Genomic DNA, 56,767 nt, shown 5'->3' on the forward strand with positions numbered 1-56,767 from the left:
GACCGGGATGAAGCCCATCTTCGGAAGCACCCGCTCCTGGAAGTCCGGACTGAGGATGTATTCGATGAAGGCCTTGGTGGCCCCGGCAGGCTCGCCTCGGGTGAACATGTGCTCGTACGCGAAGATCGGGTACTTCCCGCGGATCACCGCGTCGACCGAGTACTCCACGCCCTCGAAGGCCACCCCTTTCACGCTCTGGTCGAGGTAGGCCGCGTCGATGTACCCGATGCTGCCCGGCGTGCTCGCCACCGTGGCCCGCACCTTGCCGTTCGAGTCCTGGACCACGGCCCGGTCGGTCACCTCCGCCCCGTCCAGCACGATCCGCTGGATCGTGGCCCGGGAGCCGGACGAGCGGGGACGGTCGACCACGGTGATGGCCTGATCCGGCCCGCCCACCTCGCGCCAGTTCGTGATCTTGCCCGTGAAGATCCCCTTAGCCTGTTCCTTCGTCAGGTTCGTGACCCCCACGCCGGGGTGGGTGACGAGAACGAAGGGCGCGACGGCGACGCGGTGGTCGACGAGGTTCTTGCCCTGCAGTTCCGGCGGCAGGTCCACGTCGGAGTTGCCGATGTCCACCGACCCGGCGGCGACCTGGGTGAGGCCGGTGAACGAGCCGCCGCCGCTCACGTTCACGGTGACGCCCGGGTTCTTCTGCATGAACTCTTCCGCGGCTTGCTGCACCAGGGGGAGGAGGGCCGTGGAGCCGGCGGCGGTGACCTTCCCGCTCACGGCCCCCCCGCCGCCTTCCCCGCCCGGAGCGGGCGGCGTCTGGGCCCCCCGTCGCGCGCAGGCGGTGACGGTGAAGACCAGGAGGGCTGCCACGACGACCCCGACGTGTCGACGACCGTGCACGCGCATCCGGATTGCCTCCCTGCGCCATGGGTGATCCTGTTGCCGCATCCAGCATGTCACCCGCGCATGAAGGTGATCTTGCTCCCGGATTAAGATTCGATTAAGACGCCTGCGCCCTGCCCGGTGCCTGCCGCCGGCAAGACGAAGTGGATGGCGGTGCCCTCCCCCGGCCGGCTCTCCGCCCACACCCGCCCCCCATGGCCTTCGACGATGTGCTTGACGATCGCCAGCCCCAGCCCGGTCCCGCCGGTGGTGCGCTCCCGCCCGCGCTCGACCCGGTAGAACCGCTCGAAGATGCGGGGGAGGGCCTCGGGTGGGATGCCCGTGCCCGTGTCGATCACGGCGATGTGCACCCCCTCCGGGATCGCCTGGGCCCGGATGGTGATCCGCCCGCCCCGGGGGGTGTGCTGGACGCTGTTCTCCACGAGGTTGGTCAGGGCCTGATCGATCCGGCGCGGGTCGGCGGGGGCGGGTAGCGTGGCGGGCGCCTCCACGGCCAGCTCGAGGCCCGCCTCCTCCGCGCGGGGCCGGAGGCGCGCGGCCGCCTCGCGGACGAGCCGCGCCAGGTCGGTGGGCACCGGCCGGATCGCCTGGGGATCCGACTCGAGCCGGGCCAGGTCGAGGAGTTCCTGCACCAGGTCGCTGAGGCGCCGGGCCTCGGCATCGATGATCTGGACGAAGCGCCGCGCGTCCCCGGGCTCCTCCAGGGCTCCCTGCAGGAGCGTCTCGGCGAAGCCGCGGATGGCCGTGACGGGCGTCTTCAGCTCGTGGGACACGTTGGCGATGAGGTCGCGGCGGACGGCCTCGACCCGCCGGGCCTCCGTGATGTCGTGCAGCACCAGGATGGCCCCGCCGCCGGGCCCGTGCCCCGGGGTGGCGCTGGCCTCGAGCCAGCGCGCCGGGGGGCCCTCGCGGCGGATGGTCACCCGGGCGGGGCGCCCGCCCAGGGCGGCGTCGACCGCGCCGGAAAGCGCCGTCTGCCGGAGCGCCTCGACGTGATGGCGGCCCCGGTCGGCAGGGGAGAGGCCCAGGAAGCGGTCGGCGGCCGGGTTGGAGCGGGCCACGGCGCCGGTCCGGTCGACGTACACCACGCCCACGGGCATCTGGTCCAGCACGGTGTCGAGGAGGTCCCGCTCCGCCTGGGCGGCCTCCAGGTGCTCCTCCATGCGCCGCGCGGCGTGGTTGAGGGCCCGGGCGAGGCTCCTCACCTCGGCGTCCGGCAGGTCGGCGTAGACCCGCCGCCCGGGCTCGCCCCGGGCGAGCGCGTCCACGGCGCGCGCCATCTCCGCCAGCACCCCCTGGAGCCGGCGCGCGACCCGCGCGCCCAGGGCCGCGGCCCCGGCGGTTGCCACCAGGGCGGACGCGCCTGCCGCCGCGGCGAGGCGGCGCCCCGCCGGGTCCCCCCGGGGGACGTCCGCCAGGACGAGGGTCGAGCCGGCGACGACGGCCGCGGCACCCAGGCCCGCCAGGGCGTGGGTCAGGAGAAGGCGCGACCCGAGGGAGCGGCTCACCCTCACCCCTCCCGGAGCTTGTAGCCGGCGCCGCGCACGGTGACGATCCAGCGGGGGTCGGCCGGGTCGTCCTCGATCTTCTCGCGCAGGTGGCGGATGTGCACGTCGACCAGCCGGGGGTCGCCGAAGTAGTCCACTCCCCACACCCGGTCGAGGAGCTGCTCCCGGCTGAGCACGATGCCCGGGTGGGTCATGAAGCACTCGAGGAGGGAGAACTCGGTCGGGGTGAGGTGGAGGGGCCGGTCCCCCCGGCGTGCCTCGTGGCGGGCCCGATCGAGGTAGAGCTCGCCGACTCGCAGGGCCTCCGGTTCGCCTGCGGTCAGACCGCCGGCGGGCGCGGCGGCGGCCCCCGCGCCGGCGGGGTTCCCCTGCGCCGGGCGCCCCGCCCGGCGGAGGACGGCGCGCACCCGCGCCACCAGCTCGCCGGGGCTGAAGGGCTTGGTGACGTAGTCGTCGGCCCCCAGCTCCAGGCCGACGATGCGGTCGACCTCCGCGTCGCGCGCGGTGAGGAAGATGACCGGGACGTCCCCCCGACGGCGCAGTTCCCGGCACACGTCCCGGCCATCGGCGTCCGGCAGCATGATGTCCAACAGCACCAGGTCCGGCGGGTCGGCCACGGCCGCGGCCAGCGCCTCCTTGCCGCCGCCGGCGACCCGGGTCTGGAAGCCGGCGCGCCGCAGGTTGTACTCGATCAGCGTGGCGATGGCGGGCTCGTCCTCCACGATGAGCACCTTCTGCGCCAGCAGGCATCCCCCCAGGAGGAAAGCGGCCTTCCGGGCGCCAACTCCATCGAGGTGGAACGCGCCGGCCCCGGCCCCGCCCCGGCGCGGGGCCGGGGCCTGTAGTGCCGCCCTGGCTACAGCCGGGGCCGAGACCGGACGGGGGAGGTCATCACACAGGATGGGAAAGCGGCGTCTCCAGTCCCGCGATCTGCTCGAGTTCCGGCTCGCGGGGGACGTTCAGATCGATCCGTCGGGCTCCTGGGTCTACTATACCCTCAACACGATCAACAAGGAAACCAACGACTACAACACCTCGATCTACCGGGCGGCGCCCGGGGGCGAGCCGGTCCGCTTCACGGGGGGCGAGACGGATCAGAGCCCGCGCCTGAGCCCCGACGGGCGGCTGCTCGCCTTCGTCTCGAAGCGAAGCGGCCAGCCGCAGATCTGGATCCTGCCCACGACGGGCGGGGAGGCGTGGCAGCTGACCCGGGTCCAGGGCGGGGTGCGGGAGATGGCGTGGTCGCCGGACGGGCGGCACCTGGCCTTCACCGCCATGCTGGACGACCGGGGCATCGAGCCGGAGAGGAAGGAGGACAAGGAAGAAGACCTCTACCGGAAGTTCACGAAGGGCGTCAAGGTGATCGAGGAGCTTTACCACAAGCTGGACGGCGAGGGGTTCGTCCACGAGCGCCGCCCCCAGGTGTGCGTGGTGGAGGTCCGCCCCGGCGCCGAGCCCCGGCAGCTCACCCGGCCGCCCTACCGGCACCAGGACCTGGCGTGGTCCCCGGACGGCCGGTTCCTCCTTTTCAGCAGCCGGCGCGGCCCCGATTACGACCGGGAGCCCTGGGAGACCCAGGTCTGGCGGATCCCGGCCGGCGGCGGCGAGCCCGAGCCGCTCACGCCGAAGGAGCTCGCCGCGGGTGCCCCGGCCTGGTCTCCGGACGGCCGGTGGATCGCCTTCGTGGCCGAGCGAGTGGACGAGCTCGGGTACGACAACCCCACCGTGTACGTCGTCCCCGCGGAGGGCGGGCAGCCCCGGGCGCTGGGCGCGGCGTTCGACCGGCCGGTGGGGAACCAGGCCATTACCGATCTGCCGGCTCCGGGCGGGATGAAGCTGACCTGGAGCCCCGACAGCCGGGCCGTCTTCGCCCTCTACTCGGACCACGGGCGGGTGCACCTCGCCCGGGTGGCGCTGGAGACGGGCGAGGTGACCCTGCTCACGCGCGGCGAGCGGATGGTGTACTCCGCCGCGCTGGACGCCGCCTGCCGCCGCGCCGCGCTCGGCGTGGCCGAACCCCTCGACCCGTCCCGGATCGTTCTGGCCGACCTGGAGTCGGGGCGCGAGGACGTGCTGGCTGCCCCGAACCGGGACCTCCTGGCCGCGCTCGATCTCACCCAGCCGCGCCGGTTCACCTTCCGGGCGCCGGGCGGCCCGGAGGTCGACGGCTGGATCCTCGAACCGGCCGGCCGGGAGGAAGGGAAGCGCTACCCGGCCGTGCTGGAGATCCACGGCGGCCCCATGGCGATGTACGGGGTGGGCTTCTTCTTCGAGTTCCACCTGCTGGCCGCACACGGTTACGGGGTGATCTTCACCAACCCGCGCGGCTCGCTGGGCTACGGCCACGACTTCTGCGCCGCCATCCGGGACCGCTGGGGGGACAAGGACTACGCCGACGTCATGGCCGGTCTGGAGGAGGCGCTCCGGCTCAGCCCGTGGATCGACCCCGACCGCCTCGGGGTGGCGGGAGGCTCGTACGGCGGCTACATGACCAACTGGATCGTCGGCCACACGGACCGCTTCAAGGCCGCGGTCACCATGCGGTCGGTCGTCGACTGGTCGTCCATGATCGGGGCCGGCGACGTGAACTGGGACGTGGTCAAGCGGGCCGGCGGCCGGTGGCCGTGGCAGGACCCCGAGTGGTACCGGCAGCAGTCCCCCATCACCTACGTCGACCGCATCACGACCCCGCTTCTCATCGAGCACCAGGAGGGTGACCTGCGCTGCCCGATCGACCAGGGCGAGACGCTGTTCACTGCCGTGAAGGCCCTGGGGAAGGCCCCCGTCCGCTTCGTCCGCTACCCGAACGAGTTCCACGGCATGAGCCGCAGCGGCAAGCCGTGGCACCGGGTGCACCGGCTCGACCAGATCCTGGACTGGTTCGGCCGCTACCTCCGTCCCGGCGCGCCGGCGGCCTGAGGGCGATCCTCACGCCACGGCCTCGTCCGCCAGGGCGAGGCGGACGCCGTATCCGGCGTACTTGGGGACGTTGAGGGCGCCGGTGGAGAGCACGAGGTACTTCGCCTTCATGCCCAGCAGCACGCCGGCGGCGGGGCCCCGGTCCAGGTCGATGCTGGTCAGGGGGTCCGGAACCCCGGTCATCGGGTAGGCGATCCGGGTCGGCTCCGCGTCGGGGAGGAGGAACGGGCGGTACTCGTCCGGGACGAGAGCCAGAACCTGCTCCCGCACCTCCGCCAGGGGGGTCGGGCTCACCTCCCCCCGGAGCATCCGGCGCCAGTTGGTCTTGTCCGGAATGTGACGGGAGAGGAGGAGCTCCAGCTCGCCCGCCGCCTTGCGGCTCGGCAACCGGGCCAGGACCACCGCCTCCACGGCGCCTTGCTCGAGCCAGCGGCCGGGGATGTTCCGGCTGATGCCCACCTTGATCTCGCTCGAGCGGGCGATGTAGAGGTACGTTGGGACCATGCAGTGGGCGTCGCCCCACGACGAGTCCCGGCAGGTGTCGTAGTGGCACAGATGGGGTTTCACGATGCAGAGGTCGTTTTGAGGTAAATCTTTGAAGCAGGGATAGCAGGAGCCATTGGGGAAAAGCTTCTTCACCGGCCTTCCGCACCACACGCAGGCCTTCTCCCCGGTCGGCTCGATCCGGATCGGCTTGCCGATGTAGCGGTTCAGGTGGACGGTCTCGGAACCGAGGGTCAGGTGGTACTGGACGACCTCGCCCGGCTGGGGCGTCAGGTCCTGGATGTGTCCTGTCAGCAACGACTCGGCCCCCTCCCACCTCGGTACCCCCATGGTACTACGTTTCGCCGGCGCGGCAAACCGCCGCCGGGGCGGAGAAGGGGATGGTTGCCCTGTTGCCGTGGCTTGTCCTTGCGCTCGGAACGATCGTCACGCTGGGCGCGTACTTCCGCGCCCAGTCCGTGCCGGCCCGCCGGCGCTCGCGCCGCGCCCGGGACGTGGAAGCGCAGGTCGCGGCCGGGCTCGACCCCGCCGCGGGGGACCCGTCGGACCCCCACGCGGTGGCCTGGGCCGTGCTGCGGGAGCCCATCGGGGTCGAGCGATGGCTGGACCGGCAGGCGGCGGCGCGCCACTTCCGCCTGGGGACCCTCTTCGGGATCGGCTGGTCCCTCCTGGCCCTGGGCATGTACCTCGCCGTCTTCGCCACGCCGGCGGCGCCCCCGGACCTCAGGGACTCGGGGGACGGGGCGCCGGCGCCGGTGGACGCCGGTCCCGACCGCACCGCGCCGGCGGCCCAGCCGGGGGGCGCCGGGGCGGTCACCCCCGGGACGGGAGGCACGGGCACAACTACCCGGGAACCCGCAGGCGGGTCGGGCGCCCAGCCGCAGCCCGGCCCCGGCCAGGGCGCGTCCGGTCAGCCGGGCTCCGGGCCGGCCACGCCCCCCCAGCCCGCACCGGTGACCGTGACCATCGCCGAGGGCGACACCGCCCCCCGCGTGGCCGCCAAGCTGGCCGGTGCCGGGGTGATCCGCGACCGGGAGGAGTTCCTGCGCCGCCTGGTCGAGCGAAAGAAGGATACCCTGCTGCGACCCGGAACCTTCCGGATCCTGCCCGGCCAGAGCGTCGACGCCGTGATCGACATCCTGACCCGGTCGTGATGGGCGACCGGGTCTCCTGTTTTGCCCCGGACCGTGTTATTATGGTCACAAAGTCGCAGGAGGGGGAACCACCGCCATGCTCAGCCAGCGTGCCAGGGAACTGGCGCCGTCGCCCACCATGGCCATCGACGCCCGCGCCAAGCAGCTCCTCGCCGAGGGGGCGGACGTGGTCAACTTCAGCGTGGGCGAGCCGGACTTCGACACGCCGGACACCGCCAAGGAGGGCGGGATCGCCGCGATCCGGCAGGGGTTCACCAAGTACACGCCGGCGGCCGGCACGCTCGAGCTGCGCAGGGCCATCGCCGAGAAGCTGCGCCGGGAGAACGGGCTGGAGTACGCGCCGGAGCAGATCGTCGTGTCCAACGGCGGCAAGCAGTCGCTGTACAACGCCTTCATGGTCCTCCTCGATCCCGGCGACGAGGTGATCATCCAGGCGCCTTACTGGGTAAGCTATCCGGAGATGGTGAAGCTCGCCGGCGGCGTGCCCGTGGTGGTGGAAACGGATGCCCGGACGGGGTTCAAGATGACGCCCGACATGATCCGGGAGAAGCTCACGCCGCGCACGAAGGTCATCAACCTGAACAGCCCGTCCAACCCCACCGGCGTGGTCTACACCCCGGCCGAGCTGCGGGCGATCGCCGAGCTTGCGGTGGAGAAGAACCTCATCATCATCAGCGACGAGATCTACGAGAAGCTCCTCTACGACGGCGCCGAGTTCGTGAGCATCGCCTCCTTCGGCCCCGACGTGAAGCGCCTGACGGTCACCGTGAACGGCTTCTCCAAGGCCTACGCCATGACCGGCTGGCGGATGGGGTACGCGGCGGCCGAAAAGCCCATCGCCAAGGCGATGGCGGACCTGCAGAGCCAGACCACCTCCGGCCCGTCCTCGATCACCCAGAAGGCCGCCCTGGCGGCCCTCCAGGGCGATCAGGGTCCGGTGGAGGCCATGCGGCAGGAGTTCGACCGGCGCCGCCGGTACGTGGTCGAGCGGCTCCGGTCGATCCCGGGGTTCGATCTCGAGGTGGTGCCCCAGGGCGCGTTCTACGTGTTCCCCAACGTCTCGGCCCTGTTCGGGCGCACCATCGCCGGGCAGCGGGTCGAGAACGCCGACGACCTCGGGATGCTGCTCCTCGAGAAGGCGAAGGTGGCCCTCGTGCCCGGCAGCGGGTTCGGCTCGCCCAACCACGTGCGCATCTCCTACGCCACCTCCATGGAGCGCCTCAAGGAGGGGCTCGACCGCATCGAGCGCCTTCTGCGGGAGTCGCTCTGAACCGGTCCGGGCCGGCAGGAACGGCGCCACCGGCGGCGAACATACGGCGGCACGCAGGAGTCGCAGAAAGGGGGAGGGCTGGGCGCCCTCCCCGTGGCCTCTTCCGGGACGGGATGGACCATGAACTTCGCGGGTCAAAAGGTCGCGGTGGTGGGGCTCGGCCGGAGCAACCTGGCCCTGATCCGCTGGCTCCGGGAACGGGGGGCGCGGGTGACGGCGCTCGACCGGGCGCGGCCCGAGGAACTGGGCGACCGCTACCGGGAGCTCCTGGCCCTCGGCGTCGAGGACCTGGTGCTGGGGCCGTCCTACCTGGACAGGCTCGCGGAGTTCCCCGTGGTCTTCCTCACCCCGGGGATGCCCAAGCATCTCCCCCCGATCGCGGCCGCCCGGGCTGCCGGGGCCTGGGTGACCGGTGAGATCCCGCTGGTGCTGCGACTGGCCAGGGCGCCGGTGGTCGGGATCACCGGCAGCGCGGGCAAGACCACCACCACCACGCTGGTGGGCGAGATCCTGAAGGCCAGCGGGCGGGAGGTGTACGTGGGGGGAAACATCGGCCGGCCGCTCATCGAGGTGGTGGAGACGATCCCGCCCACGGCGGTGATCGTCCTCGAGCTGTCGAGCTTCCAGCTGGAGCTGGCGGACAGGAGCCCACCGGTGGCGGTCATCACCAACGTGACGCCGAACCACCTGGACGTCCACCCGTCGATGGAGGCCTACGTGGACGCCAAGCGGAACATCTACCGCTTCCAGGGGCCGGAGGGGCGGGTGGTCCTGAGCGCCGACAACCCGGTGACGGCCGCCCTTGCGGCCGAGGTGGGCGAGCGGGCCATCCTGTTCAGCCGCCGAGGGGACCCCGGCGGCCGCGCCGCCGCCTACGTCGACGGCGACCAGGTGCTGTGGCGCCTCGGGGGCGACCGGATCGGGGTGGTGCGGCTCGACGAGCTGCGCATCCCCGGCGCCCACAACGTGGAGAACGTCCTCGCGGCCGTGGCGGCGGCCTTCCTGGCCGGGGGCACCTGGCACGGGATGCGGCAGGTGCTGCCGCACTTTGCGGGGGTCGAGCACCGGCTCGAGCCGGTGCGGGAAGTGGACGGCGTCCGCTACGTGAACGACTCCAAGGCCACCGCCCCGGCGGAGACCATGGCCGCCCTGGCCGCGCTGCCCGGGCCCATCGTCCTCATCGCCGGCGGTTACGACAAGCGGATCGCCTTCGACGACCTGGCCCGGGCGATCGTGGAGGGTCCCGTGCACACGCTCGTCCTCATGGGCGCCACCGCCGGCGCCATCGAGGCCGCGGTCGAAGCCGAGCGGGGCGGGCGGGCGACGCCCCGGGTGCTGCGGGCGAAGGACATGGAGGAGGCGGTCCGGCTCGCCCGGCAGGCGGCACGGCCGGGGGACACCGTGCTCCTCTCCCCCGCGTGCGCCTCCTACGACCTGTACGCCAACTTCGAGGAGCGGGGAAGGCACTTCAAGGCGCTCGTCCACCAGCTCGCGTGAAGGCGCTGTCCTCCGGCACTGAGCCGGCCCCCTGCGGGTGGGGCCGGCTGCTTTGCTTCACGGCGCCGAGCGCCCCGGTGGATGCCGCCGGATCAGTCGACGTCGAGGACGTCCCAGTCGAGGTCCGGGTCCGGGTCGGCCCCGATGAGCATCTGCGTCGCCCCGGTGATCGCCCGCGCCGCTGGCTGCATCTGGGCGTACACCTGACGCAGCGCCCGCACCTCGGGCATCCGCGCCGCGGCCGGCCGGGCGGCGAGCTCCCGCAGGGCGGCGCCGGCCCGGGCGTGGGCGGCCGTGTGGCTCCGGACGGTCTCCGCCAGGAGGCGCACCGTCTCCGGGCGCGTGTCGCCCATCAGGATCCGCCGGGCGAGGCCCGCCGCCGCCACCTTGTCGTGCAGCGCCCGCACCGATTCGGCCGTGAAGCGCTCCATCGCCGGGTCACGGGCGATCTCGGCGTGCCGAAGGGCTTCGACGTGCCAGGCGTGCAGGAGTTCCTCGGCGGGATACGTGGATTCGATCATCCGCAGGAGCGTGTGGGCCTGGTGGTATGCCGGCATCACCATGAGTCGCGGTATGTCCGCGGCCCACATCGGCGCGCCCATCCATGTCCCCATCATGGCCATTCCGGGGATGGCCATGGCCATCTCTTCCAAGCGCAGCCCCTCCTTCGTTGCTCGCCCCGTTGTGTAGCCAGGATATGCGTGGCGCCGGGGGACCGTCCCGGGTCACGCCCTCCGCCAGGCGCGTCGCAAGCACGGCTCAGGGCGCTCCCAGCGCGCAGTCGGCCCGCACCAGCCCCGCGCCCTGCTCCTCCCGGCCCAGCCCCGGCAGCCTTTCCGCCGTCTCCTGGAGCCGGCGGCGCACCTCGCCGGGGCGGAGGCCGGGTTCGGCGGACAGGAGGAGGGCCACGACCCCCGTGACGTGGGGGGCGGCCGTTGACGTGCCGCTGAGGACCCGCAGCCGGCCGCCGGGGCCGAGGGACGGGATGTCACGACCCGGCGCGGCGAGGTCGATCTCCGGGCCCCGGCTCGAGGTCCGCAGGAGCCGGTCCCACCGCGTCACGGCGGAGACGGCGAGCACGGTGGGAAGGCGGGCCGGGTAGTCGACGGAGTCCGGGCGCCCGTCGTTCCCCGCCGCCGCGACGAGCACGACGCCGGCCGTCTCCAGCGCCGCCACGGCCCGGGCGAGCGACGGCGACGGGTCGTCCTGGCCGAAGCTCATGTTCACCACGTGCATGTCGTACTGGAGGCACCACTGCAGGGCGAGGAGGACGTCGCTGGTGGCGCCGTAGCCGTTCTTGTCGAACGCCTTGAGCGCATAAAGATCGCAGCGCGGTGCGACCCCCACCACGCCCCCGTCGCCGTCCCGGGCGCCGATGATGCCGGCGACGTGGGTGCCGTGCCCGTTGTCGTCGTCCGGCGGGAGCGAGGGGTCCAGGAAGTTCCACCCACCGCGGATGTTGGGGGCCAGGTCGGGGTGCTGCCAGTCCACACCGGTGTCGATGACCGCCACCCGCACCCCCTCCCCGCGGGTCCGGGCCCAGGCGCGGGGCGCGCCGACCCGCGCGACCCCCCAGGGCACCATCTCCTCCCAGGCGAGGTGCAGGCCCCTCCCGGCGGGCTGAACGAGGGATCGGGGCAGCGGGACGCGGTTGTCGGGCTCGACGAGCTCGACGTCGGGGTGTCCGGCGATCGCCGCGAGGGACGCCGGCCCGGGGCAGGAGCAGATGAGGCCGTGGATGAGGGGGACCTGCCAGAGGACCCGGCCGCCGGCCTGCTCCACGGCGTCACAGCACGACTCCACCGAAGCGCCGGGCCGGGTCAGGACGATGTGCCGCCTTGCGAGCGGCCGCCTTGGCTTTCGCACGCGCCTGCGCCCTCCTCCGTACTATGGGGTGCAGTCTGCGGTCCGGAAGGGAGTGAAGTCGCGCATGACGGATTCCTTGAACCCGAGTCCGCTGAGCCGCCTGGCCCGCCTGGCGGACCGTCAGGAGCGGCTGGCCGTGCGTATCGGGGCCCTGGCCGGGGCACCGCCGGTGAGCGCCGGGCTGGCGATCCGGAGTGCGCCGGCCCTCGTCAGCGTGTCGGACGGCAGCGTGGTCCGGGTGGCCCGGGCAGCCGGCAGTCGCCGCCCGGGGGCCGCGGCCGGCGACAGGGGTGACGAGACGGTCTCCGGCGCAGAACATATCTTCCCGGCGCGGCAGGCGGAGCCAGAGGCCGGGACGGATGCGTCCGCCGCCGGCGATCCGGGGGACGGCGCAGCGAGGGTGGAGGCACAGCCCGGCCGTCCGGCGCCGGTGGCGGGGGCGCAGGTGCCAGCCCTGGGCATGTGGCGGCCGGCACGGGGCGAGACGATCCGCCGGGACCGGCGGATCCAGGTGACCGAGCGCGTCGAGACGCTTCGCCACCACGTACGGGTGCTGAGCCAGACCGCGCAGCGGCTCGAGTCGATCTGCCACCTGCTCGGCGAGTGCGTCCTCCTCGCCTGCGACCCGCAGGCGGCCGGGCGGGGCATTGCCAGCACCTCCACGGGGGAGACCGGGGCGCATGGTGACGGTGAGGCAGGCAAGGACTCCGGCGGCGGCAACGCCGGGCTCGGCGCGCTCCTCAGCCTGCTCCCGGGGCTCCTGCGTTCCGGCGGGGAGACCGGGGGCTCGCCGGAAGCGGGGGGCGGCCAGGGGGCCGGCGCTCCCGGCGGCGACGGCGCGCCGGCCGCTGGCGACGGGGCATCCGGTGAGGGCCAGATGGCGGCCCTCATCCAGCTCCTCCAGTACCTGGCGGCCCGCTCCTCGCGGACGGGGGAGGATCTCGTCTCCCGGCTGGCCGGCATCCTGGGTTCTCCGGCGATTCGGGGGCTTCTGGGGCAGCAGGCGGAGGCGCCGGGGCCGAACTGATCGGTCCCGAGTTTTCGGCAGAGGCAGGGGCGGGTGCCCCTGCCTCTTCGCCGTGTGTAAGTTCCCGGCCTCCGCTCGCCGGGTGTCCCGGCACCTCACAGGTCGCCCATGAGCAGGACGAGCAGGAGCACCAGGACAATGAGTAGGGTCGGGCTGATCTGCTGCTTGGTGTCCACCACGGTACACCCTCCTCCTGTCACCGGGCGTCCCGCGGTCACGGGGCTGCGGTGCTGCCGGGACCGCTTCGCGCGGGGGGCAGGCGCAGGCCGGCCTGCTCGAGGGCTGCCCGGAGCGCGTCGGCATCCGGCCCCGCCCGGTCCAGGAGGGGGGAGAGCAGCTGCGTCAGTTCCTGAGGACGGCTGAGGAGCGCCTCGAGGCGCGCCACCGGGATTCCCAGCGCCGCGGCTGCCCGGACCTTCAGCTCCTCGAGGCTGGCGGCGCCCACCTGCTCGAGCACCGCCCGCAGGAGCTGCTCGTCTTCCGCCGTCCGGGGACCCTGGACGCGTTCAGCCAGGCGCCGGAGGCCCGGGGGCACGTCCGACGGGTTTCCCACTGCGAACACCTCCGGCCGGGGAGGGCTTCGCGCCTTCGCTGGTATCCATGCTATTCCCCGGCCGGGGAAGCGTGACAGAATGCGGCCTCCGGGTTCCGGGCCGGGGTCACCCGGCGGGGTGGCGCGCACTGCGCTCGCGCCGCCACCAGAGCGCCCCGAGGGCGGTCCCGGCCGCCCCGAGGAGCCCCGCGGCGTAGAGCCGGCGGCGGTCCAGCGGTCGTGGCAGCGGACGGGCGGCCTCCAGTCGGACGACGGTACGGCCTTCGACGTCCGTCTCGCCGCCCTGTCGCGGGTCGGCCCGCCGGAAGGTGCCCGTCACCTCGACGACGTCGCCCCGAAGGCCGTAACGTCCCCCCTGCAGGCCTCGCACCTCGCTTGCCGGGACCCACACGCCGATGACCCCGGTTCCGTCGGAGACGTTGATCCAGCCGTGATCGCCGCGGAGCATCACGTCCCCGACCACCTCGCCGGCGATGCGCACCTCTGCGCCGTCGAAGCGCTCGGCGCCGGCCAGCAAGTCGGCGATCGACACCCGCGCCGCCGCAGCGGCCGGTTCCCCGATCGCCAGGAAGACCAGCGCCCCCGCCGCGAGCAGCAGGCGCCACGGGAACTCCCCTGCCCTCACCGCCGACTCACCGCCTTCACCGCGAAGGCCACGAGGACGAACACGGAGAGGAACTCGAGGCGCCCCAGCCACATGCCGGCGATGTAGGCCACCTTCATCAAGGCGGGCATGGCCGGGGACGTCACGCCGGCGGTCAGGCCCACGTTGCCCGTCACCGAGGCGGCCTCGAACATCACGTCCGTGAACGCCCAGCCGTACGAGGGCGCGTAGTACGCGCCGATCAGCACCAGCACGAACCAGAGCATGACGTAGAGGACGATGACGGAGAGGGCGGTCCGCACCAGCCGGTCTTCCAGCACGGCGCTGCGGAACATGTGGAACTTCTCCACCACCACGGCCGACTCGGGCGCGACGAGACGCCGCACGTCGTGAGCGATCGCCTTGGCCGCCAGCCCGATGCGGACGGCCTTGAACCCGCCGGCGGTGGAGCTCGCGCTGCCGCCGAAGAGCATCGCCAGCGTGATCGCCGCCAGCGCCAGCGGGCCCCACTCCCGTGCGAACTGCTGGGCGTAGACGGTCATGAACCCGGTGGTGGTGTGCGCCGAGATGAGGCTGTACCAGCCGCGCCGGAAGAGGCCCACGGCGCCGGGGTAGGTCCCGGACACGGCCAAATCCCACACCGTGAGGGCGCCCAGGACCGTGGTGGTGACCAGGAAGGTGACGGTCTCGAGGTTCCGGACGAGTTCCCGCCGGTCTCCCTGCCATACGGCCCAGTGCAGGTTGAAGTTGAAGGAGCCGATGATGAAGAAGACGACCGTGACGACTTCATAGAGGAGGCTGTGGTAATAGACGATGTTCTGGGACATGGGGGCGAACCCGCCCGTGCTCCACCCGGCCATGAACACCCAGAGCCCGTGGAGGAGCGCCCGCCCCGGCGGGAGGCCGATCGCCAGGCCCGCTGCCCACTGGAGCGCGGTACCGACCGCCAGGTAGACGACACTGATGTACCAGATGGCCCGGGCCGTGTGGATCACGTTGGGCAGGAGGCGCTCGTCCTTCGCCTCGCCCACGTAGAGCTTGAACGCGCCGGGTAGCCCCCGCACGAAGAACATGAGGGCCAGGACGACCATGCCCTGCCCTCCGACCCAGGTGAGAAGGTGGCGCCACATGTTCACCCCGTCGGCGATGTGGTCCAGGTCCTGGACCAGCACGAGGCCCGTGGTGGTGAACCCGCTCATGACATCGAAGGCGGCGTCGAGGTACGAGCCCCAGTGCCCGCTCAGGTAGTAGGGGACGGCGGCCACGAGCATGCCGATCAGCCAGGCAAAGGCCGCGGCCGCCATGCCTTGCGACCAGGTGAGGTCGCCTCCCCCCGGCGGACCCAGGAGCAGCATGCCGAACCCGACGACGGCTGCGACGGCCGCGCTGAGGGCGAAGTCGACTGCCACGGGCCACTCGCGCTGGATGAGGGCCGTTGCCAGGGGGATGAGCATCAACCCCCCCAGGCTGAGGACCACGAGGCCGGCGTAATAGGCGACCGCCTGCCACTGCCGGAGCCGCATCCGCCCGGCCATCACCACCGCCCCCCGGCCGCGAGGAGGGACAGCACGAGCCCGACGATGGCGATCGCCAGGGCGAATCCTACCTCGGCGAGTACCCCGGCCGCATGCCGCGGCGCCGGCGGCTCGCCCGCACCGCTTCCATTCCGCACGGTACGATCCCTCCCATCGGCAGAGCGCCGACAGCGACAGCATAACCTCGGATTCCTCTCCCGTAAAGAAGCCCCCGTGGGGCGCGCCCACCGGGTGCTTGCGAGCGAGGAGACGCTGGAGTAGAGTGTTGCCAGCGGAGCCGGGCCGGGTGGAGGCGACCGCTCCATGTTCCGAAGCCTGCGCCAGAAGATCCTGGCCGGCAACCTGGTCCTGATCGCGATCTTCGCCGGGGTCGGCGCCTGGTCCGTCTACAATTTCTTCCGCCTGGCGGGGACCGTCGTGGCCCTCACCCGGGAGAACTACCGGTCCGTGGTGGCGGCCCAGCGGATGGTGGCGGCGCTCGAGCGCCAGGACAGCGGCCAGCTCCTCCTGCTCCTGGGCGAAGCGGACTTCGGCCGGGCCGAGTTCGCCTCGGGTCAGACGGAGTTCCTGGCATGGCTCGGGCGGGCCGAGGACAACGTCACCCTGCCGGAGGAGCCGGCGCTCCTGCGGGAGATCCGCAGTCGCTACAGCGCGTACCAGCAGCTCCACGGCCGGTTCGCCGCTGCCCTCGCCCGGGGCGAGACCGCCGGGGCCCGATACCTGTACGAGCGGGAGATCGTGCCGGCCTTCCGGGAGCTGCGGGATGCCCTGGGGCGGCTCGCAGCCGCCAACGACGGCGCCATCGTCCGTCGCAACGAGGAGGCGCGGGTGGCCGCCCGGCGGGCGGCGTGGAGCACCCTCGCAGCTGGCGGGGCGGCCGTCCTGCTCGCGCTGTGGGCCGGATGGGGCCTCAGCGAGGCCATCGTCCGGCCGACCGCCAACCTGGCCCGTGCGGTTCGCCGGGTGGCGGCCGGGAACCTGGCGGAGGAGATCGAGGTGACCTCGGCCGACGAGATCGGCGAGGTCGCCGCCGAGTTCCGCCGCCTGGTCGAGCGGCTGCGCGCTTACCAGGAGAGCACGCTGGGGCGCATCCTGGCCGAGCGGCAGCGGTCGGACGCCATCGTGGGGGTGATCGGGGACCCCGTGGTCGTCCTCGACGGAGATCTGCGGGTGACGCTCATGAACCCGGCGGCCGAGCGGCTTTTCGGCGTCCGGGAGCGGGAGGCCGCCGGGCAGCCGCTGGCCCGGGTCAGCGGGCGGCCGGACGTGGTGGCCCGCCTCCGGGAGTCCCTGGAAGGGGGAGCCGGGGGTACCGGGCCCCTGGAACCGCTCCAGCTGGGCCCCAAGGGGCAGGAGCGGTACTACGACATCGAGGCCGTCCGCGTGACGGGGCCGGAAGGACCCCCGCAGGGGCTGGTCGCCCTCTTCAAGGACGTCACCCGGTTCAAGGAGCTGGGCGACATCAAGTCGGAGTTCGTCGCCACGGTCTCCCACGAGTTCCGTACCCCGCTCACCACCCTGACCATGGGGGTGAACCTGCTGCGAAAGAGCCCCCTGGCCGAGCCCGGCAGCCGCACCGCCGAGCTTCTCGACGCGATGGCGGAGGAGACGGACCGGCTCACGCGCCTGGTGAACGACCTCCTCGACCTGTCCCGGCTGGAGGCCGGCCGCATCGAGATGGAGTTCCATCCGGTACCGGTGAACGACCTCCTGGCGCACGCGGCGGGGGCGCTGCGGGCCCACGCGGAGGAGAAGGGCCTGGTGCTGCAGGTCGACCCGGACCCGGAGGAGTCCGTCGTGCGGGCGGACCCGGACCGGATCCTGCTCGTGCTGACGAACCTCCTCACGAACGCCGTCCGGTACACCCCCCGGGGCGGACGGGTGACGGTCCGGGCGGAGCGGCAGGGCCGGCGGGTCGTGATTGCGGTGGCGGACAGCGGCCCGGGCATCCCGCGGGAGCTCCAGTCCCGGATCTTCGAGAAGTTCTACCAGGTCCCCGGACGTCCCCGCGGCGGCGCCGGGCTGGGGCTTGCGATCTGCAAGGAGGTCGTTCAGGCACACGGCGGCCGGATCTGGGTCGAGAGCGAGGAGGGCCGGGGCGCCACGTTCCGCTTCACTCTGCCGCTTGCCCGCACGCCGCCCGCAGAGGCCGCCTCCCCGCCCGGAGGCGCGCCGGCACCGGGCGGGCCCGGCACCCCGTCCGAAACGATCCGACAGGAGGAGATCCCCGGTGGCGGGCGAGCACATCCTGGTGGTTGACGACGAGAAGAACATCCGCCTCATGATGCAGGAGTGCCTCGAGCAGGCGGGCTACCAGGTCGACTCGGCGGTCGACGGCGAGCACGCGCTGGAGAAGATCGCTGCAAGGGGCTACGACCTGGTCCTCCTGGACCTGCGCCTGCCCGGCATGAGCGGCATGGAGGTCCTGCGCCAGGCCCGCGGCCGGCGCCCCGATCAGCCCGTGGTGATGATCACCGCCCACGGGACCATCGAGACGGCGGTGGAGGCCATGAAGCTCGGCGCGGTGGACTACCTCCAGAAGCCCTTCACCCCGGACGAGATCCAGGCGATCGTCGCGCGGGTGCTGTCCCGGCGCCGGCTGCCGGTCGACGAGCCGGCGGCATCCTTCGCCACGTGCGTCGAGCAGGCGAAGCTCCTCATCCAGCGCGGCCAGCCGCGCGAGGCCCTGCCGTTCCTGCACCGGGCGGTGTCGCTGGAACCGGAGCACCCGGAGCCGTACAACCTCATGGGGGCCATCCACGAACTGCTCGGCGAGCCAGACCACGCACGGAAGATGTACCGGGCGGCCCTAGCCATCGACCCGAGCTACCGCCCGGCTCTCACCAACCTGCACCGGATCACCCAGTGGGACTACCATCCGGAGACGCCCGAACTGGGCGAGGCGGGCGCCCCGCCGCCGGCCACGGACGGCGAGGGTACCGGCGAAGGGCCCGGTGGGGCGGAGTAGGGGGCGCCGCCAGTGCATGTGGTCATCGTGGGCTGCGGGCGGGTCGGGTCCCGCCTGGCCACCAGCCTGGCCGTGTACGGGCACGACGTGGTGGTGGTCGACCGGCGGCCCGACGCCTTCGCCAACCTGGGCGCCGCCTTCAACGGCAGCACGGTGGTGGGGGTCGGGATCGACGAGGACGTCCTGCGCCGCGCCGGCACCGAGCATGCCGACGCCTTCGCGGCGGTCACCAGCGAGGACGCCGTGAACGTGGTGGCGGCGCAGGTCGCCCGGGAGGTCTTCGGCGTGCCCCGGGTGGTGGCCCGGGTCAACGACCCGGCCAACGAGGAGAACTTCCGCGAGTTCGGCATCGCCACGTTCTCCCCCACCGACCTCGGCGCCGCCGCCGTCATCAGCATGCTCACCCTGGGGCACGTGCAGGTCCGGCAGGCGATGGGCGCCGGCGAGGTCCTCCTCGTGGAGTTCCCCGTCTCCGCTCGGCGGGCGGGGGTGGCCGCCGCCGCCCTGGAGATCCCCGGCAAGCTCCGGGTCGCCGCCGTCCTCCGCGGCGGGATCGCGCACGTTCCGGGAGGCGACTTCCGCCTCGAGGCGGGCGACACGGTGGTGGCGGCGGTACGGCGAGACCTGGCGGACAGCCTGCCGGCCCTCCTCGGGGAGGGGGAGACGGGATGAACGTGGTGGTCGTCGGGGCCGGGAAGGTGGGCTACTACCTCACCAAGACCCTGCTCGAGCACGGGCACCGGGTCTCCGTCGTGGAGAAGAACCCGGCGCGGTGTGCGCGCGTGGCGGAGGAGTTCGAGGTCCTCACCATCTGCGGCGATGCCACGGTGGTGGCCAACCTGGCGGACGCCGGCGCCGACCGGGCAGACGTCCTGGTCGCCACCACGGGGCTCGACGAGGTGAACCTGGTGACCTGCCAGCTGGCCCAGCGGCGGCTCGGCGTGCGGCGGACCGTCGCCCGGGTGAACAACCCGAAGAACCGGAGCCTCTTCCGGCGGCTCGGGGTTGATCTCACCGTGAGCAGCACCGGCCTCATCGTCGACCTCATCGAGCGGGAGATCGCCAGCGAGCACGTGCGGACACTCCTCACGTTCCACTACGGGGAGCTCACCCTGGTCGAGGTGACGCTGCCCGCCGGCGCGCCGGGCGCCCACCGCTCCGTGGCCCAGCTGGCGCCGCACCTGCCGGAGGGCTGCGTGCTCGTCTCCGTCATCCGGGGCGACCAGGTGCTGATCCCCCGCGGCGACACCGTCCTCCGGCCGGGAGACAGCGTGATGGCCCTGGCCCACACGGGGGCGGAGGAGTCCCTGCGCCGCGCCCTGGTGGGCCGGGCGTGAGACGGGCGAGGAGAGAAGAGGAGTCAGCGAGGAGTTCATGAAGCGGAGCGACCTGCGCAACGTGGCGATCATCGCCCACGTGGACCACGGCAAGACCACGCTGGTGGACGGCCTGCTGCGGCAGAGCGGAGTCTTCCGCCCGGGCGAGCCGGTCCAGGAGCGCGTGCTGGACACGAACGAGCTGGAGCGGGAGCGGGGGATCACGATCCTCGCCAAGAACACGGCCGTGCAGTACCGGGGGGTGAAGATCAACATCGTCGACACCCCGGGGCACGCCGACTTCTCCGGGGAGGTGGAGCGGATCCTGTCGATGGTGGACGGGGCGCTCCTGGTGGTGGACGCGTTCGAGGGTCCCATGGCCCAGACCAAGTACGTGCTGCGCAAGGCCCTGGAGGCCCGCCTCGTCCCCATCGTGGTCCTGAACAAGATGGACCGGCCGGATGCCCGCCCCCGCGAGGTGCTGGACGCCGTCCTGGAGCTCTTCATCGAGCTGGGGGCGGATGACCAGCAGATCGACTTTCCCGTGGTGTACGCCTCGGCCCGCCGGGGCACGGCGAGCCTGAGCCCCGACGACCCCGGCCGGGACCTGGAGCCCCTCTTCCGGACCATCATCGACCACGTGCCGGCGCCGGAGGGCGACCCGGACGGCCCTCTGCAGCTCCTGGTGACGACGCTGGACTACGACGAGTACGTGGGGCGGGTGGCGATCGGCCGCATCGCCCGGGGGCGGATCGGTCCCGGTCAGGCGGTGAGCATCTGCCGGCGCGACGGCCGCACGGACCGCGGGCGGACCCTCCAGGTCTTCACCTTCGCGGGGTTGCGGCGGGTGGCGGTGGAGAGCGCCACGGTCGGGGACATCGTGGCGGTGACCGGGCTCGAGTCGGTCCAGATCGGCGAGACGATCTCGGACCCGGAGAACCCGCAGCCCCTGCCGGTCGTGCACGTCGACGAGCCCACCCTCACGATGACCTTCCGCACCTCGGACTCGCCCTTCGCCGGCCGCGACGGCCAGTACGTCACCTCCCGGCACCTGCGGGAGCGCCTGTTCCGGGAACTGGAGCGGAACGTGGCCCTGCGGGTGGAGGAGACGGACGACCCCGACGTCTTCCAGGTGAGCGGCCGGGGCGAGCTGCACCTCGCCATCCTCATCGAGACGATGCGCCGGGAGGGGTACGAGCTCGCCGTCTCCCGGCCGGAGGTCATCACCCGCCGCGGCCCGGACGGCCAGCTGCTGGAACCGATCGAGACGCTCATCGTGGACATCCCCGAAGCATACCTCGGGGTCGTCATGGAGAAGGTGGGGGCCCGCCGGGGCGAGCTCGTCCACATGACCGCCTCCGGCGAGGGCCAGCTGCGGCTCGAGTTCACCGTCCCCGCCCGCGGCCTCATCGGCTACCGCGCCGAGTTCCTCACGGACACCCGCGGCTACGGCGTCATGCACCACCTGTTCCACGGGTACGGCCCCTACCGGGGAGATATCCCCGGCCGGTCGCGGGGCTCCGCGGTCGCCTCGGAGACCGGCACCGCCACCACGTACGCCCTTTACAACCTTCAGGAGCGGGTGACGTTCTTCATCACGCCCGGGACCGAGGTGTACCAGGGGATGGTCGTCGGGGAGCACGCCCGGGAGAACGACATCGACGTGAACGTCTGCAAGACGAAGCACCTCACCAACATCCGCTCGTCCACGCAGGAGCAGACCTTGCGGCTCGAGCCTCCGCGCCTCCTCACCCTCGAGCAGGCGCTGGAGTGGATCAAGGCCGACGAGCTCGTCGAGGTGACCCCGAAGGCGATCCGGGTGCGCAAGCGCTACCTGGACCCGATCGTGCGCGAGAAGCTCGCCCGCGGCAAGGAGCCCCGGGTGTTCGGCCCGGTGGGCCGGCCGGGACGGTAGGGGCTACGCGTATGGTCGACGTGCGGGCGCTCGCCCTGGACCTCCTCGCCCGCCGGCGGGTACTGATCCTCAGCACCGCCGACCGGGAGGGGCCGTGGGCGGCGCCCGTGTTCTTCGCCGCCGACGGCTTCCGGCTGTACTTCGTGTCCGACCCGGCGACGCGCCACGGCCGTGCCATCGGCGGGGGCGCGACGGTGGCCGGCGCGGTCACGGCGGACTTCGAGCGCTGGCAGGACATCGAGGGCCTGCAGCTCGAGGGCTTCGCGGCGCCCGTCGGCAGCGCGGAGCACGAGGCGCGGGCCCGCGCCGTCTACCTGGCCCGCTTCCCCTTCGCCGCCGAATTCCTCAGTCCGGGCGGGCCCCTCTACGAGCGCGCGGGGCGCAAGGTCGCCTGGTACGCCCTTGACGTGCGGCGGCTCTGGCTCACGGACAACCGCCTCGGCTTCGGCACCCGCCTCTGCCTGGAGGTGGGGCCGGCTACCGGACCAGCCGGCGGCGCATGAGGAGGACCGGAACCGGCAGCAGGACGAGCGCGGCAACCAGGAGCCACAGGGCGTCGCCGGTGAGGTGACCGGTGCGCCCCATCACGAGCCCCCGGATGAGCCGCACCGCGTGCATGAGCGGCGTGAGGCCCGCGACGCGCTGCGCCCAGCCGGGCAGGTCGTCCAGCGGGAAGAAGATGCCGGAGAACATGAACGTCGGCGTGATGAACAGGGTGAAGTAGTAGTCGAGCATCTCGATCTGGGGCACCGCGGCGGCCACGGCCATGGCGAGCGAGGCGAAGACGAGCCCGGTCAGGAAGGCGGCCGGGGGCACGAGGAGCAGCCGGGGGCCGGGCGCGGGCACGAGGCCCGCCCCGGTGATCACGAGGAGGATCACGCTGCCGTACATGGCGGACTTCGTGGCGCCGGTGAGGAGCTCGCCGGCGATCACCTCGTCCAGGCTGACCGGGGTGGCGATGATGGCGTCGAAGGTCTTCTGGTACACCATCCGGACGTAGGTGCCGAAGGTGCACTCGAAGGTGGCCGCGAACATCGCCGACGACGCGACGAGGCCGGGCGCGATGAAGTTCTGGTACGGCACGCCCTCGATCCCGCTCACGTGGCGACCCAGCCCGAAGCCCATGCCGATCAGGTAGAGCATTGGCTCCAGGAAGCTGGAGAGCAGGTTCGAGAACCAGTAGCGGCGCCAGACGCGCAGGTTGCGGAGCCACACGTAGGCGAAGCGCCAGGACAGCTGGAGCGGCTCGGCCAGCCAGGCCGGCCGCTCCGCCCGTCCGGCGGGGGCGTCGGGTGCCCCGGGCAGCATCCGGCTCGGGTCTTCCATCGCCTCGTTCAGCCCTCCCGCAGCGATCGGCCGGTGAGGCGGAGAAACACGTCCTCGAGGTTCGCGGCCCCGGGGTGGGCCGCCACCAGGTCCTCCGGCCGGCCCTCGGCGAGGATGCGGCCGTGGTCGATGATCGCCACCCGGTCACAGAGCTGCGTCGCTTCCTCCATGTAGTGGGTGGTCAGGAGGAGGGTCACCCCCTGCGCCCGCAGTTCCCGCAGCTTGTCCCACAGGAGGTGGCGGGCCTGGGGGTCGAGCCCCGTGGTGGGCTCGTCGAGGATGACCAGCTCGGGCCGGGCGATGAGCGCCCGGGCGATGACGAGCCGGCGCTTCATCCCGCCGGAGAGCTGGTCGACCCGCTGGTTCGCCCGCCCCGCCAGGGCGACGAACTCCAGGAGCTCGAGAGCCCGGTTCCGGGCCACTGCGGCGGAGAGGCCGAAGTAGCGGCCGTAGATGACCAGGTTCTCGAGCACCGTGAAGTCCGGGTCAAGGTTATCCTCCTGCGGCACGACCCCGATGCGGGCCTTGATCCGCCGCATCTGCGAGCGCGCGTCGAGCCCCAGCACGGTGAGCTCGCCCGCCGTGATCGGGGTGCGGCCGTAGATCATCCTCATGGTCGTCGACTTCCCGGCCCCGTTGGGGCCGAGGAAGCCGTAACACTCGCCCGTCCGGATGGCCAGGTCGATCCCCGCCACCGCCAGGGTCGCACCGTACCGCTTGACGAGGCCGCGGGCCCGGACGGCGTGACTGCCGAGCATGCGGAGGCATCCCTCCCCGGCTTCATTCCATAAGGCGCGGTCTATCCCTGCCAAGGACGATCGGGAGAGAAGCCTGCCCCTCCCTCCCGCTACACTGGGGGCAAGACCGGAGGGAGGGGGATGGCAAGGTGAGCACGTTTCAGGCGGGGGTTCGGCCCTACGCCGAGGGGTACCTCGATCTCGACTACCGGCCGAGGGACACGGACCTTCTCTGCGCGTTCCGCATCACTCCGGCGGCCGGGGTCTCCATGGAGGAGGCCGCGGCGGCGGTGGCGGCCGAGTCGTCCACGGGCACGTGGACCGAGGTCTGGTCGAACGAGCTGACCGATCTCGAGCGCTACAAGGCGCGGGTCTACCACGTCGAGGGCGACGTCGCGTTGATCGCTTACCCCCTTGACCTCTTCGAAGAGGGCAGCATCGCCAACATCCTGTCGAGCATCGTCGGAAACGTGTTCGGGTTCAAGGCGGTGGCGGCTCTGCGGCTCGAAGACATGCGCATCCCCGTGGCCCTGGTCAAGACGTTCCCCGGTCCGGTCACGGGCATCCGGAACGAGCGCGACCGGCTGAAGAAGCACGGCCGTCCCCTCCTGGGCGGCACCGTGAAGCCCAAGCTGGGACTGAGCCCGCAGGCGTACGCCACCATCGTCTACGAGAGCCTCGTGGGCGGACTGGATACCACCAAGGACGACGAGAACATGAACTCCCAGCCCTTCAGCCGCTGGCGCGACCGCTTCCTCTTCGTCATGGAGGCGGTGCACAAGGCCGAGGCCGAGACCGGCGAGGCGAAGGGCCACTGGCTGAACGTCACCGCCCCGAGCACGGAGGAGATGCTGCGGCGGACGGAGTTCGCCAGGGAGCAGGGCAGCCGCTACATCATGGTCGACTTCCTGACCGTAGGCTTCTCTGCCTTCGCCGACGTGCGCAGGCGTGCCGAGGAGCTCGGCCTCATGATCCACTGCCACCGGGCGATGCACGCCGTGTTCACCCGGCAGAAGAACCACGGGATCAACTTTCACGTGGTGGCCAAATGGCTGCGCCTCGCCGGCGGCGACCACCTCCACGTGGGTACGGTGCTGGGGAAGCTCGAGGGCAGCCTGCAGCACGTCCGGGAGACGGTGGACATCCTGCGGGAACCTTACGTGAAGGCGGGCGGGTCACTGTGGTTCGACCAGGACTTCGCCGGCCACAAGTCCGTGTTCCCGGTCGCCTCCGGCGGTATCCACGTCCACCACATCCCCGAACTCTACCGCATCTTCGGCAACGACGCCTTCTGGCTCTTCGGCGGCGGCACCCACGGCCACCCGCGGGGCAGCCGGGCGGGCGCATACGCCAACCGGGTCGCCACGGAGGCGATCGTGGCCGGCAAGACGCTCGAGGAGGCAGCCCGGGGCTGCAGGGAGCTGCAGGAGGCCCTCGACCTCTGGCGGGACGTCCGCTTCGCGATGGCGCAGGCGGACTAGCCGCGGCCCCGGCTCCCACCGGCCTCGAGCAGGAGGGCGCGGAAGGCGGCCGCAGCGGGTGAGAGTGGCCCGCGAGGGTACGCCACGTACCAGTGGCGCTCCAGCGGTAACCCCGCCACGGCCAGCACCGACAGGCGGCCCGCCGCCACTTCGTGGCGGGCTGCGTACCAGGACAGCACAGCCACACCCAGCCCCGCGGCCACGGCCTCCTTGAGGGCGGCGTTGCTGCCCAGTTCCAGCAGTGGGTGGACCCGGCTCCCGGCTTCCCGGGCGGCGCGCTCCAGCGCCGCCCGGGTGCCGGAGCCGGGTTCTCGCACCAGCAGCGGCGCCTCCAGGAGGGCCGGTAGGGTCGCACCGGGAAGGGCGGTGGCGGGGTCCGGCGGTTGGGGCAACTCCCCCCCGATCGCCCAGCGAGGCCCCCGCGGGTCAGCCCAGGGGTGGTGCGGCGGCCCGACCGCCACCAGGGGGTTCGCCAGGAAGGGGTCCTGCACGAGCCCGGTGCCGTCCGGCACGTGGCCCAGGACCCCGAGGTCGGCCTGCATGTCCCTCAGTGCAGCCTCGACCGCCGCCCGGTTGGCGACCTGCAGGGTCACCTCCACGCCGGGGTGGAGGCGGTGGAACCGGCTCAGGTAGTGTGGGACGATGTAGGCGCCGGCCGTGGTGTCGGCCGCCACGCGCAGGCTCCCCGCGGCGAGCGTGCGCAGCGCCCGCATCCCGGCCTCGACCGCCGCCAGCAGGCGGAACAGTTCATCCGCGTATGCCAGGAGGCGCTCGCCCGCCTCCGTCAGGACCAGGCGCCGGCCCGCCTGGCGGAAGAGCCGCAGGCCGAAGCGCCGCTCCAGCTGGCGGATGTGGGCGGAGACGGCGGGCTGGGTCATGAAGAGAGCCTCCGCCGCGCGAGAGAACGAGCCCAGCCGCGCGGCGGTCTGGAACACCCGCAGCGGGTACGGGTTCAGGTCGTCCACCGTCTCCCCCCTTTCCGGCCTTGCCGTGAATCATGGGGTGGCTTCGACCGCCGCGTCAACGGTCCGGCGGCGGATTGCGGGCCACCGCCCCCGTCGGGTGGAGGCGCAGCCTTGCGCCGGCCGCTCCGCCGTTCGGCGACGGTAGTGGTCGTTCACCCCCCGCTTGTGGCCATCCGGCGATGCGAAATTGCTCACAAGCCAGGCGATGCGTACCGTAGTCTCAAAGCACGGGCGAGGAGTGAGAGCATGGCGCGGACCTCCGTGATCCTGGTGGGGATCGCCGGCGACAGCGGCGCCGGGAAGTCGACCTTTGCCGAGGCCCTGCGCCAGCGCCTGGGCCGTGCGCGGACGACGGTGGTTGGCCTCGACGACTACCACCTGCTCGACCGCGAGGAGCGCAAGCGCCTCGGCGTGACGGCCCTGCACCCGAAGGCCAACAACTTCGGCCTGCTCGTCGACCACGTCTGGCAGTTGCGGCAGGGCCGGTCCGTCCTGAAGCCGGTGTACGACCATCAGACGGGGACGTTCGGACGGCCGGAGCGGGTCGTGCCCCGGGACGTGGTCCTCCTCGAAGGCCTGCACCCGTTCCTGATGGTGTTGCTGAGGGAGCTCCTCGACTTCAAGATCTACTACGACACCCACCGCGACCTGCGGGTCCGGTGGAAGGTCCAGCGGGACGCAGCCGAGCGGGGCTACACGGAGGAAGAAGTGCGGCGAGAGATCGAGAGGCGCCGCCCCGACGTCGAGCGTTACGTGGAGCCGCAGCGGCGCCACGCCGACCTCCTGATCCGGCTCCTGCCCGGCGGCCGTGGCGATGACGGCGTCCGGGTCTGTCTCCTGGAGCCGGCCCGCGCGCCGAGCCGGGTGGTGCGCTGGGTCGCGCTCGCTGCCCGGTTCGGCCTGCTGGGGGCGGCCCCCGTATACGACCGCCTCCACGGTCGGGCGTTTCACGGGGTCGACCTGGCCGACCCGGTCCCCGCCGCGGCCGCCGCGGCCGTCCTCGAGATGGCGGACGTGCCGACCGGCGCCGGGGACGCGCTGAACGGCGGAGACCTGACCCCCGTCGAGTTCACCCAGACGCTCGTGGCCGGCGTGGTCCGGACCCTCGCCGACGGAGCCGAGATCCCCCGGACCTCGGAGCCCCATCTCACCGTTCAGGTGTCCTGAGGCGCGGCGAACGGCGGCGGCCCGGCGGCGAATGGCTGCCGGGCGGCCTTTCTCTCGCGCCGGTCCGATTGTATTATCCGCAGAAACATGCAGCGGGTTCGGGTGTGGCGCGGCTGGCCCACCGGAGACCGACGCGAACGGGAGGTGACGGCGGTGAGCGAGCGGGCTGCAGCCGGCTGGCCCCTGGCCTGGACCCTGGACGAACTTTCGGCCCGCCGGATCGCCGAGATCCTCCACGACATCACCGGCTCCCGCGGCGTGGTCGTGACCGACGGGCGGACCCTCCTGGGGAGCGCCGGCGAGATCTGCACCCGGCACGAGCCTTGCCTGGGGCTCCGGGACCCGGCGGTGCGGGGGGCCCTACGGGCCCGGCGCCCCTGCCAGGCGCCGATCGGAACGGGGGAGCTGTGCGAGGACCGGGGGTGCCGGTGCGACCCCGGTACGGTGGCGCTCATCCCCTTGCTCCTGCACGGGGAAGTGGCCGGGGTGGTGAAGCTCTACACCCCGGCCACGTGTCCGTCGGGCCGGGACCTGGCCCGGCTCATGGCGGGCATCTCCAAGCTCATCGAGCTCCAACGGGCCGTGGCCGAGGCCGCGGTCCACAAGGAGCTGGTGGCCAAGGCCCGCCTCGAGGCGCTGCAGGCGCAGATCCGCCCTCACTTCCTCTTCAACACCCTCAATACCATCCTCCTGTACAGCTACACGGACATGCGCCGGGCCCGGGAGCTGCTGGTCAGGCTGGGAGACTTCTTCCGCCGCTCCCTCGGATCTCGCGGCAACTTCATCCCCCTGGTCGACGAGATCGAGTACCTGAACACGTACCTCTACTTCGAAAAGGCCCGCTTCGGCGAGCGCCTCCGGCTGTCGATCCGGGTCGACCCCGCCGCCCTGTGGGTGGAGATCCCGGTGCTCACGCTGCAGCCCCTGGTGGAGAACGCGATCGTGCACGGGCTGGCGCCCCGGGAGGAAGGGGGCATGCTCCACATTCGCGTTCGGCGGCGGGGCCGCGAGGTCCACGCGGTAGTGGCCGACAGCGGCGTCGGCATGGGGCCGGAGGAGCGCCGGCGCGTGCTGGAGGCGGACTTCGGTACCGGTTCGGGCATCGGGCTGAACAACGTGAACGACCGGCTCCGGGCGGTGTACGGTCCGGCGTACGGCCTCCGCATTCGCAGCCGCCGGGGGCGCGGAACGATCGTGCGGGTCCGGTTCCCGGTGCCCGACCCGGGCGGGAGAGGAGGTGCACGAGGTGGCGCTCCGGGCGCTGATCGTCGATGACGAGGCACCGGCCCGGCTCCAGCTCCGGCTTCGGCTGGAGCGGTTCCCGGAGGTCGAGGTGGTGGGGGAGGCGCAGAGCGGCCGGGAGGCGCTCGAACTCCTGCGGGCGCTCGACTACGACGTCGTGTTCATCGACATCCGCATGCCCGGGCTTTCGGGCCTCGAGGTCGCCGAGGCGCTCAAGAACCGGCAGCCCGCGCCCCGGGTCGTGTTCGTCACGGCGTACGAGGAGTATGCCCTACGAGCCTTCGGCGCCCGTGCCTTCGACTACCTCCTCAAACCGTTCGACGACGAGCGGCTGGCAGAGACCATCCGCCGGCTCCAGGAGGCGCAGCGGGAGCGCCAGGGGCCCGGGGGCGGCGATGCGGCCGGCGGTTCCGGCCGTCCGCGCGGAGAGGGCGAGGGTGGACGCACGGGCGAAGGCGCGCCCGGTGCCGGCCCCCGCGAGCTGCAGTGGCTGCTGGTGCAGCGGGACGGCGTGAGCGTCCCGCTGGCGGTACAGGACGTCATCTTCGTCGAGTCGCAGGGCGACTACGTCGCGGTGGTGACCCACGCCGGCCGCTTCCTCGCCCGCTACAGCATCCAGGAGCTCGCCCAGTGGCTGCCGGCGAGCCGGTTCGTCCGCTGCCACCGGAGCTACATCGTGAACGTCGCCTGCGTGAGAGAGATCGCCCCGATGTTCAACGGTACCTACCTCCTGCGGATGAAAGACCGGGAGCGCAGCGAGGTGCCGGTCAGCCGCAGCGGTGCCCGGCGGCTGAGGGGGCTCTTCTGGGTCGACGCCCGGGGCGGGGGATGACGTTCCGGGGGTTTCTCGTGGCACGCATGCAACTCTGGCAGGGATTGGAGGAATGGTGTGGAATGTAACACACCGGGAATTTCACGTGCGGCCGGAGCGGCACACAGGGCCGGCCCGAGAAGGAGGCAGGCCGTTGCAGCGGGCGATTGGTATCGACGTGGGCTACGGGTTCGTCAAGGTCACCGACGGCCAGGCGCGGCACACCTTCCCCAGCGTCGTGGGCGCAGCAGCAGGGCCCGGCGTGATCCGCACCCGGCTGCGGCCGGCGGAACCCCTGCACGAGCTGGTCATCGAGATCGAGGGGCAGACCCACTACGTGGGGGCGATGGCCATCCAGGAGGGGGCCCTCGCGTTCCGCTCGCTCTCGACGGGCCGCACCGAGGGCAACGACTTCAAGGTCCTGTTCCTGACCGGGCTGAGCCTCTTCAGCGACAAGCCGCTCAACAGCTTCGCGGTGGTGACCGGCCTGCCGCCGGGGCGGATGCACACCGAGAAAGAAGTGTCCGCCATGATGGAGGGCGAGCACCACGTGGCGGTGTACCGGGACGGCCAGCGGCGGGAGATGGCCATCCGGGTCGACCGCCTCGTCGTGGTGCCGCAGCCCCTGGGCACCTTCTGGGCCCACGCGCTCGACGGCCGGGGCCAGCCCCGCGAGGACCCGACGCTTCTTGAGGGCCGCGTGGGGATCATCGACGTCGGCTTCCGGACCGTCGACCTGGCGACCGTCGCCGCGGGCGAGTACGTGGCGCGGGCCAGCCGGACCATCCCGGTGGGCCTCGCCCACGCCTACGACCTCATCGCCGCCCGCCTGGGGCAGGAGATCGGGCTGGAGCGGGAGACCTACGCCCTGGACGAGAGCGTGATCAGCGGCGAGGTGCGGGTGAACGGGAAGCGCATCGACATCTCGGCCATCCGCGACGAGGCGCTGCGCCACCTGGCCACCAAGGTGCTGGTCGAGATCCAGTCGTTCTGGCAGGTGCCCGAGTTCGACCTGCTCCTCCTCACCGGCGGCGGCGGCAAGCTCCTCGCCCCCTACTTGCTGGGCCAGCTCAGCCAGCTGCAGCTGATGGAGGGGCCGGTCACGGCGAACAGCCGCGGCTACGTGAACTGGGCGAACCGCCTCTGGAACCCGCAGGGCCAGAACTGGGCCGAGGAGCACATGCGGCCCGCCTGAGAAGGGAAGCCCCACCGGCCTGGGGCCGGTGGGGCGGTGTGTCTCTCCCGGGAGCCCTCAGACCTTCGCCGCTTCGTTCACGGCTTCCGTGAGGACTTCCTCCACCTCGCGGGCCAGCGGATCGAGGCGGGTGTCCCCCAGGGTGCCCAGCAGCTTCACCGGCCGGGCCAGGCCGATCCGGGTCTCCCCGCCCTGGCGCGACACCACGACCTTGCACGGCAGCAGGTAGGCGATGTCGAGGTTCGTCTCCAGCGCCTGCTTGGCCCGCGGGGCGCTGCACACCTCGAGCACCCGCACCTTGGGCTCCAGGTCCAGGCCCTTCTCCCGCAGCTTCTCGTTCATGTCGAGATGCCACAGCACCGCGAACTTGCGGTCGGCCAGGGCCTTCTCGAGGTCGGCGATGGCGGTGTCGAGGTCCTTCGGCGTCGTCACGGAGTAGGCGATGTCCACCACGATCTATCCCCCCAGGTTCTCGGTTCCCAGGCGCTCCTGCTCGAGGAGCGACCGCTGGCGCTCCAGGTTCTGTACCAGGGCCTCGCGGACGGCGCGGCACGCATCCAGGATCACCGGCGAGGTGAGCCGGTAGTACACGTTCAGCCCCTCGCGCCGCGCCTCGACCAGCCCGTGCTGGCGCATCAGCGCCAGGTGCTGTGACAGGTTGGCGGGCGTCGTCTCCACCGCCCGCGCCAGCTCCCCTGCCGAGCGCTCGCCGTGCTCCAGCGCGTACAGGATCTCCAGGCGCTTTGTGTTCGCCAGGACCCGGCAAAGTGAAGCCTGGAGTTCCAGAAGCCTGCGATCGGTGACCACGAACGCTCGCCCTCCGGGGTGTGCACTTCCGCAGCGGTGTGTACTTAAGGATCGACGAAAATTCCATTCCACTATCGCGCGCCGGTGCAGGCGCTGTCAATCCTCACCGGACCGCCGGTGCGGACCGCCCGACGGAGATCGCCAGCAGTGCCGTGTGCAGGGAGCCGTGCTCCGGGTGACGGAAGTTACGACAACCGGTGGACCAGGGAGGCAGCGTGCGGTGAAGAAGGTGCTGGTGGCGACGGACGGCTCGGAGCACGCGGAGAAGGCGCTCCGGTGGGCCCTGGACTATGGCAGGCGGTGCGGTGCCGAACTGCACGTGGTCACGGTGGTACCGGCGCTCACGCCGATCCCGGGCAGCCCCGGTATCCCCGAGTACGACCGGTACATGGAGGCCGCCCTGGCGGAGGCCGAGCGTCTCCTGGCCGGCATCCGGGAGCGACTGGCGGAGGGCGGCGCGGCGGTGCAGGTGCACAGCGGGACCGGTCGCCCCTCCCAGGAGATCCTGCGGACGGCCGAGTCCATCGGGGCCGACCTGATCGTGGTCGGGAGTCGCGGGCTCAGCCGCCTCGAGGGGGCCATCCTGGGCAGCGTGAGCACGGAGGTCGTGCACCTGTCCCGGATCCCCGTCGTCGTCGTGCGTTGAGGCGCCGGCCCGGCGGCCGGGGCCACTTGTTTCCACGGAGCAGCAACACCTATAATGAATGACGGTGAGTGCAACGACCGGGTGTTCCCGCTGCAGCGGGGGCCAAGAGGGAAGTCCGGTGTAGCCGGTTGACGGCGAGTCCGGCGCGGTCCCGCCACTGTGACCGGGGAGCCCCGCACGGAGCCCACTGGCTCAGGCCGGGAAGGGGTGCGGGGGCGAGGATCCGGGAGCCAGGAGACCTGCCCGGGTCGTTCACGGGCCCGCCTTCGCGGAGAGGGAGGTCCGTCGGGCTGCCGTCGGCGGTCCGTGCGGCGCGTGCCCGCATCGGGCGCCCCGGTCTCGAAGGCCGGGGCGCCCGTCCCGTTTTCCGCATCCGGAGGGCGGGGTGCCCCTCACATCGCCGGGCGGAGGGATGACCCTTGCCGGAAGGAATGCGCCGTAAGTCCGTTGCCCTGCTGGCCGTTCTGGTCGCCGTCCTTGCTCTCGTGACCGCCTGCTCGGGCCCACCCCGTCCGTCCGGGAAGGACGGGACCTCCGGCGCCGCCGCACAGGAGACCACGGGGGCCCCCGGGGGTGGTGCCGCTGCCGAGGCCGCCCGCACTTCGTACCCCCTCACCGTCCAGGATGACGCCGGTCGCACCGTCACGATCCGCTCCCGCCCCGAGCGCATCCTCTCCCTCGCGCCCAGCAACACGGAGATCCTCTTCGCCGTGGGTGCGGGCGACCGGGTGGTCGGGCGCACCGACTACTGCGACTACCCGCCGGAGGCGCAGAAGGTCCCCAGCGTGGGCGGCATCGTCGACCCCAACGTGGAGAAGATGGTTTCGCTCAAGCCTGACGTGGTCTTCATGATCGGCGGCAGCGAGCCGCTGCGGCAGAAGCTCGAGGGCGACCTCGGCATGACAGCCGTCGTGCTCGACCCGAAGACCCTGGACGAGGTGTACGCCAAGATCCGCCTAGTCGGCCGCATCGTGGACAAGACGGCCGAGGCGGAGCAGGTGGTCGCCCGGATGCAGGAGCGGGTCGCGGCGATCGAGGCCCGGGTGCGGGACATCCCGCCGTCCGAGCGACCCACCGTCTTCTACGAGGTGTGGCCGGATCCCCTCATGACGGCCGGCCCCGGCAGCTTCATCGACGACCTGATCCGGCGGGCGGGGGGCGTCAACGTCGCCGCCGACGCCGGCCAGCCCTGGGCGCAGTACAGCCTCGAGGCTGTCATCAAGCACGACCCCGCCGTGATCCTGACGCCCTCTGCGGAGAGCGGGAAGGCCCTGAAGGATCGGGCGAGGCCCGGATGGGAGAAGATCCGTGCCGTGCGCGAGGGGCGGGTGTACGTGCTCCCGGACCAGAACGTGGTGTCGCGGCCCGGACCCCGCCTGGTGGACGGCCTGGAGCAGATCGCGCGCCTCCTCCACCCGGACCGCTTCCCGCAGGGGTGAGGGCTGTGACGCCCCGCGTGCGCGGGCCGCTCGCCCTGGGGATCGCCGCGGGGGTCCTGGTGGCCACGCTCCTGACCGGTGCGGCGGTCGGGGCCGTACCGGTACCGCTCGGGCTCCTCCTCCGTCCGCAGGATCCCGCCGCGGCGATCCTCATCCAGGTCCGTCTTCCCCGCGTGCTCCTGGGCGCCGTGACCGGCATGTCCCTCGCCCTGGCGGGTGCGGCCTTCCAGGGCCTCTTCCGCAACCCGATGGCCGACCCGTCCGTGGTGGGGGTCTCGGCCGGCGCCTCGCTGGGCGCGACCCTCGTCCTCACGCTCGCCGGGAAGTCGCCCGGCCTGGTGCCTCTAGCCTCCGTGCCCGCCGCGGCCTTCCTGGGTGGCCTTCTGGCGGTCTGGACGGTCTGGCGGCTGGCTGCGGCCGGCGGCCGGGTCCCGATCCTGGGGCTCCTCCTCGCCGGGGTCGCCGTCGGTTCGCTGGCGATGGCGATCGTCTCCCTCCTCATCCTGAGCGACCCGGACCGGGCGGGGGAGATCGTCTTCTGGCTGGTGGGGAGCCTGAGCGCGGCGAGCTGGAAGAAGGTCGCCGTGGCGGCGCCCTGGTCGGCGGCCGGCCTCTTCGTCCTGCTCGCCCACCGCCGGCAGCTGAACGCGTTCCTGCTGGGCGAGGAGACCGCCCACCTGCTCGGGGTGGAGGTCGAGGCCGCGAAGCGCTGGATCTTCCTCGCCGGCTCGGGCCTCGTGGCCGCGGCGGTGGCCTTCACGGGCAACATCGCCTTCGTGGGGCTGGTCGTCCCCCACGCCACCCGGCTCCTGGTGGGCCCGGACCACCGCTACCTGCTGCCGGTGGCGTCCCTGCTGGGCGGGGCCGCCCTGGTGGCCGCCGACACCCTGGCCCGGACCCTCGCGGCGCCGGCCGAGCTGCCGGTCGGGGTGATCATGTCCCTCGCCGGCACCCCGGTCTTCCTGTACCTCGTCCGCCGGCGGCTCCAGCCGGCGACCAGCCTGTGACTGCGCCCCGGGTGCCCCGGGCGGCGGGAGGGGAGTCTCCCATGCCGAGAAGCGAGACCGCACAGGCCCACATCCAGGTCCTGGGTGTCAGTTGCGCCTACGGCGCCCATCCCGTGCTCGCCGGGGTGACCCTGCAGGTGCGGCGGGGGGAGTTCGCGGGCATCGTCGGCCCGAACGGGTCGGGCAAGACGACCCTCCTGCGGGCGATCGCCCGGGTGCTCGCCCCGACCGCGGGCTCCGTGCTCGTCGACGGCCGTGACGTCGCCCGCCTCGGCGCCCGGGCGCTGGCGCGGGAGATCGGCGCGGTGGCCCAGGACACCGCGGTCCCGTTCGACTTCACCGTGGAGGAGATCGTGCAGATGGGCCGCCTGCCCCACCTCGGGCCGCTCCAGGCCGAGGGACCCCGTGACCGGCAGGCCGTCGAGCGGGCGCTGGCGCTCACCCGGACCGATGCGCTCCGGGACCGGCCGGTCACCGGCCTGAGCGGCGGCGAGCGGCAACGGGTCCTCCTGGCCCGGGCGCTGGCGCAGGAGCCCCGGATTCTCCTCCTGGACGAGCCGACGGCCCACCTCGACGTCGGCCACCAGGTGGAGGTCATGGACCTCATCTGGCGGCTCAACCGGACCGCCGGCGTCACCGTGCTGGCGGTTCTTCACGACCTCAACCTGGCCGCCCAGTACTGCGACCGGCTCTTCCTGCTCAGCGGCGGCCGCCTCCTGGCCGCCGGCACGCCGGCGGAGGTGCTCACGGAGACCTGGATCCGCACCGCGTACGGCGCCCACACGGTGATCGTCCGCCATCCCCGCACGGGTTGCCCCCAGGTCCTGCCCCTGGCAGGGGATGCCGTCCGGGTCGTGGGGTGACGCCGGTGCTGAGCCTGGTCCTGGGCGGCGCCCGCAGCGGGAAGAGCCGCTTCGCGATCGAGCTGGCCGCTCGCAGCGGCTCCCGCGTGGTCTACGTGGCGACCGGCGTGGTGACCGACCCCGAGATGGCCGTCCGGGTGGCCCGCCACCGTGCTGCCCGGCCCCCGGGGTGGGTCACGGTGGAAGAGCCCCTGGAACCGTCGGTGGCCGTGCGCCGGCACGCGGCGGCGGACGCGGTGGTGGTGGACTGCCTGGGCTTCGCCGTCAGCAACCGGCTCCTGGCGCTGTGGAGGGAGCCCCAGGGCCCCCCGGTCGCCGACCCGCAGGTCCTGGAGCAGGTCGAGGGGGCCGTGCTGGCGGAGGCCCGCGCCCTGGCGGAGGCGGCCCGGGCGGCGGCCGCGCATGTGATCGTGGTCTCCAACGAGGTCGGCCTGGGGCCGGTGCCGGAGAGCGCCCTCGGCCGGGCGTTCCGGGATCTCCTGGGGCTGGCCAACCAGGCGGTGGCCGCCGCGGCGGACGCGGTGTACGTCACCTGGGCCGGCATCCCCGTGGAGGTGAAGGCGTTGGACGCCCGGCGCCTGCAACGGAGTGGCGCGGACCCCGGGGCCCCCGCCGTCGCGCCGGGCCCGGCGGAGGGGTGAGCCGTGCGGCGAAGCGGGTGGACGCGCGCGCTCACGGGCGCCGCGCTGGCGGTGCGATTCCTCACCCGCCTCCCGGTTCCCCTGCCGGCGGGGGAGCGGATGGGTCTCGGCGCCGCGGTCCCGTGGTTCCCGCTGGCGGGGGCGGCCGCCGGCCTCGCCGCGGCTGCCACCGACGCGGCGCTCGGGCTCTTCTTCCCCGTGCCGGTCCGGTCGGCGGGCGCGACCCTGGCAGCGGTGCTGGTCACCGGCGCCCTGCACCTCGACGGCCTCATGGACACCGCCGACGGGCTGGGCGGGTCCGGCGGCGACCGGGAGCGGGCGCTGGCCATCATGCGGGACAGCCGGGTCGGGGCGATGGGGGCCGCCGCAGGTGCCCTGGCGCTTCTCCTCCGGTACGCCCTGGTGAGCGCGCTGGCCGCGCAGGCGCCCGGCGGACGGGCCGGCGCCCTCGTCGCCGCGGCGGCGCTCGGCCGGTGGGGCATCGTGCTGGCCGCCTGGGGCCGGCCGCCCGCCCGGGCGGGCCTGGGCAGCCAGCTGCAGGAGGGGTTTTCCCCGGCGGGGGCGGTGGGAGCGGCCGTGCTGGCGGCGCTGCTGAGCGCCGGGGCCGGGGCCGGGCGAGGGCTCCTGGCCTTCGGCGTGGCGAGCGCGACGGCCGCCGCCCTGGCGGCATGGCTCGGGCGGCGGCTCGGCGGATACACGGGTGATACGCTGGGGGCCACCGCGGAGGTGACCGAACTGGCCGCGCTGGCGGCCCTGGCGGCCCGGTGGCCGCCGGCCCCCTGAGCGCGGAGCGGGCTAGGCGCGCCGGCGCTGCAGGGCCGGCCAGAGGCGTTCGAGCACCGCGAGCACCTGGCCCAGGTTGCCCTTCAGTGTGACCGTGCCGGTGGAATCGCCGGGCAGGCCGGCCACACAGTGAACTTCCACGCGCACCTCCATGCCGTCGAGGACCCCGTCGGCCTCGACCACGCTCTCCAGGAGGTTGACCGGCGTCTCGGCGACCCGCATGCCCCGCGTCCGGCAGGCACCGACCAGGTCGGACTTCCCTTCGATCAAGGGTTTTCCCCCTCGCCATCGACGCGAACCGATGCCCACATTGTAGCCTCCCGGGTGGCTGCAGTGGAGTCTTGCGCCGCCCGGCGGTTGCTGGTAAAATCCGCGCTCGGCGAGGGCGCGGCCTCACGCAAATGCAACAGGTCGCGCACGTTCTGCGGGGTGTTGTTGCACCCAGTTGACAAGGCGGGTACTGCCTGTTAGCCTGGGAACTGGAAAGCGAGCCGGGCTGTCGCCCGGAAGCCAGAACGCACCGGCCCGAAACGGCAAACCCGGCGAAAGCCGGGGGCGCAAAGTCACCGGTCTACCGTCCGGGGCCGTTCCCCCAGCGGCCCCGGGCCACGACAGCGGGACTGCCGAAGGCCAGGCGCCACCCCTGTGGCACCGGCCACAGGGGCTTTTCGCTGGTACGCCGAGGACGCCACGGGCAGGGCGGGGCGGCCGCGGCCAGCCGGGGAGCTTTCCGGAACGCAGCCCCCTTTCTGTTCCCTCTTCTTCCTCACCCGGAGACGCTCGCCCTGGCTCCCCCCACCCGGGCGGGCGGAAACCGGGGGACTCGCGGGCGGATCCGTCCCCTCCGGATCTGCCTGTCTTGTTTTTCCGGGGTGCGGTACCATCGAGGGTAGGCGGATGGAAACGCCCTTGGGGGGTTCGGCGGATGCGGGTCTACGACATCCTGTACAAGAAGCGCCACGGCGGGGAACTGTCGGCGGAGGAGATCGAGTTCCTCGTCAGCGGCTATGCCCGGGGAGAGGTGCCGGACTACCAGATGGCGGCGTGGGCCATGGCCGTCTGCGTCCGGGGGATGACCGACCGGGAGACCGCGGACCTGACCATGGCCATGGTCCGGTCGGGGGCGACGGTCGACCTGCGCGCGATCCGGGGGGTGAAGGTGGACAAGCACTCCACGGGCGGGGTGGGCGACACGACCTCGCTCGTCCTCGTGCCCCTGGTCGCCGCGTGCGGGGTGCCCGTCGCCAAGATGTCGGGCCGGGGGCTCGGCCACACCGGCGGGACCATCGACAAGCTGGAGTCGATCCCCGGGTTCCGGGTCGAACTGCCGGCGCAGGCCCTGGCGGATCAGGTGAACCGCATCGGCTGCGCCATCGCCGCGGCCACCGCCGACCTGGTGCCTGCGGACAAGAAGCTCTACGCCTTGCGGGACGTGACCGCCACGGTCGACAGCATCCCCCTCATCGCCGCGAGCGTCATGTCGAAGAAGATCGCCGGCGGCGCCGACGCCATCGTCCTCGACGTCAAGACCGGCGACGGCGCGTTCGTCCGCACCCCGGACGAGGCGTTCGAGCTGGCGCGGACCATGGTGGCGATCGGCACCCGGGCCGGCCGCCAGACCGTGGCCTATGTCACGGGGATGGACCAGCCGCTGGGCTATGCCGTGGGCAACGCCCTGGAGGTCGCCGAGGCGGTGGAGACCCTGCGCGGGTTCGGCCCGCCGGACCTCGAGGAGCTCTGCCTGGTCCTGGGTAGCGAGATGCTGCGCCTGGGTGGCGCCGCGGCCACCGCGGAGGAGGCCCGGGCGGCCCTCAAGCGGGCCCTCCGCTCCGGCCGGGCCCTCGACAAGCTGCGGGAGCTGGTGCAGGCCCAGGGCGGCGACGTGAGCTACGTGAACCAGCCGGTCAAGTTGCCCCGGGCCCCGGTCATCCGGGAGGTGCCGGCGCCCGCCGCCGGGTACGTGAGCGCGATCCGCGCGCTGGAGGTCGGCCTCACGGCGATGTTCCTCGGGGCCGGCCGCGCCCGGAAGGAGGACGTCATCGACCTCTCCGCCGGGGTGCTGCTGCGCAAGAAGGTCGGCGACCGGGTCGAGGCGGGCGAGGCGCTGGCGGAGGTGCACGCGCCCGACCCCGACCGGGCCGCGGAAGCGGCGCGCCGGATCGCCGCCGCGTACGTCATCGGGCCGGAGGCGCCCCCGGCCCAGCCGCTCGTCTACGGGCGGGTGACCGCCGCGGGGGTCGAGCGGTACGGGTGATCCGGACCCTAAATGCACTGGGGCCGGCGAGCACGCGCCTCGCCGGCCTCGTTCCGTCTCTTGTCGCCCCCTCAGTCGAGGTAGCGCTTCAGCTGCTCTTCCCGGACGATCATCACGTCGCCCTCCCGGACCTCGATGGCCCCCTCGCGGCGGAAGTCGCCCAGAACCCGCGTCACCGTCTCCCGGGAGGCGCCGATGAGCCCGCCGATCTCCTGGTGGGTGAGGTCCAGCTTCATCCGGACCCCGCCCGGAACCTTCTCGCCGTGTTCCCGTGCGTGCTGGAGGAGGAGCGCGGCGAGGCGCTGCTGCACCCCGGACACGGACAGGCCGTGCACGCGGTCCTGCGCCTGCCGGAGGCGCCAGGCCACCGTGCCCATGGTCCGGGCCGCCAGGGAGGGGATCTCTTCCAGCAGTGCGTGCAGGTCGTCCGCGCGGATCATCCAGATCAGCGAGTCCTCCACGGCCTGGGCGCTGGCCGGGTACGGCGAGCGGTCCAGGGCGACCACGAGGCCGAAGACCTGGTTGTCGGTCCAGATCGCGATGATCTGCTCGCGTCCCTCCGGCGAGACCCGGTACACCTTGACGCGTCCGTGGCGGACGAAGTACACGGCCTCGCCCGGTTCGCCCTCGCTGAAGATGACGGAGCCCTTCCGGTAGCGCCGCTCGTGCACGCAGGCCGCGACCCGCCGGAGCTCCTCGTCGCTGAGGCCGGCGAACATCGCGATGTCCCGCAGCGCTCCGGGCTCGAGCATGCTGGCTCTCCTCCGGCCCAATCATAACCAAGCGGGTCTCTGCGGTCCAGCCGCTGAGGACGGTTCTCATCGCCGGAAGGGCCGCAGGAATCGGGAGCGGGGAGTCGAAGAAACAAAAAAGCCAAACGCGCGACTCGGGTTCTCCCTGGGCCTCCGGAGGCCCGGGAGACGAGGGGGCCGCCGCGATGTTGGACGAGCGCCTCCTGCCATCCGCGCGCCCTGCCCCGGCGCACCGGTTGCGCGCGCTCTGGCGCGCCCGCGAGGCGTTCCTGGCCTCCGAGCCTGTCCGGCCGCCTGTCCGTCCCGTGGTCCTCGCCGCCTGGATGCGGTCTCGCCAGGCGGGGGTGGACCCGGCCCGCAAGGAGATCCCCCTCGTGCGACCGGACGGCGGGGTGGCGGACGACCAGGCCGAGCGGCTCCTGCGCGCCGGCCGTCCCGTGGTCGCCACGGCCGGGGAACTGCTGCGCGGCACCGGGCACGGGGTCATCCTCGCCGACGCGCAGGGGGTCGTCCTCGCGGTGGCCGGCGACCGCCCGCTGGCCGCGGCGGCCGAGCGGGTCGGGTGTGTCCCCGGTGCCACCTGGGAGGAGCGCCTGGTGGGCAACAACGCGATCGGGACGAGCCTCCGGCTGGCGCGGCCCGTTCGCTTCGCCCACGCGGAGCACTTCTGCGAGGGGTGGGGGGACTGGACCTGCGCTGCGGTGCCCATCCGGTTGCCCGGCGAGGGGGCGGTCATCGGCAGCATCGACGTGAGCGGGTACCGGACCGGGGCGAGCCCCCGGGCGCTCGTGCTGGCCGCCCGGCTCGGCCGGGTGATCGAGAACCTGCTGGCCGGCCCCGGGTCCCGGGCGACCCCGCCGGGCGCGGCCGGGCCCCGCCGCCCGGAGGGCGGGAGCCTGCCGCCTTCCCGCCTCGTGGACGTGCCCGCGCCGCCGGGGCTCGTGATCCTGCGGCGGGGAGAACGGCGCCTGCTGGTGCGGGCCGACCAGGTCTACCTGTTCCGGGCGTCGGGCGGAGCGGTGTTCGCCCTGACCGACCAGGGGGAGTTTCCGGCGGAAGCGGACGGGCTCGTCACCCTGGAGGACCGCCTTGCCCCCTACGGCTTCTTCCGGACCGATCGGGCGCACCTGGTGAACCTGAACCGGGTGCGCGAGGTGCAGCCGATGTTCAACCGGACGCTGGTGCTCGTGCTCGGGAACCGGACGGCCACGGAGGTGCCGGTCTCCCGGCGCCGGGCGGCCGCCCTGCGGGAACTGCTGGGGCTGTGAACCGGGGACGGGGTGCCGCTCGTGACCCGATCCGTACCGCTCGTGGGCTGGCCGGGACCGCTCGTGTCCCGGCCTTTGACTTGTCCCTGCCCCGGCGCGACGGTAGCGAGTGGGGAGAAATCGCCGACACAGGAGGGGAGTGCTGGGCATGGCCGTGGATCGGACGACGCTTCTCACCATGTACCGGGACATGTGGACCATCCGCCTGTTCGAGGACGCCATGGCGGCCGCGTACCTGGAGGGCAAGCAGCCGGTCTTCAACATCGCCGCCGGGCCGGTCCCCGGGGAGATGCACCTGGCCGCCGGGCAGGAGCCGGTGGCGGTGGGGGTCTGCGCGCACCTGCGGCGCGAGGACGCCGTGGCGGGGACGCACCGGCCGCACCACTTCGCCATCGCCAAGGGCATGGACCTGCGGCGGATGGCCGCCGAGATCTTCGGCAAGGTCACCGGTCTGGGCCGCGGCAAGGGCGGCCACATGCACCTCTTCGATCCGGAGACGCACTTCGGCTGCGGCGGGATCGTGGGCGCGGGCATCCCGCACGCGGTGGGCGCTGCCCTGGCGTTCAAGAAGCAGGGCCGGGACAACGTGGCCGTCGCCTTCTTCGGCGACGGGGCGGCCAACCAGGGCGCCTTCCACGAGGGGCTCAACCTGGCGGCGCTGTGGAAGCTGCCCGTGATCTTCGTGGTCGAGGACAACGCCTGGGCGATCTCGGTGCCCAAGGCGAAGTCGACCGCCATCGCCTCCAACGCCGACCGGGCTGCCGCCTACGGGATCCCCGGCGTGTACGTGGGCGAGAACGACGCCCTGGCCGTGTACGAGGCGGCGGGCGAGGCCGTGGCCCGGGCGCGCCGCGGCGAGGGTCCGACCCTCCTGGAGGTCAAGACCGACCGCTACTACGGCCACTTCCAGGGCGACCCGGAGGTGTACCGGCCGAAGGACGAGGTGCCGCGCCTCAAGGCGAACGACCCGATCGACCGGCTCGGCCGCCGGATCCTCGAGACCGGCGCCGGCACCCAGGCCGACCTGGACGCGGCCCGGGAGGAGGCCCGGGCGAAGGTCGACGACGCCTTCCGCTTCGCCCGGGAGAGCCCGTATCCGTCGCCCGAGGAAGCCCTGATGCACGTGTTCGCGGAGTAGGGGGGTGTCCGACATGGCGGTGGAGACTCGCCGGCTCACCATGGGCAAGGCGATCGCCGAGGCGATCGCGCAGGAGATGGAGCGCGACCCGCGCGTCTTCGTCATGGGCGAGGACGTCGGCGTGTACGGGGGCATCTTCGGCGCCACGCAGGGCCTCTACGAGAAGTTCGGCCCCGAGCGGGTCATGGACACCCCGATCTCGGAGACGGGCTTCATCGGCGCGGCGCTGGGCGCGGCGCTGGAGGGGATGCGGCCCATCGCCGAGCTGATGTTCGTCGACTTCTTCGGCGTGGCGATGGACCAGATCTACAACCACATCGCGAAGATCCACTACATGTCGGGCGGCGGGTTCAAGGTGCCCGTCGTCATCATGACGGCGATCGGCGGCGGGTACAGCGACGCCGCCCAGCACTCCCAGTGCCTGTACGGGCTCTTCGCCCACGTGCCGGGGCTCAAGATCGTGGTGCCCTCGAACGCGTACGATGCGAAGGGCCTCATGATCCAGGCCATCCGGGATGACAACCCGGTCATGTACTTCTTCCACAAAGGCCTGATGGGCCTGGGGTGGATGACCCCGCAGCCCTCGGCCATGTCCGAGGTACCCGAGGAGCCGTACACGATCCCCTTCGGCAAGGCGGACGTGAAGCGGCCGGGGCGGGACGTGACGGTCGTGAGCGTGGCGATGGGCGTGCACCGGGCCATGGAGGCGGCGGAGGTCCTCGCCCGGGACGGGATCGAGGTGGAGGTCCTCGACCTGCGCACGCTCGTGCCGCTCGACCGGGACGCCATCGTCGAGTCGGTGAAGAGGACCCACCGGCTCCTGGTGGTCGACGAGGACTACCTGAGCTACGGCATGTCCGGCGAGGTGGCGGCGACGGTGGCGGAGCGGGCCCTCGACTACCTCGACGCGCCCGTGCGCCGCATCGCCGTGCCCGACGTGCCCATCCCGTACAGCCGCCCGCTGGAGCAGTTCGTGCTGCCGAGCGCCGACAAGATCGTCGCCGCGGTGCGGGAGATGCTGGGCGAATAATTCGAGGTGGAACGCGTTGCCGTACGAGTTCCGGCTCCCTCTTGACATCGCAGGTCCCGACGCAGAAGGCTTCGTGGTGAACTGGTTCAAGGCGGAGGGGGAAGCCGTCCGCGCCGGCGAGCTGCTCCTGGAGGTCCAGTTCGACAAGGTCGCCACGGAGGTGGCCGCGCCGAGGGACGGTGTCCTCGCACGCATCCGGGTCCCGGCCGGGCAGCCGGTCCGCCCCGGCGACGTCGTGTGCGAGATCGCGGAGCGGCCGGGAGCCCCCGCGGAGGTCTCCGCCGGGGCGGGGTCCGCCGCCGCCCCGGCGGCCGCGGGCGGCCCGACCGGGGCCACCGGCGCTGCCCCGGCGGCCCCGGTCTCGCCGGCGGCGCGCCGCCTGGCGAAGGAGCTGGGCGTCGACCTGTCCCGGGTCCAGGGGAGCGGCCCGGGTGGCCGGATCACCGAGGCCGACGTGCGCCGCGCCGCGGAGGCGGCAGGCGCGCCTGCCGGGCCCGGCCCTGCCGGCGGACCGGCTGCGCCCGCCGGGACCGCCGCGGCCGCCGGCCAGCGCCCCGTGCCGATCGCCGGCGTACAGGGCCGCTGGGAGCCGCTCCCGCCGGCCCAGCGCGTCCTGGCGTCCCGGATGGCCCAGAGCATGCGGGAGGCGCCGCAGCTCACCCTGGAGCGGCAGGCCGACGTGACAGCGCTCGTCCGCCGCCGGGAGGCGCTGCGGGAGCAGGGCTCCCGGGTCACCCTGACCGACCTCCTGCACCGCGCCGTGGCCCTCGCCCTGCGGGAGCATCCCCGTCTCCAGGCCGTCTGGCAGGAGGACGCCCTGTTCGTGCCCGAGGCGATCAACCTGGGCGTGGCCGTGGCGGACGGCGACCTCCTCGTGGTGCCGGTCATCCGGGGGGCGGATCGCCTGAGCCTGGAGGAGCTGGCGGCCGAGCGGGAGCGACTGGTGGCGGCCGCGCGGGCAGGCACCCTGACCGCACGGGACCTGGAGGGCGGCACGTTCACCGTCACGAACCTGGGAGGCTACGGCATCGACTTCTTCACGCCCATCCTGAACCCGCCCCAGAGCGCGATCCTCGGGGTGGGGCGGGTGGCGGACGCCCTCGCCCTGGAGGGTGAGCGCGTGGTCGCCCGCAAGCTGCTGACGCTGAGCCTCACCATCGACCACCGCGTTGTCAACGGGGCGCCGGCGGCGCTGTTCCTGGACCGGCTCGCCGGGCTCCTCGCGGAGCCGGAAGCCTGGGCGACCGTTTCCTGAGCCCGCGCCCGGCCCGCGCCGGCCGTCGACTCCGCGCTTCGAAGCCCCTGGGGCCCAGCCGCCGGCTGGGCCCCAGGGGCTTGTGGGTGGAATACCTCCGGCCGGCAGGAGGGGGCACCCGTCCGGAGCGAATCGTATCTGGCGTGAACGCCCGGGAGGTTGACAGGATGGCGACGGTGGAGCTTCTCGTGGGCCCGACGGGCTCCGGGAAGACCACCCGCCTGGCCCGGCACTGTCGTGCCCTGCGGGATGCGGGGGAGCGGCCGGACGGGATCCTGGTCCTGGTCCCGGACGGGCGCCGGCAGGCGGCCTGGCGGGAGCACCTCGGCACCCCTGTCCCGGCCGTTCAGTCCCTCTACGGGTTCATGGCCGCGGAGGTGCGCCTCTTCTGGCCCCTGCTGGCGCCGGAGCCGGAGCACGCCGGCGCCCTCGAGCCCCTGGTGGTCGACGGCGACGTCACCGCGCACCTGTTGCGGACGCTCCTCGTCCACCGCCGGGCTACCGGCCCGCTGGCCTACGCGCGGGCGAGCGACCGCCGGCTGGCCTTCCAGCTGGAGGCGCTGCTGTGGGCAGCTACGTCCGCCGGCATGGACCTGCCGGCGGCCGCCGAGCGGCTGGCCTCGGCCGGGACGGCCGACCCCCAGGTGCTGACGCAGGCCCGGGACATCCTGGACGCGTACCGGCAGTGCCTGCAGGCCGCCGGGGCTGCCGACTTCCCGCTGGTGACCGAGCTGTACGTGCGCCGGCTCTTCCCGCTTCCCGCGTACCGGGCGCACCTGCGGGAACGTGCCCGGCACGTGGTGGTGGACGACCTCCACGAGGCCCCGCCGGTCCTCCACGACGTGATCGCTGCACTGGCCGGGGAGGCGCGCAGCGCCGTCCTGGCTGCCGGCGCGGACGGCGGCCGTCCGGGGCGCACGTGGGATGCCGTGACGGCCCTCCAGGCCCGCCTTGGTGGCGACGTCCGGGTCACCCTCCTCACCGGCTGCTACACGGGGTCCCCGGCCGCCGCCCGGACGGCCGCGGCCCTCGCGGCCCGCCTGCGTCCCGGCGACCCCGCCACGGCTGCGGCGGAAACCCCTCCGGGGCCGCTCCTCCCCATCCGCCGCCTGCACGCCGAGTTCCGGCCCGAGATGCTGCGGCTCCTCGGCCAGGCGGTCCGGGAGCACATGGACGCCGGGGTGTCGCCGGGGGACATCGCCGTGCTCTCCCCGTGGCCCGACGCCGCACTCCGGGAGGCGATCCGTGAGGCCGGAGCGCCCGTGCTGGACCTGAGCCCCTCGCCCCTCGCCGCCCAGCCCTGCGTGCGCGCGCTCCTCGCCCTGGTGGCCCTGGCCAGACCCGGCGCGCTGCCCGGGGCGGGGCATGACCTCCTGCGCGACGGCCTGGGCTGGCTCCTGGGACTCGACCCCGTCCGGAGCTCCGCGCTGGCGGCTGCGGTGGGCGGAGGGGCCAGCAGCGCGCCCGACCCGGCCCTCCTGCACCGGGTGGGGTTCCTGGCCGGCGAGCGGTGGGAGCGGGTCCGCGGCTGGCTGCAGAGCGTGGGGGAGGGGTCTCAGCCGGGCCCCGCCGACCTCCTCGCCCGGGCGGTGGCCGAGGCCATCGCCCCCCTCACCCGGCAGGCCGCGGCCCTGGAGCCCTGCGCCAGGGCGGTCGAGATCGCCCGCCAGGTCGAGCGGATCACCACGAGCCCCGCCTACCCGGAGCCCGGACGCGACCCGCTCAGCGCCGCCCTGGAGGCCGTCCTCCACGGGCGCTGGGACCCCGGCGCCGCCCCTCGCCGGGCATCCCGGGCGGCCGGTCGCCGGGACGCCGTCGTGCTCACGACCCCGTGGCGCTTCCTCGCCCAGGGGCTGGCGGCGCGGGTGCAGGTGTGGGCGGACGTGACGGCCCCCGGCTGGCTTCCCAGCGGCGCCGGCCCCCTCGCCAACCCCCACGTCCTGGCCCCCGGCTGGCCGGAAGGGGCCGTCTGGACCGACGCGCACGGCGCGGCGGCGCGGCGGGACGCCGCGGCAGGCACCGTGTCGGCGCTCCTCCGCCGCTGCCGCGAGGCGCTGGTCGTCGGCTCGTCCGCCGTGGACGCCGCCGGCCACGACAGCCCCGGCGGCCTGCTGCCGCTGCTGGATGAGGCCATGGCCGGGGCTGCGGCGGGGGGTGCGGCCCCGTGACCCCGCGCCCGGACCAGGCGGCCGTCCTGGGGTACGAAGGAGGCTACCTGGCGGTCTCCGCCGTGCCCGGCGCCGGCAAGACCCACGTCCTGGCCCGCCTGGCGGCGAATCTCATCGCCTCCGGCCGGCCCGCCCCGGGCCAGGTCCTGGTCGTCACCTACACGAACGCCGCGGTGGGGAACTTCCGGGCCCGCATCGGCCGCTTCCTGACCGAGCTCCGGCTCCCCCCGGGCGAGGGGTATGACGTGCGAACCCTGCACTCGCTGGCGCTGGCCATCGTCCGGGAGCGGCCCGAGCGGCTCGGCGTTCCCGACCCGCCCCCGGTGCTGGGGGACATGCAGCGCGACCGGCTCGTCGCCCGGATCACCCGCCAGTGGCTGCGCCACCACGCCGCGCGGTGCGAAGGGGTCTTCCGGGAGGACCTGCGGCCACAGGTCCGGGCACGGGCCGAGGAGGACTGGGAGAAGGCCCTGCGGCGGGTGTTCGCCGCCATGTTCAGCCGGTTCAAGGCGCAGGGGCTGGAGCCGGCAGAGGCCGACCGGCTCACCCGTTCCCTCCCTGCCGGGAGCCTGGTCCGCTGGGCGGCCGAAGCCTACCACCTGTACGAGCGCGAGCTGGCCGGGCAGAACCTCCTCGATTACGACGACCTGGTGCGCGGGGCCCGGGCCCTCCTGGCGGAGGACCCGGACCTCGCCCGCCGTCTGCGCCGGCGCTGGACGTTCATCCTCGAAGACGAGGCTCAGGACAGCACCCCTGCGCAGGAGGCGATCCTGGAGGCCCTGGCCGGTCCGGGTGGCAACCTCGTGCGGGTGGGCGACCCGAACCAGGCGATCATGGGCACGTTCACCGCCGCCGACCCGAACGGCTTCCGGCGCTTCTGCGCCCGTTCCGACGTGCGGCATCGGACCCTCGTCCACGCCGGCCGGAGCAGCGTCCAGGTGATCGCCGCCGCCAACCGGCTCGTGGCCTGGGCGACGGAAGAGGCCCCGGACCCTGCAGCCCGGTCGGCCCTCGTGCGGCAGGAGATCCGCCCGGTTCCCCCCGGCGACCCCCAGCCCAACCCGGCAGCGGCTCCCCGGGGGCTCCAGATCGTCGAGAGCCGCACCCTGGACGACGAGCTGCGCCGCCTCGCCCGGTGGGCCGCCCGCGGGGTGCGCGAGGCGCCCGGAGAAACCCTGGCCGTCCTCCTGCCGACGAACGAGCTGGTGCAGGCCTTCGCCCGGCGGGTCCGGGAGGAGGGCGTCCGGGCGGTGGAGCTGCGGCGGGCGGAGCCGGAGGACGGCGACGTGCTCGACCGGCTCACGCCCGTGGTCGAGTTCCTGGCGCGGCCCGACGACCCGGCCCTGCTGGGGCCGGCCCTGGCGGCGCTCGCAGGCCCGGCGGCCGTGGCGCCGGCGGCCCCGCCCGACCTGCGCCCGGAGGAACTGTTCTTCCCCCTCGAGAGCCCCCGGCCCTTGCACGACCTCAGAGCCTTCTACGGTGACGCCGCCGAGGTGCTCCGGCCGGCGGCGGAGCGGCTGCGGGCCCTCCTCGCCGACCCGCCGGGCCGCCCCGATGCCTGGCTCCTCGCTGCCGCGCGGGCGCTGGGCCTCGAGGGGGCCGACGCGGCCGCCGCCCACCTCCTGGCGGCGCGCGCGGCCGTCTGGCTGGAGGAGCGCCCCCTGGCCGGACCCGGCGACGTGGCGCGCTGGCTGCGCGAAAGCGGCGAGGAGCTGCGCCGTCTGGTCGCTCCCCTGCGCGACCGCCGTGGCTTTGCGGCGGAGCCCGGGGTCGTGTACGCGGTCACCGCCCACTCGGCAAAGGGGCTCGAGTGGGACGCGGTGGCGGTCGCCTGCGTGACCGAGCACCACTACCCGGCCACCGTGGACGCCGCCTCCCGGGAGCGGTGGTACCTGCGCGAAGGCTTCGCCGACCCGGAGGCGGCGGCGCTGGCCGGCTGGCAGGCCCTGACGGGGGACGCCCCCGCCGGGGGGTCCCGGACCGGCCGGGAGGAGTTCGTGGCCGAGCGCCTGCGCCTGCTGTACGTGGCGATTACCCGCGCGCGCCGCCGCCTGGTCCTGAGCTACCACACCACCCGCCGCCAGGGCGGGCGCGACGTGCCCGTCCGGCCCTCTCCCGCCCTGGAGGCGCTGCGGTCCCTCGTGGAGGCGATGCCCGGTGCCGGCGCTACCCGCTGACCTGCTGCTGAGCCAGTCGGCCCTGGCCGACTTCGCCGAGTGCCCGCTCCGCTTCCGCTACCGCTACCTGGACGGCGTCCGGTTGCCGGAGGCCACTGCGCCGGAAGTGCGCACCCGGGTCGAGCGGGGCCGGGCCTTCCACCTGCTCGCGCACCGCCACTTCGCCGGCCTGGAGCCGGTGGTTCCGCCCGGCGTGCCCCACGCCGCCGAGCTCGCGGAGTGGGTCCGGGCGCTGCATCGCTTCTGCTCCCCGCGCCCGGACCGAACATACCTCCCCGAGTTCGAGCTGGGGCTGCGGGCCCCCGACCTCCCGCTCGCCGCCCGCTACGACCTCCTGGTCCTCGAGCCGGACGGGCGCAGGACCATTTACGACTGGAAGACGTCGCCCCTGCCGCCCTCCGGCCGCCTGGCGGCCTCCCTCCAGACCCGGGTGTACCGGCTCGTCCTGGCCCTCGCCGGCCCCCCGTACGCGCCCGCCGCCCCGGAGGACATCCGGATGGTGTACTGGTACCCCGGCGACCCGGACCAGCCCGCGGTCCTGTCGTACTCGGCCGAGCTCCTGGCCGAGGACGCCGCGGTGGTGGGGGAGCTGGTCCGTCGCCTCCGGGACACCCCGGCGGCGGCCATGGCCGCCACCGACGACGACTCCGTCTGCCGGCACTGCACCTACCGCCCCCTCTGCTTCGGGGCGGCGCGGGAGGAAGTGGCCGAGGAGGAGGAGGCGTCGGAGATCCTCGCCACCTTCTCCTGGGACGACCTGCCGGAGGTGAACCCGTGAACGTCCGCTGGCTCCCGCCCCCGGCGCTGGCCGTGCCGCCCGGTCTGGCCGCCGCCACCGGCCTTCACCCCCGCGCCGCCGAGCTGCTCTTCCGGCGCGGCCTGCGCGACCCGGAGGCGGTGCGGCGCTTCCTCGACCCGCCGCTCGGCTGCGACCCGGCCGAGGTCCCGGACCTCGAGGCCGCTGCTGCCGCCGTCCTGGGGGCGCTGCGCCGGGGCGAGCGGGTCGCCGTCTACGGGGACTACGACGCCGACGGCGTCACTGCGACGGCACTCCTCGTGCGGGCCTTGCGGCTGCTCGGCGCCGAGCCCCGCTACTACCTCCCCGACCGTTTCCACGAGGGCTATGGCCTGAGCGCCCGCCGGGTGGAGGAGATGGCGGCGGACGGCGCCCGGCTCATCCTCACCTGCGACTGCGGGGTCACGGCCCACGCCGAGGTCGACCTCGCCGCCCGCCTGGGCATTCCGGTCGTGGTGACCGACCACCACGAGCTGCCGGCCGAGCTCCCTCGCGCCACCGCCGTGGTCTCCCCGCTCCGCCTCCCCCCGGACCACCCGTGCCGTCACCTGCCGGGCGTCGGTACCGCGTGGCTCCTGGCCCGGGAGCTGTTTCGCCAGGCCGGGCGCGACCCCGCCCTGGCCGACCGCCACCTGGAGCTGGTGGCGATCGGCATCGTGGCCGACGTGGTCCCCGTCGTGGGCACCAACCGGGCGCTCCTGCGGGAGGGGCTGGCCCGGCTCTGGCACACGGAGCTGCCCGGCCTGGCGGCCCTGCTGCGCCTGGCGGTGGGCGACCGGGAGGGCGACGAGGAGGACGTCGCCTTCCACCTCGTGCCGAGGCTGAACGCGGCGGGCCGCCTCGCCTCCGCCGACCTGGCGGCGCGGCTCCTCCTCGCCGACGACCCCGCCGAAGGTGCCCGGCTGGCGCAGGAACTCGACGCCCTGAACCGCCGCCGGCGTGAGCTCACGGCGGCCGTCCTGGCCGACGCCGAGGCGATGCTGGCCGGGGCCGGCGGCCCCGGACCGGCCGCCCTGCTCTACCGTCCGGACTGGCCCGAGGGCGTGCTGGGAATCGCTGCCGGCCAGCTGGCCCGCCGGCTCGGGGTCCCGGTGGCCCTCCTGACCCTGAAGGGCGACGGCCGGACCGCGACCGGTTCGGCCCGCGCGCCCGATGGGGTGCCCCTGTTCGACGTGGTGGCGGACTGCGCGCCGCTCCTGGACCGCTTCGGCGGGCACGCGGCCGCCGCCGGCTTCGCTCTGGCTGCGGACCGGGTGCCGGCCTTCGCCGAGCGGTTCCGGGCCCGCGCGGCCGCGCGGGTGCCCGGACCGGCGGAGGTGGTGGTGAAGGAGGCGGACCTCGAGGTCGACCTCGGGGAGGTCGGCCTGGCCTTGCAGGCCGGCCTGCGCCAGGCTGCTCCCTTCGGCCAGGGCCACCCGGCGCCCGTGCTGTTCGCCCGCGGGGTGCAGGTGCTCTGGGCCGGCCCGACGGGGGACGGGCGCCACCTGCGGCTGGTGCTCGGAGACGGGCAGGTGCGACTGCGCGCGATCTGGTGGGGCGCGGGCACGAGCACCCTTCCGGATGGCCCTGTCGGCGTCGCCTTCCGGCTCGGGCTGAGCCGGTGGGGCGGCACGACCGAGGTCCAGCCCGTGGTGGAAGGTCTGGCGCCCTGGGACGGCGGCGCCCCGATCGTCGTGGGGGAGGTGGCCGCCGCCCAGGACGCGACCCTGGCCGCCAGGGGTGAGGTCGCCGCCGCGCGGGGGAGCGAGCCGGCGGCGCGCGGGACGGCGGGCGCGGCCGGCGAGCCGGTGCAGCTCGTCGACCGGCGGGGCGAGGCCCTGGACCGCGTCCGGAGGGAGTTTCCGGGCGCGGCCGTGCTCCCGGGGGACGGCGATCTGCCCCGCGCCGCGGCGGTCATCCTCGCGCAGGCGCCGCCCGGGCCAGAACTCCTGGCGGAGGTGCTCGCGGCGACGGGCGCGCGGGTGGCGGTGCTCGCCTGGCCGCGGGCGGCCTCTCCCAGTCCGCTTCCCCGCTGGCTCCTGCGCCTGGCCGGCGCGGTGCGTCCCGCCGCCGGCGACGGGCGCTGGGTGGACCCGGCGCGCCTGGCGCTGTCCCTGTGGGAGACCGAGGCGGCGGTCTGGGCCGGCCTCGAGGCCCTCCGGGAGGCGGGCCGGCTGGACTGGGAGGACGACGGCGGCGGCCTCGTCTTGCGGCTCCTGGACGGCGGCAGCGCCCCGGCGGACACACCGGCGATGCGACGCCTGGCGCGCTGCCTGCGGGAGACCCGCGCCTTCCGGGCCTTCCTCGCCCGGGCCTCGCCCGATGAGATCCGACCGCTCCTGCAACGCGGCAGGAAGGTCCGGGGTTGATGAGGAAAAATTCTTACGGTGAGGGCCGTGGTGTATGAAGACCGGAGGACCGCAGGCCGGGCGCTGGCGAAGGCGCTGGGCGCGTACCACGGGAAGCGGCCGCTGGTGCTCGGCATTCCCCGGGGCGGGGTGATCGTCGCGGCCGAGGTGGCCGCGGCCCTGGACGGGGAACTGGACGTGGTGGTGGCGCGGAAGATCGGCGCGCCGTGGCATCCCGAGTACGCGCTCGGCGCCGTCGACCCCGACGGCGAGGTGGTGCTCGGGCCGGAGCTGTCGGGCGCGGGCGAGGCGGCGGCCGCTCTGGCCCGGGAGGTGGCCGCTGCCCGTGCCGAGGTCGAGCGGAGGCTTCACTGCTACCGCCGCGGTCCCGAGCCCCTCATCCAGGGGCGGGTGGTGATCGTGGTGGACGACGGGGTGGCGACGGGGCTGACCGCACGGGCCGCCCTGGGCTGGGTGCGCCGCCGCCGGCCGGCCCGCCTCGTGTTCGGCGCCCCGGTCGGCGGCCCCGACCAGCTGGCGGAACTGGCCGGGTGGTGCGACGAGATCGTCTGTCCCCTCCAGCCGGGCGATTTCGCCGCGGTGAGCCGGTATTACCGCCGCTATCCGGCGGTGAGCGACGATGAGGTCCTCGCCGCGCTGCGGGGGCGCGGTTCGGGCGGCTAGCCGCCCAGAAGCCACCACACCGCCGCCGCCAGCGCCGTGGCGCCCCAGAGCACGTAGCTGCCGGCCCGCGTCCGGCTGCGCCGGGACAGCCAGACGCTGAGGACCACCCCGCCGGCGAAGATGAGGAGTGGCAGGCCGTTCAGGAGCAGCACCGGCCCCAGGGGTACGCCGTGGACGCCGAGGCGTACCAGGGCGACGGCAGCGGCCACGAGGCCCAGAACCAGGGCGGCGATCCCCCCGACGGCAAGCGGGTGCATGCGATCTCTCCTTCGTGCGGCAGGACGCCGGCCCGTGCGACGGGTCCGGCCGGATCGCCGGCCTGCGGATCGTCCGTCGTGGCGGCTCCGGTCCCGCGGTGGTGAGACGGGGCGGTCGGGTACCACCCCGGCCTGGCCGGTGCGTCCGGTGCGCGGCGGGCGGGGTTCCGTCTGGCAGGACGGGTTGTCGCCGGGCGGGACAACGTGCACGCTTGGAACTCTCGGGGGAGGGGACGGCCGCCCGGGCCGGCGCCCCCAGCTTCCCCTGACCAGATCCGGGAGAAAACCTTGGACACACGCCGGTGGTCTTTCCTGCTCCGCACCGGCGCGCTTGACACGCACGGGACTGCACCGTAACCGCCAGAATACCTGCCGTCCGTTGCGTCGGCGCAATTTGGCCAATAAAAAAGATTTCTCGATAGCCCCCTTTCCCGTGCCTTCCTTCGCCTCTACAATATGGTATGGGTATCGAGAGTCCAGACCGCTTCACAACGGGCTCGCCTTGAAAGGGTAGAGGACGGCTCATCAAACTATGGGTAAAAGTGGATAAACAGGTTATTCTAGCCATATCAAGCTGGGCGAACGGGCCAAGAAGCAAGGCATCTCGTACAAGACTGCCGGGCGGTGGGTCCGGCAAGGCAGCACGAACGCCATCGAGCAGCACCGGGAACTTGCGAACTTCTTCCGCGGCCGGAAGGAAGGCTGGAAGGTGGGCTTTCCGGGACGTGAACGCGGCCCGGAACCTGCTCCATCTGGCCAGTTACGGCGTGGCCGGCTACCGGGAGTTCCCCGGGGAGTGACGCCTGTGGACACCGGAGGTTGCAGGCTTCGGCCGGTGCCGGTGGAGGAAGCAGGAAGCAACCGGGACAGGTGTCCTGAGACGTTGGGCCATGAGTTGCAGAACGGGCCGGAGAGGAGAGGCCGGGATGGCGCAGCTCGTTCCCTTCAGAAGTTTCCGTCATCCATCGCGGCCCGGCCCTGAGAGTGCCCGGAGTGCCGGTGAAGAGGGATCCGCGGAGGACCGGGGGGAGGCGCACGAGGACGCCTTCGCCGCCCTGATGCAACGGTACAGGGAGGCGCTCCGGGCCTTCACGTTCCGGCTCGTGGGCGACCCGTACGTGGCGGAGGAGATCTGCCAGGACACGCTGCTGAAAGCGTGGCAGCAGGCCACCTCCTTCCGGGTGGAGGCCCACCTGCGCGCGTGGCTGTTCCGGGTGGCGCGCAACAGCGCCATCGACCACCTGCGCAGGCGCCGCCCGTGCACGGAGGAACTCGGCCAGGGGCACCCGGACCCGGCCACCCTGCCGGAGGAGGAGGTCGAGCGTGCCTGGGTGATCTCGTGCCTGGGCGAGGCGCTGTCCCGGCTGCCGCCGGTCTACCGGGAGGTGGTGGAGCTCCGGTACTTCCAGCAGCTCGAGTACGCCGAGATCGCCCGCATCCTCGAGATTCCGCTGGGGACGGTCAAGAGCCGGCTGGCCTACGCGCTGAACCGCCTGTCGAAGATCCTCCGGGAACAGGGGGTGGACCGCTGCTGAGAAGGCGTCTGCTATAATGGGGGGAGCACCGGCCGGAAGGGATCGTCATGCCGAGGTCGTTGAATGTCCCGAACGCCATCACGCTGGCCCGCATCGCCCTGGTCCCGCTCCTCCTGTACGTTCTCCTGGGCCGGCTGCCCTACGGCCAGTTCTGGGCGGCCCTGGTCTTCGCCGTCGGTGCCCTGACGGACGGGGTGGACGGGTACGTCGCCCGCCGGACGGGTCAGGTGACGGTCGTGGGGAAGCTGATCGATCCGCTGGCGGACAAGCTCCTGGTCGCCGCCGCCCTGGTCGCCCTGGTCGAGCGGGGCGCGCTGTCGTCGTGGGTCGTCCTTGTCATCCTTGCCCGGGAGTTCGCGATCACGGGCCTGCGGGCCGTGGCGGCCGCCGACGGCGTGGTGATCGCGGCCAGCCCCTGGGGGAAGCTGAAGACGGCGCTGCAGATCGCGGCGATCCTCGTGGTCATCGTCAGCCAGGAGCCCGCGGCCGCCGTGCTCCGGGCGGTGGGTCCGTGGGCGCTGGCGGCGGCGGTCGTCGCGACGGTCGCCTCGGGCGTCGACTACGGCTGGCGCTACGCGCGCCTGGCCGGCGCCCGGTAGGCCCGGTTCGGGGGGGTCCGCGTGCGGTTTCTCCTGCTCAGTTCGCCGCAGCCCCGGGTGGAACTCCCCGGGGAGTTCGCGCCCCCGGCGGTGGTCGACCTGCGGCCGGTGGACTGGGAGCGCGAGCTGGCGCTGATCGCCGACATGGGCGAGCAGCGCACCGGCGGGTACAGCGTCCGGGTCCTCGGGGTCAAGGTGGAGAGCGGGCAGGCGCTGGTCGACCTGGAGGTCCGCCGGCCGGCTCCGGGCGGCCTGGTGACGCAGGCGATCACCCACCCCGCGTGCCTCGCCCGGATCCCGCGGGCCGGGCTGGCGCCGGGCGCGCGGATCCGGGTCCGGGACCAGCAGGGTGACGTGCTGGCCGACCTGCCGGCGCCGCCGGCGTGAGGGCGCTGCTGTGCGCGCGCTGGTCTTCTCGGGCGGGAGCCTTCATGACCCGGGGCGCGTGCGCCGGGTGATTCGGCCTTCGCCCGCTGATCTCGTGCTCGCGGCGGACTCCGGCGCCGCCCACGCCCTGGCACTGGGCCTGGTGCCGGCCCTGGTCGTGGGGGACCTGGACTCGGTGGCGTCCGAGGTCCTCGCGCAGCTCGAGGCGCGCCGGATTCCCATCCAGGTGGTTCCCCGGGCGAAGGATCAGACCGATACCCACCTGGCCGTGGAGGAGGCGCTCCGCCGGGGAGCGACGGAGCTCGTGCTGATCGCCGGCAGCGGCAGCCGGCTGGACCACACGGTGGCGAATCTCCTCGTCCTGGCAGGGCTCGACCCCGCCGTGCGGGCGATGGCGGTGGGCGACGCCTACACGGCCTGGCTCGTGGGGCCCGACCAGGTCCTGGAGGTCGCACCCGAGCCGGGCTGGTTCCTCTCCCTCCTGCCGCTCACGCCGGTGGTGACCGGGGTGCACGCGCGCAACGTGCGCTGGGAGCTCGAGGGTGCCACCCTGCGCTGGGGCGAGTCCCTGGGCGTCTCCAACGAGTTCCGGGAGGGCCCGGCGTCCATCCGGGTCGGAGAGGGCCGTCTCCTGGTCGTGGTGGCCCGGGACTGACGGCGGCCCGGGGCGCGGGCGGGCGCCGCCCGCCGGGGCGGCAGGAATCGGCGGCCGCGGTCTCGAACCCCCTCTACCGGCTCGTGACATCGCGCGCAAGTGCGCCCGCGCGGCCGGCGAAAGCGAGGATCCCGTGCATGGCCGACACACCCGGGATCGTTCCCCGGGCGGAGATACTGCTCATCGGCGGTTCCTCCACGTTCTCCCTGCGGTTCCCGGAGGACCTCGCCGACCCCGGCGTGAGGGTCCTGGAGCCGCGCCTGGTCTTCGACACCCCGTACGGGCCCAGCCCGCGCCTGAGCCTCTTCGAACTCGACGGCCGCCGGGTCCTCACGGTCAAGATGCACGGGTGGCGTTCCGGGATCACCCGGGCCGACGCCTCCCGGCAGCTCTTCTGGGTGGCCCAGCAGGCCGGCGTGACCCGGGTCCTGGCCGAGGGCGGCGTTGGCAGCATCAGCCGCCTGCTCGAGCTGCGGGACCTGGTCATCCCCGACGACTACATCGACGTGAGCGTGCGCAAGGACGTGGGGCTGGGCGGCCCGTACCTGCTCTCGATGCGCGATCCGCTGTGCCCGGACCTGCGCAGGGCCCTGGCGGACGCTGCCGTGGCGGCGGCGCTGGCCGAGCTGGGGGCCCGGCCGGGCCGGCTCCCCCGGCGCGTGTTCACGCGGGGCGTGTACGCGAACACGGACGGGCGGCACTTCGAGAGCCGGGCCGAGGTGCAGATGCTCGCCCGCGCCGGCGCCGACGTGGTAGGGCAGTCCCTCTGCCCCGAGGTGTACCTGGCCCGCGAGATCGGGGCGTGCTACGCCGGGATCCACATGGTGGTCAACTACGCCGAGGGCGTGGTGGCGGACTGGCGGCACGAGGACCTGAAGGATCTC

General features: G+C 73.4%; 55 protein-coding genes and 2 riboswitches (2 of these 57 cut by a window edge). Of the genes, 37 read left to right on the plus strand and 18 right to left on the minus strand.

Annotated elements, in window-relative coordinates:
- From caldi_RS00850 to caldi_RS00860, 3 genes are all read right to left on the minus strand, one after another.
- On the minus strand, positions 1–858 hold the 5' portion of the coding sequence (locus caldi_RS00850; RefSeq protein ID WP_264843189.1) for a phosphate ABC transporter substrate-binding protein. It extends 18 nt beyond the left edge of the window; 858 of the gene's 876 nt are visible here — the first part of the coding sequence; the start codon lies at positions 856–858; its stop codon lies beyond the left edge, outside the window.
- An 83-nt stretch (positions 859–941) separates the two neighbouring features.
- A complete protein-coding gene (locus caldi_RS00855) occupies positions 942–2,363 on the minus strand; it encodes a sensor histidine kinase (protein ID WP_264843190.1) in 1,422 nt (473 codons plus the stop codon).
- Between the two features lie 2 nt (positions 2,364–2,365).
- Complete coding sequence (locus caldi_RS00860; protein ID WP_319951783.1) at positions 2,366–3,085, minus strand: winged helix-turn-helix domain-containing protein; 720 nt, start codon at positions 3,083–3,085, stop codon at positions 2,366–2,368.
- A 178-nt stretch (positions 3,086–3,263) separates the two neighbouring features.
- On the opposite strand from caldi_RS00860, the gene caldi_RS00865 reads away from it, so the two are divergent.
- Positions 3,264–5,282, plus strand: coding sequence for a S9 family peptidase (locus caldi_RS00865; RefSeq protein WP_264843191.1), 2,019 nt, complete (start codon positions 3,264–3,266; stop codon positions 5,280–5,282).
- 9 nt (positions 5,283–5,291) lie between these two features.
- On the opposite strand, the gene caldi_RS00870 is transcribed toward caldi_RS00865, so the two are convergent.
- Positions 5,292–6,083, minus strand: a complete 792-nt coding sequence (locus caldi_RS00870; protein WP_264843192.1) for a DUF2797 domain-containing protein — start codon at positions 6,081–6,083, stop codon at positions 5,292–5,294.
- A 95-nt stretch (positions 6,084–6,178) separates the two neighbouring features.
- On the opposite strand from caldi_RS00870, the gene caldi_RS00875 reads away from it, so the two are divergent.
- The 3 genes from caldi_RS00875 (at position 6,179) to murD (ending at position 9,707) form a co-directional block, all read left to right on the plus strand.
- Positions 6,179–6,940 carry a hypothetical protein gene (locus caldi_RS00875; protein ID WP_264843193.1) on the plus strand — a complete coding sequence of 254 codons (762 nt, stop codon included), beginning with the start codon at positions 6,179–6,181 and terminating at the stop codon, positions 6,938–6,940.
- 76 nt (positions 6,941–7,016) lie between these two features.
- On the plus strand, positions 7,017–8,210 hold the full coding sequence (locus caldi_RS00880) for a pyridoxal phosphate-dependent aminotransferase (protein WP_264843194.1): 1,194 nt from the start codon (positions 7,017–7,019) through the stop codon (positions 8,208–8,210).
- 120 nt (positions 8,211–8,330) lie between these two features.
- On the plus strand, positions 8,331–9,707 hold the full coding sequence (gene murD, locus caldi_RS00885) for a UDP-N-acetylmuramoyl-L-alanine--D-glutamate ligase (RefSeq protein ID WP_264843195.1): 1,377 nt from the start codon (positions 8,331–8,333) through the stop codon (positions 9,705–9,707).
- Positions 9,708–9,799: 92 nt separating this feature from the next.
- On the opposite strand, the gene caldi_RS00890 is transcribed toward murD, so the two are convergent.
- On the minus strand, positions 9,800–10,360 hold the full coding sequence (locus caldi_RS00890; RefSeq protein WP_264843196.1) for a hypothetical protein: 561 nt from the start codon (positions 10,358–10,360) through the stop codon (positions 9,800–9,802).
- 106 nt (positions 10,361–10,466) lie between these two features.
- Positions 10,467–11,573 carry a S8 family peptidase gene (locus tag caldi_RS00895; RefSeq protein ID WP_264843197.1) on the minus strand — a complete coding sequence of 369 codons (1,107 nt, stop codon included), beginning with the start codon at positions 11,571–11,573 and terminating at the stop codon, positions 10,467–10,469.
- A gap of 64 nt (positions 11,574–11,637) precedes the next feature.
- On the opposite strand from caldi_RS00895, the gene caldi_RS00900 reads away from it, so the two are divergent.
- Positions 11,638–12,600, plus strand: a complete 963-nt coding sequence (locus caldi_RS00900; RefSeq protein WP_264843198.1) for a hypothetical protein — start codon at positions 11,638–11,640, stop codon at positions 12,598–12,600.
- A gap of 214 nt (positions 12,601–12,814) precedes the next feature.
- Here caldi_RS00900 and caldi_RS00905 read toward each other — a convergent pair whose 3' ends face one another.
- The 4 genes from caldi_RS00905 to caldi_RS00920 all read right to left on the minus strand — a co-directional run bounded on the left by caldi_RS00905 (position 12,815) and on the right by caldi_RS00920 (position 15,429).
- Positions 12,815–13,153, minus strand: a complete 339-nt coding sequence (locus tag caldi_RS00905; protein WP_264843199.1) for a hypothetical protein — start codon at positions 13,151–13,153, stop codon at positions 12,815–12,817.
- Positions 13,154–13,259: 106 nt separating this feature from the next.
- Positions 13,260–13,778, minus strand: a complete 519-nt coding sequence (locus tag caldi_RS00910; protein WP_264843200.1) for a hypothetical protein — start codon at positions 13,776–13,778, stop codon at positions 13,260–13,262.
- A complete protein-coding gene (locus tag caldi_RS00915; RefSeq protein WP_264843201.1) occupies positions 13,775–15,292 on the minus strand; it encodes a TrkH family potassium uptake protein in 1,518 nt (505 codons plus the stop codon). Before caldi_RS00915 ends, caldi_RS00910 begins: the two co-directional genes overlap by 4 nt.
- Positions 15,292–15,429 (minus strand): hypothetical protein, encoded by a 138-nt coding sequence (locus caldi_RS00920; protein WP_264843202.1) that lies wholly within the window; start codon positions 15,427–15,429, stop codon positions 15,292–15,294. The genes caldi_RS00915 and caldi_RS00920 overlap by 1 nt, the downstream gene beginning before the upstream one ends.
- Positions 15,430–15,595: 166 nt before the next feature.
- On the opposite strand from caldi_RS00920, the gene caldi_RS00925 reads away from it, so the two are divergent.
- The 6 genes from caldi_RS00925 to caldi_RS00950 are packed head-to-tail and all read left to right on the plus strand — an operon-like array spanning position 15,596 to position 21,994.
- Positions 15,596–17,551, plus strand: a complete 1,956-nt coding sequence (locus caldi_RS00925) for a sensor histidine kinase (RefSeq protein WP_264843203.1) — start codon at positions 15,596–15,598, stop codon at positions 17,549–17,551.
- Entirely contained in the window at positions 17,523–18,260 is a 738-nt protein-coding gene (locus tag caldi_RS00930) for a response regulator (protein WP_264843204.1), read from the plus strand. Before caldi_RS00925 ends, caldi_RS00930 begins: the two co-directional genes overlap by 29 nt.
- Positions 18,261–18,272: 12 nt before the next feature.
- The gene (locus tag caldi_RS00935; protein WP_264843205.1) at positions 18,273–18,932 is read left to right on the plus strand and encodes a potassium channel family protein; all 660 of its coding nucleotides are present in this window, start codon (positions 18,273–18,275) and stop codon (positions 18,930–18,932) included.
- Complete coding sequence (locus caldi_RS00940) at positions 18,929–19,597, plus strand: potassium channel family protein (protein WP_264843206.1); 669 nt, start codon at positions 18,929–18,931, stop codon at positions 19,595–19,597. Before caldi_RS00935 ends, caldi_RS00940 begins: the two co-directional genes overlap by 4 nt.
- 37 nt (positions 19,598–19,634) lie before the next feature.
- Positions 19,635–21,491 carry a translational GTPase TypA gene (gene typA, locus caldi_RS00945; protein ID WP_264843207.1) on the plus strand — a complete coding sequence of 619 codons (1,857 nt, stop codon included), beginning with the start codon at positions 19,635–19,637 and terminating at the stop codon, positions 21,489–21,491.
- Between the two features lie 11 nt (positions 21,492–21,502).
- Positions 21,503–21,994 (plus strand): pyridoxamine 5'-phosphate oxidase family protein, encoded by a 492-nt coding sequence (locus caldi_RS00950; protein WP_264843208.1) that lies wholly within the window; start codon positions 21,503–21,505, stop codon positions 21,992–21,994.
- Here caldi_RS00950 and caldi_RS00955 read toward each other — a convergent pair.
- The gene (locus tag caldi_RS00955; protein WP_264843209.1) at positions 21,969–22,817 is read right to left on the minus strand and encodes an ABC transporter permease; all 849 of its coding nucleotides are present in this window, start codon (positions 22,815–22,817) and stop codon (positions 21,969–21,971) included. The two genes, caldi_RS00950 and caldi_RS00955, sit on opposite strands and share 26 nt — an antisense overlap.
- A gap of 8 nt (positions 22,818–22,825) precedes the next feature.
- A complete protein-coding gene (locus caldi_RS00960) occupies positions 22,826–23,575 on the minus strand; it encodes an ABC transporter ATP-binding protein (protein ID WP_264843210.1) in 750 nt (249 codons plus the stop codon).
- Positions 23,576–23,703: 128 nt separating this feature from the next.
- Between caldi_RS00960 and caldi_RS00965 the strand changes: the two genes are divergently transcribed.
- Positions 23,704–25,035, plus strand: a complete 1,332-nt coding sequence (locus caldi_RS00965; RefSeq protein ID WP_264843211.1) for a form I ribulose bisphosphate carboxylase large subunit — start codon at positions 23,704–23,706, stop codon at positions 25,033–25,035.
- On the opposite strand, the gene caldi_RS00970 is transcribed toward caldi_RS00965, so the two are convergent.
- Entirely contained in the window at positions 25,032–26,000 is a 969-nt protein-coding gene (locus tag caldi_RS00970; RefSeq protein ID WP_264843212.1) for a LysR family transcriptional regulator, read from the minus strand. The two genes, caldi_RS00965 and caldi_RS00970, sit on opposite strands and share 4 nt — an antisense overlap.
- Positions 26,001–26,246: 246 nt before the next feature.
- On the opposite strand from caldi_RS00970, the gene caldi_RS00975 reads away from it, so the two are divergent.
- The 4 genes from caldi_RS00975 (at position 26,247) to caldi_RS00990 (ending at position 30,415) form a co-directional block, all read left to right on the plus strand.
- Complete coding sequence (locus caldi_RS00975) at positions 26,247–27,167, plus strand: phosphoribulokinase (RefSeq protein WP_264843213.1); 921 nt, start codon at positions 26,247–26,249, stop codon at positions 27,165–27,167.
- Between the two features lie 153 nt (positions 27,168–27,320).
- A complete protein-coding gene (locus caldi_RS00980) occupies positions 27,321–28,442 on the plus strand; it encodes a sensor histidine kinase (protein WP_264843214.1) in 1,122 nt (373 codons plus the stop codon).
- The gene (locus caldi_RS00985; protein ID WP_264843215.1) at positions 28,414–29,241 is read left to right on the plus strand and encodes a LytR/AlgR family response regulator transcription factor; all 828 of its coding nucleotides are present in this window, start codon (positions 28,414–28,416) and stop codon (positions 29,239–29,241) included. Before caldi_RS00980 ends, caldi_RS00985 begins: the two co-directional genes overlap by 29 nt.
- Positions 29,242–29,374: 133 nt before the next feature.
- Complete coding sequence (locus caldi_RS00990; RefSeq protein WP_264843216.1) at positions 29,375–30,415, plus strand: ParM/StbA family protein; 1,041 nt, start codon at positions 29,375–29,377, stop codon at positions 30,413–30,415.
- Positions 30,416–30,472: 57 nt separating this feature from the next.
- On the opposite strand, the gene caldi_RS00995 is transcribed toward caldi_RS00990, so the two are convergent.
- Entirely contained in the window at positions 30,473–30,868 is a 396-nt protein-coding gene (locus caldi_RS00995; protein WP_264843217.1) for a DUF302 domain-containing protein, read from the minus strand.
- A 3-nt stretch (positions 30,869–30,871) separates the two neighbouring features.
- Positions 30,872–31,222 carry an ArsR/SmtB family transcription factor gene (locus tag caldi_RS01000; RefSeq protein ID WP_264843218.1) on the minus strand — a complete coding sequence of 117 codons (351 nt, stop codon included), beginning with the start codon at positions 31,220–31,222 and terminating at the stop codon, positions 30,872–30,874.
- Positions 31,223–31,442: 220 nt separating this feature from the next.
- Here caldi_RS01000 and caldi_RS01005 point away from each other — a divergent pair, with 220 nt between their 5' ends.
- The 6 genes from caldi_RS01005 to cobS all read left to right on the plus strand — a co-directional run bounded on the left by caldi_RS01005 (position 31,443) and on the right by cobS (position 36,601).
- Positions 31,443–31,868 (plus strand): universal stress protein, encoded by a 426-nt coding sequence (locus tag caldi_RS01005; protein WP_264843219.1) that lies wholly within the window; start codon positions 31,443–31,445, stop codon positions 31,866–31,868.
- 62 nt (positions 31,869–31,930) lie between these two features.
- Positions 31,931–32,129, plus strand: a riboswitch (cobalamin riboswitch).
- A 158-nt stretch (positions 32,130–32,287) separates the two neighbouring features.
- Positions 32,288–33,307: an ABC transporter substrate-binding protein gene (locus caldi_RS01010; protein ID WP_264843220.1), complete on the plus strand. Its 1,020-nt coding sequence runs from the start codon at positions 32,288–32,290 to the stop codon at positions 33,305–33,307.
- 5 nt (positions 33,308–33,312) lie between these two features.
- Positions 33,313–34,314: a FecCD family ABC transporter permease gene (locus caldi_RS01015; RefSeq protein ID WP_264843221.1), complete on the plus strand. Its 1,002-nt coding sequence runs from the start codon at positions 33,313–33,315 to the stop codon at positions 34,312–34,314.
- A gap of 41 nt (positions 34,315–34,355) precedes the next feature.
- The gene (locus caldi_RS01020) at positions 34,356–35,177 is read left to right on the plus strand and encodes a heme ABC transporter ATP-binding protein (protein WP_264843222.1); all 822 of its coding nucleotides are present in this window, start codon (positions 34,356–34,358) and stop codon (positions 35,175–35,177) included.
- A gap of 5 nt (positions 35,178–35,182) precedes the next feature.
- Positions 35,183–35,818 carry a bifunctional adenosylcobinamide kinase/adenosylcobinamide-phosphate guanylyltransferase gene (gene cobU, locus caldi_RS01025; RefSeq protein WP_264843223.1) on the plus strand — a complete coding sequence of 212 codons (636 nt, stop codon included), beginning with the start codon at positions 35,183–35,185 and terminating at the stop codon, positions 35,816–35,818.
- A 3-nt stretch (positions 35,819–35,821) separates the two neighbouring features.
- Positions 35,822–36,601 (plus strand): adenosylcobinamide-GDP ribazoletransferase, encoded by a 780-nt coding sequence (gene cobS, locus caldi_RS01030; protein WP_264843224.1) that lies wholly within the window; start codon positions 35,822–35,824, stop codon positions 36,599–36,601.
- Positions 36,602–36,613: 12 nt separating this feature from the next.
- On the opposite strand, the gene caldi_RS01035 is transcribed toward cobS, so the two are convergent.
- Complete coding sequence (locus caldi_RS01035; protein ID WP_264843225.1) at positions 36,614–36,871, minus strand: hypothetical protein; 258 nt, start codon at positions 36,869–36,871, stop codon at positions 36,614–36,616.
- 252 nt (positions 36,872–37,123) lie between these two features.
- Positions 37,124–37,229, plus strand: a riboswitch (cyclic di-GMP riboswitch).
- Between the two features lie 297 nt (positions 37,230–37,526).
- Between caldi_RS01035 and caldi_RS01040 the strand changes: the two genes are divergently transcribed.
- Positions 37,527–38,855 carry a pyrimidine-nucleoside phosphorylase gene (locus caldi_RS01040; RefSeq protein ID WP_264843226.1) on the plus strand — a complete coding sequence of 443 codons (1,329 nt, stop codon included), beginning with the start codon at positions 37,527–37,529 and terminating at the stop codon, positions 38,853–38,855.
- Between the two features lie 71 nt (positions 38,856–38,926).
- On the opposite strand, the gene caldi_RS01045 is transcribed toward caldi_RS01040, so the two are convergent.
- Positions 38,927–39,607, minus strand: a complete 681-nt coding sequence (locus caldi_RS01045) for a Crp/Fnr family transcriptional regulator (protein ID WP_264843227.1) — start codon at positions 39,605–39,607, stop codon at positions 38,927–38,929.
- 185 nt (positions 39,608–39,792) lie between these two features.
- Here caldi_RS01045 and caldi_RS01050 point away from each other — a divergent pair, with 185 nt between their 5' ends.
- The 9 genes from caldi_RS01050 to caldi_RS01090 all read left to right on the plus strand — a co-directional run bounded on the left by caldi_RS01050 (position 39,793) and on the right by caldi_RS01090 (position 52,450).
- Positions 39,793–40,875, plus strand: a complete 1,083-nt coding sequence (locus caldi_RS01050) for a DNA-binding protein (RefSeq protein ID WP_264843228.1) — start codon at positions 39,793–39,795, stop codon at positions 40,873–40,875.
- A gap of 148 nt (positions 40,876–41,023) precedes the next feature.
- Entirely contained in the window at positions 41,024–42,013 is a 990-nt protein-coding gene (locus tag caldi_RS01055) for a thiamine pyrophosphate-dependent dehydrogenase E1 component subunit alpha (RefSeq protein ID WP_264843229.1), read from the plus strand.
- A gap of 13 nt (positions 42,014–42,026) precedes the next feature.
- On the plus strand, positions 42,027–43,043 hold the full coding sequence (locus tag caldi_RS01060; RefSeq protein WP_264843230.1) for an alpha-ketoacid dehydrogenase subunit beta: 1,017 nt from the start codon (positions 42,027–42,029) through the stop codon (positions 43,041–43,043).
- 16 nt (positions 43,044–43,059) lie between these two features.
- The gene (locus caldi_RS01065; protein ID WP_264843231.1) at positions 43,060–44,298 is read left to right on the plus strand and encodes a dihydrolipoamide acetyltransferase family protein; all 1,239 of its coding nucleotides are present in this window, start codon (positions 43,060–43,062) and stop codon (positions 44,296–44,298) included.
- Between the two features lie 167 nt (positions 44,299–44,465).
- Positions 44,466–46,466 carry a hypothetical protein gene (locus tag caldi_RS01070; RefSeq protein WP_264843232.1) on the plus strand — a complete coding sequence of 667 codons (2,001 nt, stop codon included), beginning with the start codon at positions 44,466–44,468 and terminating at the stop codon, positions 46,464–46,466.
- Positions 46,463–48,643: an ATP-dependent helicase gene (locus caldi_RS01075; protein ID WP_264843233.1), complete on the plus strand. Its 2,181-nt coding sequence runs from the start codon at positions 46,463–46,465 to the stop codon at positions 48,641–48,643. The genes caldi_RS01070 and caldi_RS01075 overlap by 4 nt, the downstream gene beginning before the upstream one ends.
- Positions 48,624–49,421, plus strand: coding sequence for a PD-(D/E)XK nuclease family protein (locus caldi_RS01080; RefSeq protein ID WP_264843234.1), 798 nt, complete (start codon positions 48,624–48,626; stop codon positions 49,419–49,421). The genes caldi_RS01075 and caldi_RS01080 overlap by 20 nt, the downstream gene beginning before the upstream one ends.
- The gene (recJ, locus tag caldi_RS01085) at positions 49,418–51,787 is read left to right on the plus strand and encodes a single-stranded-DNA-specific exonuclease RecJ (protein WP_264843235.1); all 2,370 of its coding nucleotides are present in this window, start codon (positions 49,418–49,420) and stop codon (positions 51,785–51,787) included. Before caldi_RS01080 ends, recJ begins: the two co-directional genes overlap by 4 nt.
- Positions 51,788–51,805: 18 nt before the next feature.
- Positions 51,806–52,450 (plus strand): phosphoribosyltransferase, encoded by a 645-nt coding sequence (locus tag caldi_RS01090; RefSeq protein WP_264843236.1) that lies wholly within the window; start codon positions 51,806–51,808, stop codon positions 52,448–52,450.
- Here the strand turns inward: caldi_RS01090 and caldi_RS01095 are convergent.
- Positions 52,447–52,707: a hypothetical protein gene (locus caldi_RS01095; RefSeq protein WP_264843237.1), complete on the minus strand. Its 261-nt coding sequence runs from the start codon at positions 52,705–52,707 to the stop codon at positions 52,447–52,449. The two genes, caldi_RS01090 and caldi_RS01095, sit on opposite strands and share 4 nt — an antisense overlap.
- Before the next feature lie 926 nt (positions 52,708–53,633).
- On the opposite strand from caldi_RS01095, the gene caldi_RS01100 reads away from it, so the two are divergent.
- The 5 genes from caldi_RS01100 to caldi_RS01120 all read left to right on the plus strand — a co-directional run.
- Positions 53,634–54,242 carry an RNA polymerase sigma factor gene (locus caldi_RS01100; protein ID WP_264843238.1) on the plus strand — a complete coding sequence of 203 codons (609 nt, stop codon included), beginning with the start codon at positions 53,634–53,636 and terminating at the stop codon, positions 54,240–54,242.
- A 59-nt stretch (positions 54,243–54,301) separates the two neighbouring features.
- Complete coding sequence (gene pgsA / locus caldi_RS01105) at positions 54,302–54,841, plus strand: CDP-diacylglycerol--glycerol-3-phosphate 3-phosphatidyltransferase (RefSeq protein WP_406568114.1); 540 nt, start codon at positions 54,302–54,304, stop codon at positions 54,839–54,841.
- A gap of 21 nt (positions 54,842–54,862) precedes the next feature.
- A complete protein-coding gene (locus caldi_RS01110; protein WP_264843240.1) occupies positions 54,863–55,228 on the plus strand; it encodes a protease complex subunit PrcB family protein in 366 nt (121 codons plus the stop codon).
- 10 nt (positions 55,229–55,238) lie between these two features.
- Positions 55,239–55,883 carry a thiamine diphosphokinase gene (locus tag caldi_RS01115; protein WP_264843241.1) on the plus strand — a complete coding sequence of 215 codons (645 nt, stop codon included), beginning with the start codon at positions 55,239–55,241 and terminating at the stop codon, positions 55,881–55,883.
- A 137-nt stretch (positions 55,884–56,020) separates the two neighbouring features.
- Positions 56,021–56,767 carry the 5' portion of an MTAP family purine nucleoside phosphorylase gene (locus caldi_RS01120; protein WP_264843242.1) on the plus strand. It continues 138 nt past the right edge of the window, so 747 of the gene's 885 nt are visible here — the first part of the coding sequence; the start codon lies at positions 56,021–56,023; the stop codon falls past the right edge of the window.

This window comes from Caldinitratiruptor microaerophilus, from assembly GCF_025999835.1.
In the GTDB taxonomy this organism is placed as follows: Bacteria; Bacillota; Sulfobacillia; order Symbiobacteriales; family ZC4RG38; genus Caldinitratiruptor; species Caldinitratiruptor microaerophilus.

What these genes read in the sequence shown, in the direction of transcription:
- caldi_RS00865 (WP_264843191.1), top strand. Translation starts at nt 3,264, where the DNA reads ATGGGAAAGCGGCGTCTCCAGTCCCGCGATCTGCTCGAGTTCCGGCTC.
- caldi_RS00880 (WP_264843194.1), top strand. Translation starts at nt 7,017, where the DNA reads ATGCTCAGCCAGCGTGCCAGGGAACTGGCGCCGTCGCCCACCATGGCC.
- murD (WP_264843195.1), top strand. Translation starts at nt 8,331, where the DNA reads ATGAACTTCGCGGGTCAAAAGGTCGCGGTGGTGGGGCTCGGCCGGAGC.
- caldi_RS00900 (WP_264843198.1), top strand. Translation starts at nt 11,638, where the DNA reads ATGACGGATTCCTTGAACCCGAGTCCGCTGAGCCGCCTGGCCCGCCTG.
- caldi_RS00915 (WP_264843201.1), bottom strand. Translation starts at nt 15,292, where the DNA reads ATGGCCGGGCGGATGCGGCTCCGGCAGTGGCAGGCGGTCGCCTATTAC.
- caldi_RS00925 (WP_264843203.1), top strand. Translation starts at nt 15,596, where the DNA reads ATGTTCCGAAGCCTGCGCCAGAAGATCCTGGCCGGCAACCTGGTCCTG.
- caldi_RS00940 (WP_264843206.1), top strand. Translation starts at nt 18,929, where the DNA reads ATGAACGTGGTGGTCGTCGGGGCCGGGAAGGTGGGCTACTACCTCACC.
- typA (WP_264843207.1), top strand. Translation starts at nt 19,635, where the DNA reads ATGAAGCGGAGCGACCTGCGCAACGTGGCGATCATCGCCCACGTGGAC.
- caldi_RS00950 (WP_264843208.1), top strand. Translation starts at nt 21,503, where the DNA reads ATGGTCGACGTGCGGGCGCTCGCCCTGGACCTCCTCGCCCGCCGGCGG.
- caldi_RS00955 (WP_264843209.1), bottom strand. Translation starts at nt 22,817, where the DNA reads ATGGAAGACCCGAGCCGGATGCTGCCCGGGGCACCCGACGCCCCCGCC.
- caldi_RS00960 (WP_264843210.1), bottom strand. Translation starts at nt 23,575, where the DNA reads ATGCTCGGCAGTCACGCCGTCCGGGCCCGCGGCCTCGTCAAGCGGTAC.
- caldi_RS00975 (WP_264843213.1), top strand. Translation starts at nt 26,247, where the DNA reads ATGGCGCGGACCTCCGTGATCCTGGTGGGGATCGCCGGCGACAGCGGC.
- caldi_RS01020 (WP_264843222.1), top strand. Translation starts at nt 34,356, where the DNA reads ATGCCGAGAAGCGAGACCGCACAGGCCCACATCCAGGTCCTGGGTGTC.
- caldi_RS01040 (WP_264843226.1), top strand. Translation starts at nt 37,527, where the DNA reads ATGCGGGTCTACGACATCCTGTACAAGAAGCGCCACGGCGGGGAACTG.
- caldi_RS01045 (WP_264843227.1), bottom strand. Translation starts at nt 39,607, where the DNA reads ATGCTCGAGCCCGGAGCGCTGCGGGACATCGCGATGTTCGCCGGCCTC.
- caldi_RS01050 (WP_264843228.1), top strand. Translation starts at nt 39,793, where the DNA reads ATGTTGGACGAGCGCCTCCTGCCATCCGCGCGCCCTGCCCCGGCGCAC.
- caldi_RS01055 (WP_264843229.1), top strand. Translation starts at nt 41,024, where the DNA reads ATGGCCGTGGATCGGACGACGCTTCTCACCATGTACCGGGACATGTGG.
- caldi_RS01060 (WP_264843230.1), top strand. Translation starts at nt 42,027, where the DNA reads ATGGCGGTGGAGACTCGCCGGCTCACCATGGGCAAGGCGATCGCCGAG.
- caldi_RS01070 (WP_264843232.1), top strand. Translation starts at nt 44,466, where the DNA reads ATGGCGACGGTGGAGCTTCTCGTGGGCCCGACGGGCTCCGGGAAGACC.
- caldi_RS01095 (WP_264843237.1), bottom strand. Translation starts at nt 52,707, where the DNA reads ATGCACCCGCTTGCCGTCGGGGGGATCGCCGCCCTGGTTCTGGGCCTC.
- caldi_RS01100 (WP_264843238.1), top strand. Translation starts at nt 53,634, where the DNA reads ATGGCGCAGCTCGTTCCCTTCAGAAGTTTCCGTCATCCATCGCGGCCC.